Source organism: Paenibacillus sp. Y951, from assembly GCF_056786395.1.
Genome location: NZ_JBXCIY010000015.1, coordinates 1 through 57,671 on the forward strand (window position 1 = coordinate 1; position 57,671 = coordinate 57,671).

42 protein-coding genes (1 of these 42 running past the window's edge) are annotated in these 57,671 nt (G+C 39.3%); 10 read left to right on the forward strand and 32 right to left on the reverse strand.

From position 1 onward, the window contains the following. Positions 1–172: 172 nt before the first annotated feature. From AC1TPB_RS18580 to AC1TPB_RS18625, 10 genes are all read right to left on the reverse strand, one after another. Entirely contained in the window at positions 173–1,711 is a 1,539-nt protein-coding gene (locus tag AC1TPB_RS18580; RefSeq protein ID WP_482077897.1) for a glycoside hydrolase family 43 protein, read from the reverse strand. A 266-nt stretch (positions 1,712–1,977) separates the two neighbouring features. Then, positions 1,978–3,726: a sensor histidine kinase gene (locus tag AC1TPB_RS18585; protein ID WP_482077898.1), complete on the reverse strand. Its 1,749-nt coding sequence runs from the start codon at positions 3,724–3,726 to the stop codon at positions 1,978–1,980. 36 nt (positions 3,727–3,762) lie between these two features. Then, positions 3,763–5,391: an extracellular solute-binding protein gene (locus AC1TPB_RS18590; protein ID WP_482077899.1), complete on the reverse strand. Its 1,629-nt coding sequence runs from the start codon at positions 5,389–5,391 to the stop codon at positions 3,763–3,765. A 403-nt stretch (positions 5,392–5,794) separates the two neighbouring features. Further along, positions 5,795–6,097 carry a hypothetical protein gene (locus AC1TPB_RS18595; RefSeq protein ID WP_482077900.1) on the reverse strand — a complete coding sequence of 101 codons (303 nt, stop codon included), beginning with the start codon at positions 6,095–6,097 and terminating at the stop codon, positions 5,795–5,797. A 31-nt stretch (positions 6,098–6,128) separates the two neighbouring features. Continuing rightward, positions 6,129–7,844, reverse strand: a complete 1,716-nt coding sequence (locus AC1TPB_RS18600; RefSeq protein ID WP_482077901.1) for an ABC transporter ATP-binding protein — start codon at positions 7,842–7,844, stop codon at positions 6,129–6,131. A 36-nt stretch (positions 7,845–7,880) separates the two neighbouring features. After that, on the reverse strand, positions 7,881–8,303 hold the full coding sequence (locus AC1TPB_RS18605; protein WP_482077902.1) for a hypothetical protein: 423 nt from the start codon (positions 8,301–8,303) through the stop codon (positions 7,881–7,883). A 326-nt stretch (positions 8,304–8,629) separates the two neighbouring features. Then, positions 8,630–10,978, reverse strand: a complete 2,349-nt coding sequence (locus tag AC1TPB_RS18610) for a glycoside hydrolase family 95 protein (protein ID WP_482077903.1) — start codon at positions 10,976–10,978, stop codon at positions 8,630–8,632. 165 nt (positions 10,979–11,143) lie between these two features. Beyond that, positions 11,144–12,163 carry a zinc-binding alcohol dehydrogenase family protein gene (locus AC1TPB_RS18615; RefSeq protein ID WP_482077904.1) on the reverse strand — a complete coding sequence of 340 codons (1,020 nt, stop codon included), beginning with the start codon at positions 12,161–12,163 and terminating at the stop codon, positions 11,144–11,146. A 33-nt stretch (positions 12,164–12,196) separates the two neighbouring features. Then, positions 12,197–13,135: an aldo/keto reductase gene (locus AC1TPB_RS18620; protein ID WP_482077905.1), complete on the reverse strand. Its 939-nt coding sequence runs from the start codon at positions 13,133–13,135 to the stop codon at positions 12,197–12,199. Next, positions 13,125–13,982: an amidohydrolase family protein gene (locus AC1TPB_RS18625; protein WP_482077906.1), complete on the reverse strand. Its 858-nt coding sequence runs from the start codon at positions 13,980–13,982 to the stop codon at positions 13,125–13,127. Before AC1TPB_RS18625 ends, AC1TPB_RS18620 begins: the two co-directional genes overlap by 11 nt. A gap of 166 nt (positions 13,983–14,148) precedes the next feature. On the opposite strand from AC1TPB_RS18625, the gene AC1TPB_RS18630 reads away from it, so the two are divergent. Together AC1TPB_RS18630 and AC1TPB_RS18635 are read left to right on the forward strand one after the other, a co-directional pair. Next, entirely contained in the window at positions 14,149–15,030 is an 882-nt protein-coding gene (locus AC1TPB_RS18630) for a helix-turn-helix domain-containing protein (protein WP_482077907.1), read from the forward strand. Between the two features lie 150 nt (positions 15,031–15,180). Then, complete coding sequence (locus AC1TPB_RS18635; protein ID WP_482077908.1) at positions 15,181–16,341, forward strand: glycoside hydrolase family 27 protein; 1,161 nt, start codon at positions 15,181–15,183, stop codon at positions 16,339–16,341. Positions 16,342–16,551: 210 nt separating this feature from the next. On the opposite strand, the gene AC1TPB_RS18640 is transcribed toward AC1TPB_RS18635, so the two are convergent. Together AC1TPB_RS18640 and AC1TPB_RS18645 are read right to left on the reverse strand one after the other, a co-directional pair. Then, positions 16,552–17,283, reverse strand: coding sequence for an AraC family transcriptional regulator (locus AC1TPB_RS18640; RefSeq protein WP_482077909.1), 732 nt, complete (start codon positions 17,281–17,283; stop codon positions 16,552–16,554). Between the two features lie 46 nt (positions 17,284–17,329). Then, positions 17,330–18,250, reverse strand: a complete 921-nt coding sequence (locus tag AC1TPB_RS18645) for an AraC family transcriptional regulator (RefSeq protein ID WP_482077910.1) — start codon at positions 18,248–18,250, stop codon at positions 17,330–17,332. A gap of 127 nt (positions 18,251–18,377) precedes the next feature. Between AC1TPB_RS18645 and AC1TPB_RS18650 the strand changes: the two genes are divergently transcribed. Further along, positions 18,378–19,265 (forward strand): sugar phosphate isomerase/epimerase family protein, encoded by an 888-nt coding sequence (locus AC1TPB_RS18650; protein ID WP_482077911.1) that lies wholly within the window; start codon positions 18,378–18,380, stop codon positions 19,263–19,265. 16 nt (positions 19,266–19,281) lie between these two features. Then, on the forward strand, positions 19,282–20,322 hold the full coding sequence (locus AC1TPB_RS18655; RefSeq protein ID WP_482077912.1) for a Gfo/Idh/MocA family protein: 1,041 nt from the start codon (positions 19,282–19,284) through the stop codon (positions 20,320–20,322). A 110-nt stretch (positions 20,323–20,432) separates the two neighbouring features. On the opposite strand, the gene AC1TPB_RS18660 is transcribed toward AC1TPB_RS18655, so the two are convergent. The 10 genes from AC1TPB_RS18660 to AC1TPB_RS18705 form a co-directional block, all read right to left on the reverse strand. Then, positions 20,433–24,230, reverse strand: a complete 3,798-nt coding sequence (locus AC1TPB_RS18660; protein ID WP_482077913.1) for an endo-1,4-beta-xylanase — start codon at positions 24,228–24,230, stop codon at positions 20,433–20,435. 321 nt (positions 24,231–24,551) lie between these two features. Further along, entirely contained in the window at positions 24,552–26,186 is a 1,635-nt protein-coding gene (locus AC1TPB_RS18665) for a response regulator transcription factor (RefSeq protein WP_482077914.1), read from the reverse strand. Between the two features lie 330 nt (positions 26,187–26,516). Continuing rightward, positions 26,517–27,473, reverse strand: a complete 957-nt coding sequence (locus AC1TPB_RS18670) for a 3'-5' exoribonuclease YhaM family protein (protein ID WP_482077915.1) — start codon at positions 27,471–27,473, stop codon at positions 26,517–26,519. Positions 27,474–27,642: 169 nt separating this feature from the next. After that, positions 27,643–27,939, reverse strand: coding sequence for a hypothetical protein (locus AC1TPB_RS18675; protein ID WP_482062225.1), 297 nt, complete (start codon positions 27,937–27,939; stop codon positions 27,643–27,645). Positions 27,940–28,135: 196 nt separating this feature from the next. Then, positions 28,136–28,294, reverse strand: a complete 159-nt coding sequence (locus AC1TPB_RS18680; protein ID WP_482062224.1) for a hypothetical protein — start codon at positions 28,292–28,294, stop codon at positions 28,136–28,138. A 102-nt stretch (positions 28,295–28,396) separates the two neighbouring features. Continuing rightward, positions 28,397–29,176, reverse strand: coding sequence for a formate/nitrite transporter family protein (locus tag AC1TPB_RS18685; RefSeq protein WP_482077916.1), 780 nt, complete (start codon positions 29,174–29,176; stop codon positions 28,397–28,399). A 57-nt stretch (positions 29,177–29,233) separates the two neighbouring features. Continuing rightward, the gene (gene nirD / locus AC1TPB_RS18690; RefSeq protein WP_482077917.1) at positions 29,234–29,551 is read right to left on the reverse strand and encodes a nitrite reductase small subunit NirD; all 318 of its coding nucleotides are present in this window, start codon (positions 29,549–29,551) and stop codon (positions 29,234–29,236) included. A 2-nt stretch (positions 29,552–29,553) separates the two neighbouring features. Continuing rightward, positions 29,554–31,959 carry a nitrite reductase large subunit NirB gene (nirB, locus tag AC1TPB_RS18695; RefSeq protein ID WP_482077918.1) on the reverse strand — a complete coding sequence of 802 codons (2,406 nt, stop codon included), beginning with the start codon at positions 31,957–31,959 and terminating at the stop codon, positions 29,554–29,556. A 282-nt stretch (positions 31,960–32,241) separates the two neighbouring features. Continuing rightward, positions 32,242–35,931 (reverse strand): S-layer homology domain-containing protein, encoded by a 3,690-nt coding sequence (locus AC1TPB_RS18700; RefSeq protein ID WP_482077919.1) that lies wholly within the window; start codon positions 35,929–35,931, stop codon positions 32,242–32,244. Between the two features lie 352 nt (positions 35,932–36,283). Then, on the reverse strand, positions 36,284–37,408 hold the full coding sequence (locus AC1TPB_RS18705; protein WP_482077920.1) for an NAD(P)/FAD-dependent oxidoreductase: 1,125 nt from the start codon (positions 37,406–37,408) through the stop codon (positions 36,284–36,286). 260 nt (positions 37,409–37,668) lie between these two features. Between AC1TPB_RS18705 and AC1TPB_RS18710 the strand changes: the two genes are divergently transcribed. After that, positions 37,669–38,535 carry a cell wall hydrolase gene (locus AC1TPB_RS18710; RefSeq protein WP_482077921.1) on the forward strand — a complete coding sequence of 289 codons (867 nt, stop codon included), beginning with the start codon at positions 37,669–37,671 and terminating at the stop codon, positions 38,533–38,535. 40 nt (positions 38,536–38,575) lie between these two features. Here AC1TPB_RS18710 and AC1TPB_RS18715 read toward each other — a convergent pair whose 3' ends face one another. Both AC1TPB_RS18715 and AC1TPB_RS18720 read right to left on the reverse strand, forming a co-directional pair. Next, positions 38,576–39,142, reverse strand: coding sequence for a DUF4256 domain-containing protein (locus AC1TPB_RS18715; RefSeq protein ID WP_482077972.1), 567 nt, complete (start codon positions 39,140–39,142; stop codon positions 38,576–38,578). A gap of 72 nt (positions 39,143–39,214) precedes the next feature. Next, the gene (locus AC1TPB_RS18720) at positions 39,215–39,436 is read right to left on the reverse strand and encodes a hypothetical protein (protein ID WP_482077922.1); all 222 of its coding nucleotides are present in this window, start codon (positions 39,434–39,436) and stop codon (positions 39,215–39,217) included. Between the two features lie 212 nt (positions 39,437–39,648). Between AC1TPB_RS18720 and AC1TPB_RS18725 the strand changes: the two genes are divergently transcribed. Next, positions 39,649–40,830, forward strand: a complete 1,182-nt coding sequence (locus AC1TPB_RS18725; RefSeq protein WP_482077923.1) for an acyl-CoA dehydrogenase family protein — start codon at positions 39,649–39,651, stop codon at positions 40,828–40,830. A gap of 123 nt (positions 40,831–40,953) precedes the next feature. On the opposite strand, the gene AC1TPB_RS18730 is transcribed toward AC1TPB_RS18725, so the two are convergent. Then, positions 40,954–41,802, reverse strand: a complete 849-nt coding sequence (locus tag AC1TPB_RS18730) for an AraC family transcriptional regulator (RefSeq protein ID WP_482077924.1) — start codon at positions 41,800–41,802, stop codon at positions 40,954–40,956. 113 nt (positions 41,803–41,915) lie between these two features. Between AC1TPB_RS18730 and AC1TPB_RS18735 the strand changes: the two genes are divergently transcribed. The 3 genes from AC1TPB_RS18735 to AC1TPB_RS18745 all read left to right on the forward strand — a co-directional run bounded on the left by AC1TPB_RS18735 (position 41,916) and on the right by AC1TPB_RS18745 (position 45,249). Continuing rightward, on the forward strand, positions 41,916–42,923 hold the full coding sequence (locus AC1TPB_RS18735; protein ID WP_482077925.1) for a Gfo/Idh/MocA family oxidoreductase: 1,008 nt from the start codon (positions 41,916–41,918) through the stop codon (positions 42,921–42,923). An 11-nt stretch (positions 42,924–42,934) separates the two neighbouring features. Then, positions 42,935–43,876 (forward strand): aldo/keto reductase, encoded by a 942-nt coding sequence (locus tag AC1TPB_RS18740; protein ID WP_482077926.1) that lies wholly within the window; start codon positions 42,935–42,937, stop codon positions 43,874–43,876. Between the two features lie 167 nt (positions 43,877–44,043). Beyond that, complete coding sequence (locus AC1TPB_RS18745) at positions 44,044–45,249, forward strand: sugar efflux transporter (protein ID WP_482077927.1); 1,206 nt, start codon at positions 44,044–44,046, stop codon at positions 45,247–45,249. A 137-nt stretch (positions 45,250–45,386) separates the two neighbouring features. On the opposite strand, the gene AC1TPB_RS18750 is transcribed toward AC1TPB_RS18745, so the two are convergent. Further along, positions 45,387–46,604, reverse strand: a complete 1,218-nt coding sequence (locus tag AC1TPB_RS18750) for an MFS transporter (RefSeq protein WP_482077928.1) — start codon at positions 46,602–46,604, stop codon at positions 45,387–45,389. Between the two features lie 124 nt (positions 46,605–46,728). Between AC1TPB_RS18750 and AC1TPB_RS18755 the strand changes: the two genes are divergently transcribed. Beyond that, complete coding sequence (locus AC1TPB_RS18755; RefSeq protein WP_482077929.1) at positions 46,729–47,535, forward strand: helix-turn-helix domain-containing protein; 807 nt, start codon at positions 46,729–46,731, stop codon at positions 47,533–47,535. Positions 47,536–47,676: 141 nt separating this feature from the next. Here AC1TPB_RS18755 and AC1TPB_RS18760 read toward each other — a convergent pair whose 3' ends face one another. The 6 genes from AC1TPB_RS18760 to AC1TPB_RS18785 form a co-directional block, all read right to left on the reverse strand. Continuing rightward, a complete protein-coding gene (locus AC1TPB_RS18760; protein ID WP_482077930.1) occupies positions 47,677–50,718 on the reverse strand; it encodes a GLUG motif-containing protein in 3,042 nt (1,013 codons plus the stop codon). Positions 50,719–51,328: 610 nt separating this feature from the next. After that, positions 51,329–52,906, reverse strand: a complete 1,578-nt coding sequence (locus tag AC1TPB_RS18765; protein ID WP_482077931.1) for a glycoside hydrolase family 43 protein — start codon at positions 52,904–52,906, stop codon at positions 51,329–51,331. Continuing rightward, complete coding sequence (locus AC1TPB_RS18770) at positions 52,906–54,912, reverse strand: YjhG/YagF family D-xylonate dehydratase (RefSeq protein WP_482077932.1); 2,007 nt, start codon at positions 54,910–54,912, stop codon at positions 52,906–52,908. Before AC1TPB_RS18770 ends, AC1TPB_RS18765 begins: the two co-directional genes overlap by 1 nt. 59 nt (positions 54,913–54,971) lie before the next feature. Further along, positions 54,972–56,438, reverse strand: coding sequence for an alpha-ketoglutaric semialdehyde dehydrogenase GucD (gucD, locus tag AC1TPB_RS18775; RefSeq protein ID WP_482077933.1), 1,467 nt, complete (start codon positions 56,436–56,438; stop codon positions 54,972–54,974). 28 nt (positions 56,439–56,466) lie between these two features. Next, positions 56,467–57,342, reverse strand: a complete 876-nt coding sequence (locus AC1TPB_RS18780; RefSeq protein ID WP_482077934.1) for a fumarylacetoacetate hydrolase family protein — start codon at positions 57,340–57,342, stop codon at positions 56,467–56,469. Between the two features lie 73 nt (positions 57,343–57,415). Then, positions 57,416–57,671: the final stretch of an IclR family transcriptional regulator gene (locus AC1TPB_RS18785; protein ID WP_482077935.1), read on the reverse strand. The gene runs 509 nt beyond the window's last position; 256 of the gene's 765 nt are visible here — the last part of the coding sequence; its start codon lies off the right edge, out of view — the gene reads right to left on this strand; its stop codon occupies positions 57,416–57,418.

Here is a 57,671-nt window from a genome sequence, read left to right on the forward strand (position 1 = left end):
TTCGTCGATACGCTTCTACGCACAGATTTCGCCATACGCAGGTATCCCAGCTACGAAGGTGGCTTGGTCCCTCCTTCGGTTGGACTTTCACCAACTAGATAATGCGTGCCTCTGGGCACGCCTCAAAATAAAAATCCCCATATCAATTAGATATGGGGGAATAACATCCTAACTATTCATGAAACTGCCAGTAATCAAGCTTGAATAACTCGCTATTGTCTTCTCCTCTAAACACTAAAAATAAATGATGAACACCATCTGCACCTTCAATTTTCGTTTGAAGTTCAGAATACTGATCTGGATCAGTAGCTGCTGGAATGGAAAGTTCTCCTATTAATTTACCGTCTGGACTGTCTAACCGAATTTCAATGCTACTAGCAGCGCTGCCATTAGCCACTGCTGCTGTATAGGAAGACGCACCAACGTTGCCAAAATCAACATTGGAAACTGCTATCCAATCGCCATCATCAATATCCGTTACAACTCTATTAGAAGAAGATTGCTGCGCGTTATCACTAATCTGCTCCGTATTAATACCTGCTTGCCAACCGATAGTCTCGGCTTCCACTCGAACATATGGATTAAATGTTTTCAATTGCTTAATACCTTCATAATCAGCAATGATTTCTTGAATCGTTCCATCTTCATTAAAGAAAACCTGATTCAGATGAGTTGAACGATATCCTTTTGCTACTCCCATTGCTTTAGACAACGTCTGTGCATGATAAGCGATATACCAGCTTCCATGGAATTCAAAAATGGCATGATGATTATTACCACCTACATCAAAGAAGTGTACTGGATTTTTTAGAATTATTCCTTCATACGTCCATGGCCCCATCGGAGAATCACTAACCATATACGAAATTTGACCTGCTTGCGGACTTCCTTCAGGACGAACACCATTGTAGAAATTCGAACAATACGTATAATAGTATTTGTTATTGGCTTTGTTAATTCCTGAGTTTTCGAACATATACGGAGCTGGAATTGGAAGAGCTTCTCCCAGCACACTAATCATATCTTCTCCTAGTTCCATCACTCTAGCAGTGTTCGGCATTGCTTCCTGTCCATCTGGAATACCGCCACCAAAGTAGATATAGCCCTTTCCGTCATCGTCTACTAACACAGCTGGGTCAAACAGCCACGTCACTTTCTCTACACCAGGAGTTTCTCTAGTAAGAAGTGGTTTACCAATAGGATCGACCCAAGGTCCCGTCGGACTGTCACTCATCAATACACCAATATTACTTGCATTATTAGCAAAGTAGATAAAGAATTTATCTTTCCCATCGATCACTTTATGGACTGCAGCTGGCGCCCAAGATTGTGTTGCCCATTTTGCAGCGCCATCTGGACCAGCTGCATCAACAAAGCCATGATCCGTCCAATTGACTAAGTCATCTGATGAAATAACCGAAAGCTTATTAATATTTGCATAAGTATTATCCTTAATATTGCCACTCTCGTCGTACTGAAATACATCATTCGTCGCATAAAGATAGACTCGATCTTCGTATACTAAAGCATAAGGATCTGCTCCGAATTTGTGAGACACTAACGGATTACCGTTCAATATCGTTTTCCCTACCGCTTGAGATGGAGGGGCATAGGAAGGCTTGGATATTGCTCCACTCTCATCAATTTTTTCCTTCTGTTGTGCTGATTCTACAGTCTCTAACGTATCTACCTTTACTTCATCATTCATCATTTCGTCTAGCTCCTTATAAAATAGTTGATTAAAGCCGATTAAAAGTGTCGCAATAATAGCTAATAGAATAGCGACTATTATATATATCTTTTTAGCATTTAATATTATTTATTGCCCCCTTTTAAGCAGAGTTAACATTTTATCTATTAAAGCGTAACGCTTCACTATCGTTGCATCAACCTGCCAAACTGTGGATGAATGACCCTTCAAATTATAGATTTTACCAATCCTTGAAAATGCCCATAAAAAAAGGTAAATATCTCGAGTCACTTTAGCAGCATATCATTATTTATTTGAATACATATAATGACCTTTAATCCTTTAAGTTTACTTCGCTCTAATAAAAGTCCGCTGCCCTCACCATACGTTAATAATAGCCGTCGATGTATGTTAATAATTCCTGTCATTTCATTTTCTTCATCGTTATGCTGGAGTCGATGCTGCAGCGCTATAAGCTGTTCGTCGGTAAGCTGCTCACCATTATCCTCCACAATAATATGGAGCGCATCCAGCTGATAATCAAATGTAATTTTAAGTAAGCCTTCCTCGCTTTTTTTCTCAAGACTATGCTCATAAGCATTTTCTATTATCGGCTGCACAATAAGCCTTGGAACTCTGATGGCATTCATACCTTCTGGCAAATCATCAAATTCCAATCGTATTCGTCTCGAAAAACGAAGCTCTTGAATATCTGTATACATACGCGAATGCTTTATTTCTTCCTTTAGTAAAACAAGATCCTCACCGTTACGAGTAATAAATCGGAAATATTCCCCGAGCATAATTGTAAATTGTTCAATCCGCTCAACATCCCCGATCTTGGCTAAGGAATTCAAAATAAAGAAGCTATTATACAAAAAATGCGGGTTAATTTGAGATTGCAGCTGCTTTAGCTCAGATTTCTGCATCATCATTTTTTGTTTATAATCTTGATCAATTAAACTTGTTAATTTTGTAAGCATATGATTGAAGCGCGTGTATAAATAACCAAATTCGTCCTTTTTTTCATGAACAATCGGACGATCCAATTCTCCTGCTTCCATCCGTCTAAAGCTCTGTACTAGCAATATTAATGGTTTATGAATAAAGCGATACGTAGAATAAGAGAAGACAACAATAGCGATTAGGGATGCGATTGCAAATAACCAAGCCCATTTATAAAAAAAACTTAAAGGTCTTTTTACCGTCTCCTCTGGCAAGTACGTGACTAGCATAAGCTTTAATTTATTAGAATACGCCTTGTCAATATGATACTTTTCTTGATTAACAGATAGCAACGTTAAGTAATCTCTAGATTCTTCATCTTCATTCATATAGTTTTCCACTACATTTGTAGATTCGTCATTACTCATCACTGTATATCCTGAAGAACTGGAAATAAGAAAAGACCCACTGTTTTCATAGATGCTAAGCAACTGTAAAGATTCTTTCAGCTTCTCTGAATCTAATTCAATTTGAACGACATAGTTAGGTAAGTCTCCTTTACCACCTCCATATTTAGAAGCGATAAGTTGAACAGCATCATCTGAATAATATAATCGTTCGCGATTTGTTGAAACATTTGCGATTAATTGTGCATATACTTGCTCATCAAGTTCTATAACAGAATTCAACGCTGAAATTGTTTTGGAGATGCTATAGATATGTATGTTAATATCTTTAATATACGCACTACTATTTTTGAATGATGTAAGTCGATGTATTAAGTAGTTCAAACCCCCTCTTTTTTCCATACTATTCATCTTATCCCATGTCACAGCAAGCTTACTTAATTCACTATCCTCAACTAAATCAAACTGTTGTAGCTCCATCCACTCGATTTCACGTTCTAAATCCTCTAAATAATAGTTTAATTGTGTTACTGTCGCTCTCGAAATTTCTTCACTCGCATTATTATAACTCCAGTTGTACAAATAAAGACCTAGTATAATAATTGGCATAATAACTAGCAAATACGTGAATACTGAACGAAAAAAAATAGTTCCGCGTAGTGATGTTATAGGAAAGTTAAACAAGGTACTACCCCCGAGCCTTTTAATATACCTTTTGGATCATTTGTTTTGTTGATACCAATCATTAGCTTCCATTGTTATTTTGGCTCCACCTAGCTCCTGCCATGTTTCTACAAATTGATCAAATTCATCAATAGAATTACCTAGGATGATATTGATATATGCCTCATGCTGCAGATCGTGCAATATTGATATTCGCTCGATCATCGTTTCAGTTGGAGCACCTGTATATGCTTCATATAATAATTGATCATTAGCTTCATATTGATCAAGGATAGAAAAGGCACCATTCACTCCATACGTCTTGTCCCATCCCCAACCATGATCTTTATCTGTTCCCCCCGCATGGTACAGCTCAATTAACTTTTGAATGGATTGAGCTTCAGCATCCAATCCCGTCCAATCCCCTGTTTGACGAGCTTCAGCTAGCTGACGATAGGCCTCTAAGTTTTTTTGAGCTGGATATGGAGTTACTGGTGATAACTGCCACACAGGATAAGAAGAACTATAATACTCTTTATATTCAGCAGTCTTACCCCAATTTTTCTCGAGATGCAAATTAATTAATTTGACAATTGCTTCTGGCTGCTCTAAGCCTTTACGTACAGCAAAGTATTGATACGTTCTTAATTTTAGTGGAACCTTTGGTAGATTACCGGAAAGAGAAACAATAGGATATGCTTTCCAGTCTGAATCACCATCAAGATTTTGACTGCTTTGCACTACAAACGATCCCCATTGCTCACCATACATCATCCCTATTTTTCCATTAGCAATTTGTTGCTTCACTTTTTCACCATTTTTGAATGAAAACTCGGGATCGAGTTCACCTCTTTTATACATTTGCTGTAATGCCAAAAGTGATTCTTTCACCTCAGGCTGAATGCCACCAAATACAAGATTATCGGAATCATCAACTACCCAAAGTTCAGGATATGCTTCATAACCTGCCATAAAACCTTTAATACTCATAATAGCATCCCATAAATAATTCGTAATGGCTAAGCCAAATGTGTCGTCTTGACCATTTTGATCTGGGTCCATTACTGTAAACGCTCTCGAAATTTCCAATATATCAGTGATCGTTTGCGGTGGATTTAAGCGGAGTTGCTCCATCCAATCCGTTCTTAACCAAATATACATCGCCCCTTCAATAGAGGCATTAGTGTCCGGTATAGCCATTAATTTCCCATCAATTGTAGCAGCATCAAAAATTGATTTTCCTTCTTGTTCTAATATATTTTTAGTCAACGGTGTCGCATAATTGTTGTAAACATCCGTCAAATCCTGAATTAAGCCCTCATTGCTCAATATTCTGAGTTGCTCAGCACTAACTTTAATAATATCTGGAATTTGACCTGAAGAAACGGAGAAACTATGTTTTTGCTTATACAGTTCCCCTTTTGCTGTCCAATCGTAATGGATTGAAATGCCTAATACTTGCTCATAGATTCGGCTCCATCTATTATCTTCTAATGTTTCGTCAGGTAATAAATTTATTAGATCTTCCAAAGCGTCACTTTGTTCACGGACGAATGATAGTTTTATTGGCGGATCATATTTGCTAAGTCCAATCTCATCGTAAACATTGTTATACCCGCTTGATTCTATGAGTTCATCGTTAATATTGATCTTAGTACTGTCCTGCTCACAAGCTATTACTATCAATATCAACCATAGAGTCAAAACTATTAGCTTGACCCATTTTGTCAGCGTTATTCGCAATTTGACTCTCCCCATTCATATTGGATTAATGACACGCCATCACCAATTTTTATCCTCTGTAGCTGTCTAAGTCGATCATACTGATTAGATATTTCGGTCCATCCACAATATCTACCACTTATTGTAAATAATATAGAGACCCCTAACGATTATAGAAAGCGCATACAATTAGTTAGGTATTATTTTTCTGCTTATAATGTACAGTAGGTTAAGCAACATTAACATACTTTAACAGGTTTAATCTTGAAATAATACCCATTAAAATATAGATAAAACTGAGAAAAGGATTGATACATGTGGCCAATGATTCCTTGCAGCATGCAATAAAAACAAGTAAAGGCTTTTATTATCTATTAGATTCAATTAATGAAAGATCATTATATAATATGTAAATATCAACACTTCTCCTAATATTGAGATTACTATTCGTTATCCCAAATATAGATACCCCTTTAATAACCATAGGAAGATTGCCTATTCCTTTATTCTTCAACTCCCTATTCAATTCGCTTATTGCCTTCAAATGTTTATGATTATATATTGCATTTTGTATCAGCAAGCTAATTTTGTCATAATCTTCCTTTTCAGCTAGTTCATAAAAATAATATAATAGCATTTTCTTTAATAACTTAGAAACACGCTTATCCATCTATTTCTCCTTAGTAAAAGTTTTAATTTGATTAAAAATTTTGAACCTCATACATCCTTCTAAACATACCTTCCTTCTCTATTAATTCCGACAATGTACCAGATTCTATAATTTTCCCATCTTCAATAACAACAATAATATCAGCATTTTTAATTGTCGATAGCCTGTGTGCAATGACCAGAACTGTCTTTGTACCTTTTATCTTGATTAAAGCTTCATTAATATTATTTTCAGTTATCGCATCAAGTGCAGAAGTATACTCATCAAGCAGCAACATTTTTGTGTCTTTCATTAATGCTCTTGCAAGTAATATTCTTTGAATCTCACCGCCAGAAAAATTCTTTCCGTTATCAATTACTAACGTGTGTTGCTTGTTAGATAGTTTTTCGATTACCTCTCCCAAGTTAGCTACGTCTATAGCCCAATTAAGACTTTCCTTTTCGACTAACGTCAAGTTCTCATAGTTTTTAGGATAAATAATATTATCAATAACACTTCTATTCCAAAGCATGCTAGACTGTTGATAATAGCCTACATACTCTCTTAAGCTTAAAGTATCATATTCTGCTATATTAATACCATTAATCGCTATCATACCTTCTGATGGGGTTTCATTTTTATGAATCATCTCAAACAATGTTGTTTTACCCGATCCACTAATCCCTACAATTCCAACGAATGTCCCCGGACTTATCTTCATATTAAGATTTTGTATACCGTTCTCTTCTTCTCCATATGTAAATGATAATCCTTTAAATTCTAAACTAGGAACTATCGAGAAATTTGGAACTATCGTGCTTGATTCAAGCTTTTCTTCATAGAATAAATCATTTATATTTTGGGATATTAATTTAATTCTTCCAATATCCAGCGTAGTAGTAAATAATGATTTAAACACACTAAAAAGTCGCGGCAATATTACTATAAAAGCAAGCAGTGTACCTGTTGAAATATTATTCTGCACAATCAAATATAAGCTATAACCATATACAATTCCCGTCACGAGTGAAATAATAAGATCTGAAAATAAATTAAGAATTAAATTATGGAATACATCCGTTTTTTTAGAAACAGACATCACTTCATTATTCCACGCATCCCATCTTTTAATTTCTTCTTTTTGACCATTGCTCACATGAACAGATTTTATGTTGGTAAAAAGATCAGTAAGATAATTTACTCCGTTGTCAAGCAATTGGAAATAGTTAGTTTGTAGGTTATTCGTATACTTACGAATCCTTTTAAATAAAAGCGTGAAAATTGGAAATGCAGTGATGGACAATATCGTTAGTTCAACACTCATAGACACCATAAATACTAATGTCGTAGCTAGCAATATAACATTAGATATCACGCTAGTAGCGGTGTTAACCAATAACACTTCGCTTAATTGCCCTATTTGCGAGGTAATTCTATTAATTATTTCTCCTTTCCCAATTTTATTGATTGCTGAAGCTTTAGTATTCAGTAAATGTTTGAACAAACTAATCCTTATTGATTTAGAAATTTTATTACCTAAATCTTTTGTGTAGTATATAATAAAACTGTTTATTAAAGTGAACACAATAGGAGCTAATACAACTATGATTATAAATATGATTCCCAGCTTCAGATCTTTATTTGGCAAGACCTCATCGAACAACTTCTTGAACGCCATTGGCTGAACAATTGAGATTAATGATACAATTATATTAATCAAAAAAATAAAAACTAATGTGGCAATATTTTTTTTGATAACATGTAGCACAATCCTTTTTATCAAGTAAAACACAACCTTCGCTATTCAATATTTTGCTAATATATAATGAAAGTCCGAAATATCATTAAAATCGTTTATGACAACATCATTGTATTCCACCCATGAATGAAATTCATAATAATGAGCGAGATCATCCCCCGCTTGATCTAGAAGTTGATCTGTCGAATTTAAAAAACTGTTATTTGCGATTCCATCTTCACTGCCGCAGGTAGTGTATAACAATTGAAGTTTATGCGGACATGACGCCAGACTTGCTCCAAGAGTCTTGCCATCACTCGACGTAGGAGCATTTGAAAAAACTCCCACATAATCGAACAAATCTATCATTCCAGGGGCAAGTACAGTCTTGTAGAGCCCGTTGTTCCACGGACTCTCTGTTCTAGTGATTAGCGTAGAATCATGTCTATAACCCCCGAGAATCAAGTTCAGCGCTTGCATTCCTCCCATTGACAGCCCGACAATCGCTCTTCGCGTGCGGTTATATATTATTCCTTCAGATGATGAATCGATCGTTGACCTGACCGCTACCTCTTAACCATTCATATTGATCCCCCCTACACCATGAAGTAAATACAATACATTGTATTTCACGGATTTGTCGTTTGGGTCATAACCTGCAGACAAGTAAACGTTACACGCCTTCAATAGTGGCTCTCCCGTAACGGTTTCTCTTGTTCTCCAGACTAATTAATCATTAATGAAAACGATATCATTACATCAATACTATCACGTGGCTTAAGGGTCTAATAACCTTTCAAATTATATATATTTTCTTATACCGGTAATACTGTATATACAATTCCTTTCATTGCCTGCCATTCCGCTACACATGAGCCCTGATCATATATAAATAGCGTATCTTGCTCACGTGCTTGAATACGGACAGGAAGACTGGTGCGGATGCGGCATTGTGTAGTTGATTCTGTCGCACATATGCGTGCGTATTCCAAACTATGATCCCTCCAAGCAACGTCAACAGTGAAGCCACCCCGTGCACGTAATCCTTTCATATATCCCTCTTTCCAAGCCCTCGGCAAAGCTGGTAACAATCTTAGCTCGTCACAATGACTTTGCAATAACATTTCAGCAATTGCGGCAGTCGCCCCAAAATTTCCGTCAATTTGAAAAGGTGGATGATTATCCAGTAAATTAGGAAGCATCGAATGCGAAAGTAGCGCAACAATATTATCATAAGCCAGTTCTGCTTCCTCAAGCCTTGCCCAGAAGTTAATAATCCATGCTCTACTCCAACCCGTATGCCCTCCACCATTTGCAAGCCGCTTCTCTAATGTTATTTTTGCAGCCGCCGCCAAGTCTGGTGTTTTATGTACTGAAATTTGACTTCCTGGATGCAAAGCAAATAAATGAGAGATATGACGGTGACCGGGCTCTTCTTCCACATATTCCTCCAACCATTCAAGCAATTGCCCCTCGCTTCCAATTTCATCTTGTGGTAAACGTGAGTATACTTGCTGCCATTGCTTACGTAACGATGCATCACATTGAAGTAGCTCGGACGCCTGAATGCATGCTGCAAATAGCTCCCGCAAGATTTGACTATCCATTGCTGGTCCTTCACTGATCGTCCCTATTTCACCATTAGGTAGAATATAGGTGTTTTCAGGTGATACAGAAGGGCTAGTTACTAATAAACCATCTTTAGTTTCAATGAGAAAATCAAGAAAGAATTGTGCAGCCTCCGTTAAGATCGGATACGCCGTTTGTCTTAAAAAGTCTTGATTTTGAGTAAACAAAAAATGCTCCCACATATGCAAGCTAAGCCACGCTGCTCCCATCGGCCAATACGTAGCAGGTACATATCTGTCCTGTGGGGCAGTATCTGCCCAGATATCAGTATTATGATGTGCAACAAAACCACGGCAGCCATACATTTTCTTTGCTGTCACCCGCCCATTAACACGCATTCGTTCCAGAAGATCGAACAACGGCTGATGACATTCTGATAAATTACAGCTCTCTGCAGGCCAATAATTCATCTGTGTATTGATATTAATCGTATATTTGCTATCCCACGGCGGTAGCATATGTTCATTCCAAATTCCCTGTAAATTTGCCGGCAACGAGCCTGGACGGCTAGATGACAGCAATAAATATCGACCGTATTGATACAATACTTCGATTAATTGCAAATCTTCTTTGCCATCCTTTACTCTCTCCAAGCGCTCATTCATAGGCACAGCACTTACATCTTCCGTTGCTTTTAACTTGAATTCGACGCGGCTAAACAATGAATTGAAATCTTCAACATGTTGCTGCCTTAATTGCACATAACTTATACGCGCAGCTTTTTCCAATTGTTGCAATACATACTGTTCAGGGCTGTCATGTCGGAATGAAGTTGCTGCAGCAAGTAATAGCAATACACGATTCGCATTTTTGACAATGAGATGCTCACCTATAATTTCCACCTCTCCACCATCGGCTATTAAGGTTACTCCAGTACGAAAACTTGAACCATCAGCCCCTCCACATTCGCCCTTCATCATTAGCGTACATGTATTCACTTTTGATACGACTTCATAGTGACGATTACTTCCACGCGTTAATCTAACACGAAAATGATGCGCATTCGGTCGATCAGCTGTAAAATGGAAAGCCATAACATTATGATGATAACTGGCAAAACTTTCTCTGCGATAAGAGATCCCATATTGTTTATAGCTGCTGGTAACAATTCCACTTGACATATCCAAGTCTCGTAAATAATGTTCAATTTCACTCGATTCCAACGTTTTCTCATTGCTAACTGCTACTTCATGACTTGCGGCAGGCGAAAAAAATTGGATGTTCAAATCACCAAGCGGCATGTAATGACGTTGCGCTTCTGGTAATCCAGACAATGCTAACAATGATAAATCTTCCGCTCGATTTAATTCACCTGCTCGGATTGCTTCACGGATAGTCTGAAGATGGTCCAATGCATCAGGATTATTACGATCACGTGGCCCCCCATACCAAACACTATCTTCATTCAAAGCAATTCTTTCCTCAATGGGATCGCCAAATACCATCGCTCCCATAAATCCGTTACCAATAGGCAACGCCTCATTCCAGTTAACTGCCGGCTTATTGTACCAAAATTCAGACTTTGCTTTCATCATTATCCTCCTAATTTTAATCCCGTCATTAAGTGTCTAGCCATTTAGAACATATTCAATAATTCCCCAATACGAAACCGTGCCTTTTCATTACTAATTTGAAGCAGTTAGATGAATCTAGCTAAGCGAGACTGACATAAGCCAACACCCTCAAGAAAGCGTTGTCGATTATAACTCTACAATTGCTTTTATTACCTTAGATTGAGGCAGCAACCACTCCTCGAAAGCCTCCGTCAGCTGCTCAAACTTGCAGCGATGTGTAATATATTGCTCCGCTACAATATGCCCGAGTGACATTGCCTCTATAACTGTCTCAAAATCTTGTCGAGTAGCATTACGACTGCCCAATAATGTCAGCTCCTTACGATGGAAGTCAGGATCATGAAATGTAATATCCCCTTTAAACAGACCTACATAAATCAAGCTTCCACCATGCGACGTATAATCAAATGCATTCATCATGGATTGGGCATTCCCAGTTGCATCAACTACAACGCTCGCAAACTGATTGGCTGTAAGTTCTGCGACTTTTTGTATTGGATCTTGTAAGGCATGGACCGTATATGCAGCATTTCCCCATGATTCTGCAAATTTTAAGCGCTCTTCATTAACGTCCATAGCAATCGCTTTAGCCCCCATACTGTGTATAAGCGCCATAATACCAAGTCCAATGGGTCCTGCACCGATAACGAGTGCTGTTTGACCTGCCTGCAATCCTGAACGAGCGATGGCATGTGCACCGATTGCCAGTGGCTCCAGCAAAACAGCTTGATCTAAGCTAAGCTCATTTGTTTTAATGAGATAATTAATCGGTACCGCTACTCTCTCCTTCATTCCACCATCAATATGAACACCAAACACTTTCATTTCATTGCAGCAATTGAATTTCCCCTGCAAACAAGCTTGACATAGACCGCAATGAAAATACGGAATAATGCTTACTTGATCGCCTTCCTGTAATCCAAGATCATTGTCGCTAATCTGTATAATCTCGCCTGCAAGCTCGTGTCCAAGAACTCGCGGATATGTAAAAAATGGCTGATTGCCTCTATACGCGTGATAATCTGTTCCACATATTCCAATGCGTCGAATCTGTACAACTGCATAGTTTTCTTTCAGCTTAGGCTCTGGCAGTCTTTCATGTATTACAAGCCTGCCAACCTCTTCACATACAATCGCTTTCATCATACATCCGCCCCTTAAATATACTCTTGCCTGTTCTTATAGCTGCTCATTGTACTCAGAACGTCCACTAGTCCAACTAGCATTAGCAATCGGCTTTAAAATTTCCATAACTTCCTTAAGTAGCTGCTGATCTAATTTTTCCTCAACCCATGTAGCATTTTTAGTTATATTTTGCGGATTAGCAGTACTTACTAGCGTTGTAGGGATTTCAGAATTCGCTGTTGAATACTGAACTGCAAGCTTCGCAATATCATAACCGTGCGTTGCACAATAATCTGCTGCCTGCCTACAAATTTTCTTGACTAACTCACTAGCTGGGTGCCAGACAGGTATTGGTCTTGTGCCTAATAGTCCCATAGACAAAGGAGAGGCATTGACCAAACCTACATTTCGTTCCTCTAGCAAAGGCAGTAGCGCTAGCAAAGAGTTGTCATTTAGAGCGTAATGACAATACGATAATATGCAATCTATATTGATTTGTGGAATTAATGTTTCAAATAACTGGATTGGCAGTCCGCTAATTCCACAATAACGAATTTTCCCTTGCTCCTTTAGACGATGAAGAGTTGGAATTGCTTCTTCTATAATAATTTCTGCAGGTACAAACTCGATATCATGTAAAAACAAAATATCGACGTAATCTGTATTTAATCTAGCTAGACTTTCATCTACGCTTGAAACAATCTTCACTGCTGAAAAGTCAAAATTGCTCTCACCATATCTCCCAGCCTTGGTCGATAAATAAAATGTGCTACGATCAAGCTCCTTAATCACTTTCCCCAGCACACTTTCTGCCTTCGTCAAACCATAATAAGGAGCAACATCAATATAATTAATCCCCTGATCGAGCGCTGTATGTACCGTTCGAATGCTCTCCTGCTCATTCGTATTACGAAATACGGATCCTAGTGATGAGGCTCCAAAGCTTAGCGCTGAAACCTCCATATCAGTTATACCTAGCTTTCTATACTTCATCTTGCTCCCCCTTATTTACGAGATTATAAAAAATTGCTGCATTGGAACCAAATAGTCTTGCCTGTTCTTCAGCTCCCCAAGCTTGCGGCAAGGCTGATTCAACAATATGGATAACCTCATCGTAGCTTGCAGCAAGCAAGCATACAGGCCAATCGCTACCAAACATAACCCGTTCAGTGCCAAAGCAGTGCAATATATGCTCAATATAAGAAGTAAATTGCTCGTAGCTCCAGTTGTCATGATCAGCTTCTGTCGCCATGCCAGATAGTTTGCAGTATATTCCTTTATACTGAGAAACGAGGCTCATTTGCTGTGACCATCGATCAATATCTCCTTCTGCAATGTTTGGTTTTCCAATATGATCGATAACCGCCTTCATAGTAGGAAAAATTTCAAGCAACGCAATAATTGTATCCAACTGGTTAGCAACGACAAGCAAATCCAATGGAATTTCTCGCTCCACATAGTATTCAATTTTATAAATAATTTCTGGATCAAGTACCTTTGTACTATCCTCCATATCCTGAAGCATGAGGCGTAAGCCTACTAGCTTGGAATACTGCTTAAGCTCAGTATACTGTACTATATGATCACCATTAAAAAAGTCAATCCAGCCCACTACTCCAAGTATAGAAGGAGTTTTATCTGCTAATTGTAAAATGTATACACTTTCCTCTAATGTTGGTGCTGCCTGCACTAAAATACTTCCAGCTAGTTGATGCTTTTTCAAGTGGAGTGATAAATCAGGAGGCAAGAAATCGCGATACAGAGTCGTTAACTGTGGAGTTATCCAGCCATAATCTCCTCTTTTAATAGACCAATAGTGTTGATGAGCATCAATTCTCATACTAGCTCAGCTCCTTCTCTAAATGACTCTTGACTACCGAGACGGCTAACAGTTATTACAATGCTATCATTGTAAACTACAAATATTGATAGTGTAATGTCTTAAAATTGCGTTTTCATCACATAATTTGATATTATATACTAAAACAAGTGAAGGTGATTGTATCATGGCCATCCGAAAAACATTTGAAAGCAACGTATTATTTCCATTTGAGCTTGTCCATCAAGCCAAGAGACAGCAAGAGAATGAGCTGCCGGATCATTTTCATGATCATTATGAGCTTGTCTATATACACGAAGGAAAAGGTGTATTTTTTATTGATCACTTATGGTATGAAAAACGTAAAGGCGACTTTTTCCTCATACCTGGAAATACGATACATCACTCGCTACCTGATGATGAAGAACCCATTGTATCATCTGCTATTTTTTTTGCTCCCTATTTAATAAATTCGCTTCCACACGATCCCAATTATTTCTCTCTCGCTTGCTTCGAATATGCAAAACAAAAAAAGCTCTACAAGCTAGATCTACCTGAGCAAGTGAAAACAATTGTAGAAGCCTCACTTTTCAGTATGTCAAAGGAGTGGGAACAGCGTCCAGTTGGCTATCAAAACGCGATATGTTTGATACTTGGTCAATTGCTACTCCAGCTTAATCGTATTACAAACTCAAGTTCTTTCAAACAAACAGCCAATTCACGCTATAGTCCCTCGTGGATGCTTTCCGCTTTGCAAACTATTGATCAGCATCCTGAGCGCGAACATAGCCTAGTTCAGCTTGCAAAAGATGCATCTGTTTCAACAGCTCACTTCTCCAGAGTGTTCCGACAGCTAACGACGATGAATGTAACCAATTACGTCAACACGAAACGAATTGTCAAAGCCAAACAACAACTATTGGAAACTGATCACACTATTGAATGTATTTCTGAACTCTGCGGTTTTCAAACGGCTACTCATTTTTATCGCGTATTCAAGCAAATTACAGGTGTCACACCTAGGCAATATGCCGATACTACCTATAAAACATCCTTTAAACTGTTATAAACCTTCTATATTTCCCCAAGCTGTGTGGTTGAAGCTAGTAAAAAGCAACATTTTTACATATGTAAGCAACGTTTTACTATAGGATTCACTTTCTTGCATATGCTTAAATATGTTTATAGCTTCTACCACACGAAAAAGGATGATTTTGAGATGAACAATAATAAGCAGCTTGGCCTGCTCCCTGCACTTGGTTGGAATTCATGGAACACTTTCACTTGGGATATTAATGAACAATTAATCCGTGAAATCGCTGATTTATTCGTATCTGAGGGTTATAAAGATGCAGGATATGAATATGTTGTTATTGATGATTGCTGGAGCTTGAAGGAGCGTGATGAGCAAGGTAATTTAGTCGCTGATCCTGAGAAGTTTCCTAGTGGCATGAAAGCACTCGCCGACTATATTCATTCCAAAGGCTTAAAGTTTGGGATGTACTCCTGTGTAGGAACCCACACATGTGCTGGATATCCTGGCAGCTTTGAGCATGAATTTCAGGATGCTAAGAAGTTCGCCGAATGGGGAGTAGATTACTTGAAATATGACTATTGCTTCAAGCCTCGTCATATTTCTGGTGAGTTGCTTTATAAGCGCATGAGTCTAGCACTTAAAAACTGCGGTAGAGAGATTCTTTTTTCTGCTTGTAACTGGGGAGAAGACAATGTCTATCACTGGATTCGCGAATCAGGTGCTCATATGTATCGCTCTACTGGAGATATTCGTGATAACTGGATTTCTATAAAGGAGCTAGCCATTTCACAGCTAGACAAGGAGTGCTATACAGGTTCATTCTGTCATAACGATATGGATATGCTTATTGTTGGCATGTATGGTGGTAGCAACGACAACTATATCGGAAAAATAGGTGGCTGTAGTGATATTGAGTATAAAACTCATTTCTCTATATGGAGTATGATGGGTTCTCCACTAATGATCGGTAGTGATATCCGTAAGGCAACGCCAGCTACAAAAAATATATTGCTTAATAAAGATCTGCTCGCGATAAATCAGGATTTGGAGGCACGTGGGGCTTACCGTATCAAGCCAGAACCACAGTGGTTTCATGATAACGAAGTATTTATGCTTGTAAAGGTACTTACTGATGGCGACGTAGCAATCGGCTTTTTCAATCTAAGTGATAGCCAACGAGAGATTTCTTTGCTGTTTTGGGATATCGGCTTGCCATATGCTTCAAACTTTTCATTGTCATTGTATGATTGCTGGGAGCATAAGGAACTAGGAGTCTTCAAAGAACGCTTCTCCCCTACCGTACCAGCACATGATTGCCTCGTTATTAGAGCAAGGCTAGTGTAGACATGAACAGCACGAGATGTTGCTCTAGCTGTAGAGTACCACTTATTACCGATGACGTTGCCATTTATCTGAAGCTAGTCTCTATTAAAGCGAAGGACTTTCTGTGCATCAATTGCTTAGGAGAAAAGCTCAATTGTGGACGCGAGCCAATTGAGCGATTAATTCAATATTATCGTGCGTCTGGTAAATGTGTTCTGTTTCGTTAATTCCTTACTTGTGCCGATGCAACAACATATACTCTGATGGAGTATATGTTGTTGCATTTTTAAATACCTTTGAAAAATATAGAGGGTCACTGTAGCCTACGGAATAGGCTACTGATTTTATTGATAAACCTTCATTCTTTAACAGCTCACTTGCACGCTGAATACGAACCTTCGTGATATAATGTAATACTGACATACTTGTTGCCTTCTTAAATAAGCGAAACAAATAACTTCGTTCAATATTCATATGCTCCACAATAGTAGTAACCGTTAAAGAAGGCTTCCAATAATGATGCTCAATATACTCCCTCGCTAATCTTACATAATCGGTATCGACTAAGTTAGCTTCCGACGGGAAAAATTCTATATAATACGAAAGCAACAAACGAATCTTTGCATCAGATCGTATTTGTTCATATGCCTTTAACTCGCCATATAAACTCACATCATAAAAAGATGTCATATTTTGCGGGGCTGCCTTAGTAACAGGATAATTTAGCTTCAGGGTAGTTAAAGCTAATAGCTGCGGCACTTCACTCCCTTTAAATTCATGCCATACATATTCCCAAGGATCTAGTGGATCAGGGTAATAATAAATTTGTATGTGCGGAAATATAATAAAGCTCTCTCCAGCGATAAGTTTGAATTTACGCTGACCAATTTCATAATAGCCTTGCCCGCTTATAATATAATGCAATGCATAAATATCCCTTACACCAGGCCCCCATTGATGCATATTACATGGCTTATAGCCGCTACTAACGTAACTTAAAACTCTTTCGTTATGTAACTGACGAATATTCCCCTCCCCTTTCATTAAACCTTCGCACATCAGAAGGTGTGATCCCCTTGTACTGTTTATATAGCTTTGTAAAATAGTTCGCGTTCTCACAACCAACTTGAGTAGCAATTTCACCTATTGTCGCCTGACTACTAATTAATAGACGTTCCGCTTCACTTACCCGGCAGACGTTAACATATTCAATAAAAGTTCTCCCTGTTAGCTTTTTGAATTGTTTGCAGAAATAATACTGATCAAGACCTACTATCATTGCTGCCTGCTTAACAGATAATTTCTCAGTATAATGCTCTTTCACATAATCAATTAATTGCTTAAAATGATCTCGATTCGCAAAATATGGCTCTCTCTCTATAGCAATAGGTTGAAGCCTACTATAATACCGAGCAAGCTTAATAAACCAAGCATAGAGCTTCGCTTTTACAATGAGCTGATAACCTATTTCTTTATTAAGAAATTCCTTTGTTATTTCATCTAGCTCCATCTTATAATGACTATCCCACTCTTCGAATCGTGAAATTAGTAGTGGAAAATGTGCTTTTCCTTCCAAGTACATCGATAATAGTTGAACATGAATTGGATCGTTCATCCACTCGTTAAACAGCGCTGGGTTGAATACAATACAATCCATCTCAAAATCTTCATCCGATTGTGAATAGCCTACATGCAAACTTCCTCCAGGTACAAGTAGTACATCCCCTGCTGTAACTTCAATCGGACGACTATCTATATGAAAAACTGCCTGACCTTTACGTACAATAATCAATTCCAGATGGACATGCCAGTGCAAATAAAGGATACAATCTCCCTTTTTAATGTTACGAGCTCGATTTGGAAATATTTGAATAGGATATGCTTTTTGCGTAAGTCTTGTATCTTCCCATAATTCCTTCGGATAACTCATCTGCGCTGGAACACCTCCACAATATAAGACTAATTTCCGCCAATATCGGATAACGCAACCTAGTAAAAACTGATCTATAATAGGGTTGCTATCAATAATATATGACAATATTGGAGTGATAACAAGTATGGAACAGTCAATTCGTATTGGAACGCTAGTTAATGGTGGTAACGCAGATCTTGTCATTCCACAAATTGTAGGTCATGGCTTTGAATCGTTCAATCCTACATTTTGGCAGACAACAGGCGAAACAGATCTGAAAGAGCTTGCTAAGCGCATTCGTGCCCTTTCTGATGAGCACGGTTTTGTTATTTCAGCTGTAAGCGTATTCGGAAATCCACTTACTGGAGCCGGCGACAACTCCGATACTTTAGCAAGCTGGGAAAGATTAATTGATCATGCTCACTTGTTCGGAGCAAATATTGTTTCTGGATTTACAGGTCGCATTACAGATCGTCCGATAGATGAATCTATTCCAAGATTCAAAGAAGTTTTTGGAGAACTTACTAGACGTGCAGCGGATAAAGGGGTGCGTATTGCATTCGAAAACTGTGATATGGGCGGAACTTGGGAGCGTGGCGACTGGAATATTGCTCATAATCCAACTGCTTGGGAGCTAATATTCAACGCTGTACCAGAAGACAATATCGGGCTAGAGTGGGAACCCTGTCATCAAATGGTTAGCTTAATTGATCCGATTCCGCAATTAAGAAAATGGATAGATAAAGTATTTCATGTTCACGGTAAAGATGCCACGATTGCATGGGATATTGTCAAAGAACATGGAGTTCACGGTCCGCAGCCGTTCGTATGGCATCGTACTCCGGGCTTTGGTGATAGCAACTGGTCGGATATTATTACAATTTTGCGCCAGCACGGCTATAAGGGCTCAATCGACATCGAAGGCTGGCATGACCCCGTTTACAAGGATGAGCTAGAAATGACTGGACAAGTGCATGCACTTAACTATTTGAAATCTTGCCGAGGCGGACAGTATGTGCCTAACCCAATCTAGAGGAGGATGAATCAATATGGCAAGCTATAACGTAATTATTGCAGGCTGTGGCAATATGGCTAACGCATGGGCTGATTATGTATTAACTCGTGAGGATACAACAATTGTAGCACTTGTAGATATTTTCCCAGAAGCAGCGAAAGGCTTTGCTGAACGTAAAAACATTGATTGTCCGATATTTATAGACATTGGTGAGGCGATTCAAGCGACTGGAGCTAATCTTGTGCTAGATATTACGATCCCTGCTAGTCATTATGACATTGCCTCAACTGCGATGAAACTTGGCTGTAATGTACTCGCTGAGAAGCCTCTTGCAGAAACGATAGACCAATGTACCGAGTTAGTCTCCATGGCAGCCGAATACGGTAAAACGCATGCGATTATGCAAAACCGTAGATTTGACCCAAGAATACGTTCGCTTCGTAACTTAATTACAGATAATACGATTGGCAAGGTTGGTTTTGCGAGCGCTGACTTCTTTATCGGCGCACATTTCGGAGGATTCCGAGATGCTATGGAAAGTCCATTGTTACTTGATATGGCGATTCATACGTTCGATCAGGCACGTATGATTTTAGGAGCAGACCCTGTTTCCGTCTACTGTCATGAGTTCAATCCGCATGGCTCTTGGTATGCAGGTAATGCAATGGCACTATGCATATTTGAAATGTCTGATGGCTCTGTGTTCGATTATCGCGGCTCATGGTGCGCAGAAGGTGCTCCTACCTCATGGGAAGCAGCATGGCGAATTATTGGTGACAAAGGAACAGCAATATGGGACGGACATGGTGTTCCATATGCTGATATCATTAAGTCCGAGTCACAACAAGGCAAGTTTATGTATGAGTATGATCGTGTGAAAGCTGAGGAAATTGAAATGCCGCTAACATTCCATGCGGGCTGCCTTGAAGATATGTTTTTAGCGCTATCTGAAGGACGTAAGCCTGAAACAGATAGCAGTGACAATATTTATAGTATGGCGATGGTCATGGCTGCTGTTGAAAGTGCGCGTGTTGGAGCTAAGGTAGATATCAAACGCTTTATTAATAAAAACTAGAGTTGACTACTCTTAATCGTACAACAAAAAGAAGCCCTCCCTATAATGGTAGTTTGAAACTTCCATATTATAAGAGTGACTTCTTTTTTCGTGTAACTAATCTCAGATATTTATTGAAGCTCCAGCAAATTATAAAGCAATAATACAGCCTCTGCACGTGTAGCGGCATCTCTAGGTGCAAAATTGTTATTTAACTTACCTTTGATTAATCCCGACTCTTTCAGTTTAGATATTGCTTCCTCTGCATATTGTGGGATTATTGCGCTGTCAGCAAACTCCCCACCATTATTTTGCTTAGGCAATACAACACCCGCTAAAGTTAATGCCCGATATAGCATGACTGACATATCTTGACGAGTAATAAAAGTGCCAACTCCGAATTGACCATTAGTCATCCCTTGTACGATACTATAATGTGCAGCAATAGCAACAGACTTCTCATAATAAGAATTCTGCGCAATATCACTAAAGGAATGACTAGCCTCTTCTGATTCTAGCTCCAAAGCTTGAATGAGTAAGTAAATAAATTGTTCCCTTGTTATTGGACTAGACGGCTCAAAAGTCGTCTCCGTTATACCATTAACAATATCTCTTGCCGCTAATGATTCAATGGCAGTACGAGCCCAATCGACACGCTCCAAATCAGTAAACTGAGCGGATACAGATCGTATCATATATTGACCAGTTGGCTGTGCTCGGAAGACAACTTGCTGTAAGTTAGCAATGTAGCGAGCATTTTTAATAACTTTCAACTGGCCATCTTTGTCAATCATATATACAACGATTTGTCCTGGCTTATCATTAGATTTCAGTGTGTATGGATACGATACAAGCATCGTTTCATTATTAGCAAACTTATTTACTTGTTGGCCGCCTACCGTTATTGCGACAGCGATTGTATTACCGTTTCCATTGTTACGCACTGTTTCTAATAAATCCACATCCGCAATCTTACTTATTGAAATAGTAGCTTCCTTGTTACTATCATTGGATAATACAGAGATAGGCAGTTCAACATCCGCTATACTAGTTGCCACTTTAATAAATTTGATACCAGATGTAATCGCTTTTTGTAGCTGTGTCCCTGTTAAAGTTATCGTAAGATCATCAGCCGTTTCAACTTGCAAAGTAAGCGTATTACCTTCTACATTATTAATCGATGCATTAAACTTCTCGTCAGAGTAGCTAATACGTTTCGTTCCATTTTCAATATCTTTTGGAGTTGTTTCCCCCGATATTGATGGCTTTGGTGATGGCTTTGGTGTTGGGATAGGCCCTTGTTCACCGTTATCACCCTCTAATAATCTCAATATACCAAACCCAGATGTATCAGCCCAAGAGTTTCCTGTAGCATCATTCCATATTGCAACGCTATCACGTATACCACTGTCATTTTCATCATTATTCACTTGTACATCAAAGCCAATGACGTCTTTTGCTTGTGGAGCTGTTCCATTCCAAGCAATGGCTGCTTCGACAATATACCCCTCCGTAGTTAATCTAGTTGCAGAAACTAAATTATCTGTCAAAGAAACTGGACTTACACTTTGTTCATTGTCAAAGTTAATCCGATATTGACCATCATCCAATTGGTATGTTGTCGTTTTTCCATTATTCTGATCAATAAAGATTTCGAATGAATCCTGTTCCCATACATTCGGACTACGCTTTGAAATAAGAGAATCTTTGACCTCAGCTAGAACGTATAAGTAATCGTCATCCCATAATGTTCTTACTTTTGCTGTAGATCCACTTGTTCCAGTTACCCAACGATCTGTTGTTATTTCATTTGTATTGCTCCATACCGCATCTATCTCTCCATCCACCTTAACCGTTCCTCGTACTGCAGCCGTATCACGTGGTCCTTTTTGGAGACTAACAACTCCAAATCTAGCTGGATCAGAATCCTGTTCATTATACTCATCATTCCAAGAAACGCTCGTTATACCTTCGGCAGTGCCATCATTAATTCGGATATCGAAGCCGATCTCTTTACCAATTGCTGCAGCTTCCATTGGGATCGATGCCTCAAGTCGATAGCCTGTAGCCGTCTCAACTATTTGATAACCATTTTCAGGTGAATATCTTTCTTCAACACGCTGATATAAGTATTTCCTATCATCAGCTTCAAACGTGTCCGTTTTCCCATTATCTCCATCAATGAAGATTTCAATCGAATCGCTGGCATGCAATGTTTGATCAAAAACATCGACCATCACGTACAAATTATTCGCATCCCATAATGTGCTAAACTGTGCTGATACAGCTTCCTCACCCTGTACAGAGACGAGCCTCGCTAAATCCCATACCGCTTCCCTATTACCGTCTATACTTACAGTCGCAGCAGATGCATTCGTATACTTTGTTTCCGGCGGTGTTTTACTCGGGTCAACTAATGCCCAGTAAGCAAGTTTAGCCTGAAGCCCCTCATCAAATAGCAATGGCCAGTTATTACGCGGAACGGGGAAGGTACGAAGCCAAGAATTCATATCATCCTTGCCCCAGAAAATAACTGCAGTAATTTGATCTGAGTGCTTTTTGAACACTTCAAAAATTTCTCGATAACGGTTTGCTTGTTTAATTTGTAGATCGAGAGGAAGTGTCTCATACGCTTGTGAATCACTTGTATAAATACTCATATCTAGTTCTGTAATTTGCTGCTCAATACCAAGATCTCGGAACGCTCCGATCATATCGTCTAATGCCTGTATACTTGGATTTTGAATACTAATATGAGTTTGGTGACCTACACCATCAATTGGAACTCCTTTACCTTGTAATCGTTTAATTAAATTGTATAAATCTTGTCTCTTTTCAGGTTGATCAGTATTGTAATCATTAATATACAGCTTAGCCTCCGGATCTGCTGCATGCGCAAACTCAAATGCTTTCTCGATAAATTCTTCACCTGCTATCTGATACCAAAGACTATTACGCAAGCCATTTGGTTTTTTATCACCAGGCTCGAGCACTTCATTGACGACATCCCATGCATAAATTTTCCCTTTATATCGGCCAACAACCTCATTAATATGTCGTTCCATTCGTTCATATAGTACTTCCTTGCTTACTAACTCCCCCTTGTCATCATAAAACACCCAATCTGGAGTTTGAGCATGCCAAATCAGTGTGTGACCACGAGATTTTATGCCATTATCAACTGAAAAATCTATAATTTTATCTGAACGTGTGAAATCAAATTGTTCTTCTATAGGCTCAGTCGCATCCCATTTCAACTCATTACCTGCTGTCAGACTATTAAAATGCTTTTTCAAGAGCTGAGCTTCCGGTCCTAGTAGATCTTCGATTTCATTAACAAGCAACGAAGTTCCCAGTAAGAAATCATCTGCAAATACGTCCTTAAGAGACGGTATATCTTCTTGTATTTCAATTGGAACTGGAGCAGCAATACGTTCTATAACAACATCATCCATATAAAATTCTAGTGTCGGATTTTCGAAAGATTCTAAGTATACTCCAATATTCTCAATCGGATTAATTAAATGATATTGACCTGATAGTTTCACCCAAGTACTATCTGTTACCGTTTTGGACATTACATTTTCATAATAATCTATGCTCGCTGTCGTCCTTTGAAGCATTAACGAAACAGATGAAGGTTGTGATCCTTCTGGCAAACGAACCCAAGCAGATATTTCATAGTTTGCACCTTGCTCCATAACAGTCGTTAAATTGTATGAAGGACCATTCCAACCAGCCGTTCTGCCCGTTACCTGAAGACCATAATTGCCGCTGTAGGCTGCAGCAGCGTTAGCAGTTAACTGTTCAACACCACCACGACCAACCCAGCCTTGACTCGTTCCATCCTCAAAATCAAATGTAACGGTTAACGATTCTGCACTCACTTGCGCGGGCATAACACCATTTACACCCAGTACCAATATCATGATCAAAGCCAACATTACTAAACTACTTTTCCGTAAACCCTTCATAATAGATCACTACACCTCTCACCATCATATTTTTTCGTATAATACGTAAGCCATTCATGTAGCTCTGCGCTGTCTTATCGAATAACCACCAATAGTATAGCGCTTACAAAATTGTTGAGTAACCTTACAATAGCTGGTTATATACCCTAGTAAATATAGTTATCGTCGAATGATCGAATAAGTGAATCCTGTCCTTCACGGAAAAAAGAGTATAATTAGCCTCAGTTTAAAGGCAAACTATACTCTACTTATAAATTACAACAATACTTCATTATATTAACGCTCCACAATGATCGAATCTCGGTACTCCTGCGGGGTCATTCCTGTCGTTTTTTTGAAAAATCTTGTAAATGAATGTGCCGCTTCATAGCCAACTAGCAAAGCAACATCGCGCACCTTTAATTCACTATTACATAATAGCTCCTTAGCCTTTTTTGCCCGGCATTCATCAATATATTCGGAAAGTTTAACACCATGCTCCTGTTTAAAAAAGCGTGATAAATAGGATGGATTGAAGTAATACATTTCTGCTAAACGAACGAGCGACAGATCCTCACTAAGACTCTCTTGAATAAACTTACATATTTTATCAATTATTAAAGTTGACCGATCCCGTTCATCGATACTTTTCAGCTTAAAAATCCGCTCTCCTAGCAATTTCAAATATTGAAAGGCTTCTTGGATCGAGGTATGCTCGTCAAAGCGCATTAATTTACTATAATCACCGATACTAGATTGCAAACCAAAGCGATTAATACAAGACAGCAGCATTAACGCAATCGAATAATATGTTTCAATTGAGCGATGAACGGAATCATTGATTTGCAAAATAGGCTGTACAGTCTCTTCAAAGCATTCAAAAAACTGATCAGATCTCCCCGCATCTAAATGTGCATTGAGAATTTCCACTCTCGGTCCAAGTCGAAAACTTTCATTTAAATTTGATGTCATCTTCTGCTCATTGCGATCAATTTGAATTAATGAGACTCCATCACCAATCTTCATCTTCTGCAACTGTCTAAGCCGTTCATACTGATTAGACAGTTCGCCCCATGCGCATGTACGACCACTTATAGTAAATGAAATTGAGATGCCAAGTGATTCTAAGCATGCTCGCTGGATTAATTCTAAAGTTCCTTCTAAATATTTAATTAAATGATTGCTAAATTTTTCATCAGCATGTTCTGAGGTTTGAAGCAGCCATAATAGATCACCATGTTTATCAACTAGAGTAACGCTATGTATCTGCTCCCCCATAAATGAATTCCAAATGGCCCTTGTTAACGAAAACATTTCACTTTTTTCAACATAAACTGCTTCAAAGGAATATGATAAATGACCGAGTGCTAACACAACAGGAGCTTTAGCATCTAAATCTATATTCAATCCTTCAAACTCTAGCATTAATGAATCTTGATGTTTATCATTGACTTGGCTGTCATGTAGAAAATGTCTGAAATATTCCCCCTGCTCCATAAATCTTAACGTATCTATCTGTTTTTGTGATTGTTGTATTAAATTATACATTTGATTTTCAGTATTGATCTCTTGAATAACTTCCTGCACCGTTTGAGTGACTTTCGAGTAGCCTTCCGTTTTCAATAAATATCTAACATTCGACTTTTGAATTGCTTGATATGCATATTCGAACTCACTATAGCCTGTCAAAAAAATGATTCTACATCTAGGCCAAAATGTTCGGATCTCTTCCATCAATTCCAAACCGCTCATACCAGGCATACGTATATCGGTAAGTACGATATCAACTCTTGTTCGTGATAACCAATTCAGCGCTTCTTTTGCTGAGTAGGCTTTACATATATCTAATTCATCTGACATAACTTGATTAAACACTTCGTACAATGCTTCTGTAATTATTTCTTCATCATCTACAATAAGTAGTCTGTACATTCGAATTCTACTCCTTCTGCTTAATAAGCAGTCACGGTAAGTCATTGTCTACTTATAACTTTATTACCTGCTATATTGAGCTTACACCAAACGAAAAACGGTAAGCGTTTACAATTAGATGGAAAGTAAATGATAAAACGATTCGGATAGAACATAACTATTATATGTAATGTTCCAATGTAAAGCAACGTCCATTTATTGATTTTATTATCTTTCTTTTACTTGTTACAGAAAAACAGAATACCTTACCTCGAAATACAAGGTGAGATATCCTGTTCTAATGAGCGGATTACAAATTTGGCATATAAACTACCATACCATTATTTAAAATCAAAATTTCATACGATACATTGCTTTATTTTCTAAACCTCTTATCATCGGAGTCCACTCTTCAGTATGAGACATTGTATCGAGTGCATCCTCAGCCATTTGGAGCTTTGCATCTAGTGCATCGATGTGATGCAATGCTACTGCCTCGGCCATTTGAGGCTGTACCGGGCTTCCCCACTCTCCCAAATTATGATGAGAAAGCACCAAATGCTGTAGACTAATCACTTTATTAGAATCTAGACTAATATTGCACCGAATTGCCGCCTCTACAATCCAGTTAGAAGCCATAGAAATATGTCCAATTAAATTCCCTTGGTTGCTATATTCAGTTACGATCCCTAGCTCCGCATTCATTTCCTCAGGCTTGGCAATATCGTGAAGGATAATGCCAGCTTTAATAAGATCAATATTCAAAAATGGACGCTGACGAGCTATAAACTCCCCGAGTTCTAGCATTCTAACGATATGATAAGCAAGCCCTGCAAAATAAGCATGGTGATATGTTTTGGCAGCCGGGTAATGCATTAACTTATCCTCTACTTTTGCAACGCAAAACGATACGATTTGTCTGATCTCCTCATCGGTAATACTATTCATTACCTGCTTAATAGTATGAATAAGATCAATCGGACGTATAGGAGCGGACCGTATGAAATCGGTTATAGCTACTTGATCTTCATCCGTTACTTTACGAATTTTAATAATTTTCACTTGTAATCTTTCACGATAGGTTTGAGCTAAACCTTGGATTTTCACCAATCCCATTGGGAAAAATGTTTCTTTATCGGTTGCTGTAGCCTCCCAGTATTTTGCTGATATTTGCCCGCTAGCATCGCATAATACGATATCAAAATAATCTTTAGCTGGCGTATTATTCGTTTTTTTAATGTCTAACTCTCTCAGCAAATAAAAACCTACAAATTCCTCATTGGGTGTCAACTGATTAATAAGTGTCATGAGACCCTCCTGCATTTGTATTCTAATCCTATTAAGTTCTACTTTAATACATTATTAATATTGCTGCAAATCTATATGGACATAACAACAGAATACCTTACCTCGAAAAACGAGGTGAGATATCCTGTTTATTAGATTAGATCTTTTTCAGTGGCTTCCGTGAAACACCTCATTCGACCCCATCTTCAAAGTGTTTGTGATGATGCTTATCACCCTTATGCTTGAGATCATCAATTGTTTCTTCTAGTGTAGAAATCACTTGTTCTTTCATTTGCCTTACTGTTTCATAGAACACAATTTCTTGATCTCCAACTGGCTTGATGCCGGCAAGTGCTTGTGCAGAAACAAATCTGCGGTGATAATTTTCGAACTGTTCTAGTGAGCTAATTACATGTTTGGCATATAGAGCGATGTCTTTGTTTTGACTTGGAATTTCAGTCTGCAATTTTTCGATTCGATTCATCATGATAATCATCCTCTCTCTGCAACGCTTATGAGGTTAGCTGACGGATTCGGGCTGTGAAATCATTGATAATTTGAATGATACTCTCGACTCTCGAAAATGTAAACAACTAATTTAAATTGATAAAAAACGTACAAATCCCATTTACAGGATGTTGTACGTTTAGCTATTATTGGGCCAACTCATTATTCATAAAGCATTAATCGGGGGCACGATTGGCCTTTTCATTTCCACTTTTAGCTTTACCTTGAATTTCTGGAACAGGTGCAATATCGTTTTTCGGGAAGTTCTGCTTTTTATTACTTTCAGTACTTATGTTTTCACTTGGATCTGGACGCTTCATCCCTGCTTTGGCCATGATTATCACCTCATCATTAATATGCCAACTGTCTAGAATTTTATGCATTCAATGAGCCTGTGAGGTGAGTTTATTGTCTGTCTATACTATAAAGTTTTGAAGCTACAATTTTCGTACAGGTGAAATTTTCCAATAGGCCAAGCCTACGAATAATATACCTCCGACCATATTTCCAAGTGTGACAGGTAGCATATTATGCAGCCAGCCAGCTAAATTGATTGCTTCAGGATGATTAGGCAATAGCATTGCAACACTTAAAAGCGTCATATTTGCTACACTGTGCTCATATCCACTGCCAATAAAGGCAAATAAGCACCACCAAATCGCGAACATTTTAGCTCCTTCACTTTTCAAGCGCATACTCATCCATATCGCTAGACAAACTAACCAATTACAAAGTATCCCTCTGAAAAACAATTCGCTAAATGGTGCCGTCATCTTTTTGGCAGCAGAACTGAAAATCAAATGATCAGCTGGTGCAGCATTAAATATTCCTGTCGCTTTTACAAGTAAGGCAAGAATAATCGCTCCTAGCAAATTTCCGATAAATACAATGAGCCAATTTGACAACGTATCCTTTATCGTTGTTTTCCCCGATAAAGTACTAACAGTAAATATCATATTGTTTCCAGTGAACAATTCTGCCCCAGCAATAATAACTAAGGTCAGTGCGATCCCGAAACTTGCTCCCATAATGAGCGACTGGTATGGTGAGCCCGCTTGTGCTAATGGTGCTCCAACTGAAAATATAAGTATAATTCCTAATCCAATATAGGCTCCAGCTAGTAATGTTGCAATAAAATAACCGAGCGGCTGCTGCTTCATATAATCACGCTTAACCGCACCTGCTTCTGCAATCGTTTCAACGTTTTGTTTGTACAATGATAGCTCTCCTTTACGCTAGGATCTAAGCCCCTAACTGTTCAGATGTCATACTCGCTATACTATAATATATACTTTGCCATCCTCAATTGACGTCTCATACGTAGCTACATATCCCTCATCTGGCTCTTGAACCTTTCCATCGAGCAAGGAAACTTTGTACTCATGAAGTGGGCAGAACACATATTCACCAGAAACAATACCTTCAGCAAGTGGCCCATTTGTGTGAGGACAAACTCCGCCAATTGCCTTAATGCGATCATCTAACAAGCGAAACACTGCAATTCTATTACCATCTACAATAATTTCACGTCCAACACGCTGCTCCAGCTCATCAAAATTTACAACAAATATATTCTGCTTGACTTGAGTCATTGTTAACCTCTCCCCACTGTATAGAGTTCTTTTTCCATATTTTCATTGTTGCGAACGGTGGTCCAAGGATCATTGCGTTTTCCAGCCACTGCCTCATCAAGCTCTGCAAGCAAATCCTTGCACTGTGCCTGGTCTAGCAGGACAGATTTGATATGATCGAAGCCAAGTCTTTCGATCCACGGTGCAGTACGTTCTGTATAAATTCCCGTTTTACGATAGTATTGAAGCATTGCTCCACAAAGATCAATGACCTCTTGCTCAGTCTCGACCGTCGTTAGTAGCTGTGCCTCTTTTACTTCTGTTCCACCATTTCCTCCGATATAAATTTGGAAGCCGTTCTCTAGTCCTATGACACCAAAGTCTTTCACTCCACTCTCTGCGCAGCTGCGTGGACAAGCAGAAACTCCCATTTTAAACTTGTGTGGTGTGTCAATATACTCAAAACGCTCCTCTAGCTTAATACCTAATCCCATGGAATCCTGCGTACCAAATCTGCAAAAATTAGCACCGACACATGTTTTGACAGAGCGCACTGCTTTGGCATAAGCGGAAGCTGACGTCATATCCAGCTCCTCCCAAATATCAGGCAAATCTTCCTTCTTCACACCATATAAGCCAATACGCTGACTACCTGTTATTTTCACGAGCGGCACTTGATATTTGTCTGCAACCTGAGCAATTTTCAGCAATTGCTGTGGCGTTGTTTGTCCGCCTCGCATTCTAGGTATAACAGAGAAGCCGCCATCTTTTTGGATGTTGCCATGCATACGTTCATTAACAAAACGAGATTCTTTTTCATCAATATGTTCTTTCGGGAACGTAACATGCAAGTAGAAATTAATTGCAGGACGACATTTGGTGCATCCTTCAGCGTTGTTGAAGTTTAACTCCTGATATACCTCTTGCGTTGTCGTTAAGCCTTTTTCATGAATCTGCAGGACGATTTCATCTCTCGTGAGATGAGTACAAGCACATATTCCAGTAGGTGCCGCTGTAACCTTATCTCCAATCACATGAGCTAATAGCTCACCGATGTCTGGTTTACATTTTCCGCAAGAATTTCCCGCCTTTGTGCAACGTGTCACCTCTGCAACAGATGTTAATTGCTGAGCATGAATCGCTTGAACAATCGCGCCCTTCGTCACACCATTACAGCCACACACTGTATCAGCATCATCCCATTCTGCAACACTCATACTTGCCTCATCCCCCGCAGAAGCCAGCAGAGTTACAGCATTAAGCGTCGTAATATCAATCCCATTGCGCAGCATTTTATAATAGCGATTTTCCTCTGACGTATCGCCATAAAGAACGATACCAACTACTCGATTATTTTGTATATATAGTTTTTTGTAGCTATTAGCTAGGCCATTATAAGCTTCAATTGATTTAACATCATCACTTTCATGTATAATTCCTGCTGAGAAAAGATCACACCCGGATACTTTTAGAGAGGTGGAGACAGTACTACCTCGATACCCCTCTGTTGCTCGATCTGTTAATACATCCGCCAGAACTTTTCCTTGTTCATAAAGTGGCGCCACAAGTCCATATATTTTATGATTATGCTGGGCACATTCACCTACAGCATAAACACCATCAGCACTCGTCGCCATAAAGTCATCGACAACAATCCCTCGCTCAACGTTCAGGCCAGCTTCATGGGCAAGCGCTGTTACTGCTTTAATCCCAACGGACATTACAACCAAATCCACCTCTAGAATACTACCGTCGCTAAATTCAATCGCTTCTACTTTTGTTGTACCTAATATTCGAGCTGTTTTTTTCTCCATCATAAATTTGATGCCTTGCTTTTCCAAATCCTTTTTCAGCAAATGTCCTGCTTGCTCATTCAGCTGGGTTTCCATTAACCATTTTTCCAAATGAATAACGGTTACCTCCATGCCTTGGTCAATTAAACCTTTGGCTGCTTCAAGCCCTAACAAGCCACCGCCAATTACTGCTGCTCGTTTGCAGTTTTTTGCCGCCTCAATCATTTGAATCGTATCATCAATCGTGCGGAAGCCCAGCACTCCTTCAAGCTGTGCACCTTCAATTGGTAAAATAAAGGCTCTTGAGCCTGTAGCAATAATACATTTGTCATACGTTATACATATTCCACTCGCTGTCGTTACTCGTTTGTTTTCTGTATCTATTCGTACAGCAGGATCGTGGTGAACAAGACGAATGCCATTATCCTTGTACCATTGCATTGGATTAGTAATAATCTCATCGACCGTCATTTTTTTCTGCAATACATTAGATAACATAATGCGATTGTAGTTCGTGTATGGCTCTTCGCCAATAATCGTTATTTCATATTTTGTGGAGTTGCGTTCCAAAATTTCTTCAATTGTTCTTACGCCCGCCATACCATTTCCAATTAACACTAGTTTTTCAGTTATCATAGCAATCCTCCTGCTCGTGAAATAATTCACTTATATTGTGATAAGTTTCACATTTGATAATTTGATGATATCATGTATTTGGAAATTCGTATATTAGGGAAATCCCTAATACAAATATCACTTACTAAGTTTCCGATACTATTGTTCATTGAATCGCACTAACCTATCTACTTCGTCCAAATATTCTTTGGGAAACATCGATTCACTAACGTATAAAAACAAAAAGGCATGAGTTCTGTAGACAACAGAACTCATGCTTTACAAGTTACTTCACTACTTCATTTATTCAGCACTAGGAACTTTAATCTCAACTACTTTTATTGACTCAGCTTTAGTGCCTGTTCCGGAAATTTTACTTTCATAAATAATACCCGTTACTGTTGCTTCTGGATCATTCACAATTTGATAGCGACTATAATTACTCGGAGACTGAATGCCGTCTACTTCCACAAATTCAATACCATTGTCATAATTTGCGGCAGCATTAACATCTTCAGTCAATCTGATTGTACCAGAGCCTGAAATGGTTTTATTATTCACCAATGTAGTACCTGGCATTGTTAATCTGGCTTGTGCTGCAAGTTCAATGATACCATCATTATTAACTGCATAACCAACATTCGATAATGTTAAATTTCCTTCTTGCACAGCGATCTTTCCATAGTTATACGTTTTTCCATTTAGATTAATACTTCCCTTAGTTAAACGAAGTTCACTGTTTACTTCAATGGTCGTCATACCAGAAACTGATATTTCTCCATTTTTACTTACTTCTAACATTTTTTTTATCGTTAAATCTCCGTAAATACTTACAGTACCTTTATAATGATTACTATAATTTTCATTTGAACCAATGATGTTCATCGTACCACTAATTTCTGTATTGTTATCAATCATTAGTCTACCTTTAACATTCAAAGCACCATCTTGCTTAACAATTACGCCGTTATTACCTTGAATGGTTAATAAACCAATTTCTGGGACATGAATTTCTCCACCTGCTGCTACTGTTAGTGCTTTATTCGCACCCACACCAGTATAAGAGTATGATCCTTGTGATTCTAGCTGCGAGGTAGTTGTAATTTTCCCTCCGTTAGATACTAAAATTTCTCCACTAACATGAACATATGCTCCCCCGTTTACAGTACCAACTAAGCGTAGCTCTCCTCCTGAACCAATAGTAAAGTCAGAATTTGAAATATTAAGGTATTGTTTTTCCGTAAGCTCTAATACATTGTTCAAGGTTACAGCTGCTCCGTGGTATGAAACAGAAACATTTGGGTTTTCTGCAAATGCTGCAACTACTTCATCCCAGTCCTCAGTACTAATATGCTCATAAGTTTCATCAACTTCATTAGCTAATCCATGCACATTCACATTTACTTGCTGCTTACTATTTCCAACTTCAACTGTTACATACAGGTATGCGTTATATGATGTTCCAGCCATTTCTTTAAGATTTTGATCAGCCTGCGTTGTAACCTCTAGTAGTCCTTCATCATTCAAGCTCGTATTTAACGTAATATTTTGTTGCTTACCATTTGCATCCCAATAATACGCACTAGCCTTAGCTACCACATCTTTATATGATTCGTCAGCAAAAGGAGTAACGATCAGCTTTAAGCCAGAATAATTAGTATAATCAATTTGCAAATCTGGTCCAGTTGGTTCTGAAATATAATTATTGAATGAAGCATTGATTGAAAGATTATAATTATTCGATACTGCATTCCCAAATAAGTAGCCATTTAAATATGAATAATAGTTCTCGTGTTCATCACTTGTCGCTAGTAACATTACTTCTACCGTTCCAACTCCACGATTTACAGCAAAAGTTTGTTCTCTAGTCGCTGCTCGTACATCCGTTTCTACACTAACAGTTACAGCCTCTAGATTGATTGCATCTTCTTCATCAAACCATTTAATGAACGAAGAATAATTACCTGTAATCACTTTACCATCTGAATCAGTAATATCGATTGAAAATTCAATATTTCCATTCACCGCAGTAGCATCGCCAATCTTTGCACTAGCAGCAGCTTCAGCTGAATCACTAAGTACATAGTTTGTTGCATTTTCAGGAGCTACAATATTTAGCGTATACTCTAGCTCTGCATCATAGATAATGGATTCAGATAAAGCAACTCTAACTACACCATTCGCATTAATACTGTAGTCTTCAACTCTATCACCATTCGAATCTACTAGAGACAAACGTTCTTCTGGAATATATGCTCCCTCAAGCCATAATGCTTTAATCGTCATATTCATATAGATTGGAGATTTATTCAAATCAACATCCCAACCAATGAAGAAGTGGCCATTCTTTGTAGGAGCAGCAACTGCTGGAGTTATCTCACCTAGCTTTACTTTTTTAGGTTCAATTATACTTCCACCATCTGTATCGAAAGTAAGTGTTAACGGAGGAATATTTCCGATGAAAATTATGCTTAGACCATTAAGCTCAACTCGAACATATTGTTCACCGTTAATCTCAACAACCTTTCCAATCAAATTCTCTTTATCGCCTTTTTTGTTTGTATGTCCAATTAGGAATGTGTACGTACTAATATCTTCATCCGCTTTAAATCCAAGATTTGCTTTAGAAAGCGTTAATGTCGTTTTTCCAACAGGATGGATTTCAGATGATGTATTATCTTCCGACTCTACTAATAATTTTGCATCGATTGCAAAATACTTAATATCAAGATCAGCGACATCTGCATCTGCAAATGCTTTTTCAAGAGCTGCTGCTACATTTTCTTGTTCGTCTTCTGTAATTTCAACCGTAGAAGCTGTTATAGAGAATGATATAGTATCTGTAGCGTTGAGAGTAAAGTCATCTCCATTCTCATCTACGTATGTCACATCGTCTGCAACAACAACTGGAGCGCTATCTAGAACATTATTAGCAAGATCTACTGACGCTACTACTGTACCCGTTGCCGCACTAGTTACTTTGCCACTATATCTTCCAGTACCCGTAACCTCTGCAGTAATTACTGCACCTACATCAAGTGCTTGAACCGTATACGTTGCCGCTTCTGATTTAAGTTGATCATTCACAAACCATTTTACAGTTTTGTCTGCATTAGCTGGTGATACAGCAACCGTTAGCTGATTGCCAGAACGAATAGCTGTACCTGTTACTTCCTTTTTGTCACGTTGAATCGTAGCAGCAGTCACTTTAATTGTGGAACTGCCTCCATTGCCACCACTACCTCCACCATTGTTTTCACCACTTGGTGGTGTTGTCGGCTCTGGTGTTGCTGTTGGAGCAGGTGTCTCGCTTGGTTTATCAGCTTTAAGTCCAGCTGACTTTTCAAGGAAACGCTCAGTAATTACTGCTACAACTGCACGATTTGCAGTGCCTTTAGGCTTGAACAGATTTCCTGTCTCTCCTTGAATAAGTCCTAGTGCCACAGCCTGATACACTGCTTCCTTAGCCCAAGAACTAATTTGATCACTATCAGCAAACAAATCACTAGATTGATAGTTACTTAGATCATAACCCATATATGAAGTAAGGAATCTCAACATTAGTACTGTAATTTGCTCACGATTCAATAGATCATTAGGACCAAAAGTCCCATTGCCATAACCATCAGTCAGATCTGCACTTACAGCCCAACTAATTGCATTCGCGTACCAAGCATTCGCAGAAACATCAGTAAAGCTTTGATCTTTAACTGCAACTTCTGGACCATCTAACTTTTCAGCTAATCGATTTAGAACAGTAATAAACATCGCTCTTGTCATTGAACCTTGTGGTTCAAATACACCCTCTGCACTTCCGTTAAATAATCCCTCTTGCACTACCTTATTAATAGATCCTTCTGCCCAATGGCCTTCAATGTCTGTAAAGCCTATTGCTTCATTTGCAAAAACTTGCGAAGGTAATAATCCTACTACTAAGAAGCATACTAATATCATTGCTATGTTACTTTTAATTCGTGAACCTAATTTCCTCATTCATCTTCATCTCCTTAAGATAGAATAAAAAATATATTATTGTGTAAATATACCTACTCAATAGTACCTAAATACCCAATCATTGTAAATACAAAATTTTGAAATTATGTATGCTCTATTATTAAAACAACCTGTCAAAGGTTTGTGTTTATATACGTCGGTGTATAGGCAAGATTCGCAACGAACATCAAAACAAATCAAAATAGCAAAGGGGAGCACTTTGCCCCTCTTTGCTATTTTTTTCAATACATCTTCGATTAAATTTTCCTTTAGTACTAAATGCGCCCCCTGTACATGCCTCGCAGGAGAATATATATTAATTCGTAACAGTATTTTCCGAATCAAACTAACATTACTCATTAATAGCATGCTCTACTGCATAATCTTCAAGCTGAATATCTACCTGTTGATTCATAGCTAGCTTGGCAAGCTGCTCACCAAGAAATGGTCCCATCGTTAATCCCGATGACCCTAGCCCATTAGCAACAATGAGTTTATCCCATCCTGAAACCCTTCCTAGCACTGGTAGAAAATCTGCAGTAAATGGACGGAATCCTACTCTCATCTCATTTAGGCTACAATTGGCAAGACCAGAAGCCGTTTGAATACCTTTATTTAATATCTCTTGCAGCCCACCTGCGGTTACAGAAGTATCATAACCTACTACGTCATTTTCATGAGTAGCACCAATTACGATACGCCCGTCAGCAAATGCAAGTAAATATTGATCTGTTGGCGGCATTACAACTGGCCATAGCTCTGTACTGGATTGGTCGGCAAGATTCAAATGCATTATTTGAGCCTTTTGATAATACACCTGAAGCATAATACCGAGCGGATGAAGCAAAGCATTGGACCAGGCACCTGCGCACACAATTACCTCATCAGCTTTCAATGTTTGTTGCCCTACTCTAACACCCGTAATTTCATGATGATCATACTCTAGAATAGCATCTCCCTCAATCATCTGTGCACCGTTACGCTGTGCTGCTCTTAGTAAAGCGTTTCTCAATTCACGTCCATCCACTCTTGCTGCACCTGATACATGAAGTGCGTGATAACCTTCCGACAATAATGGAAACTTTTCCTTCGCTTCAAGATCTGTTAGCATCGTAAGTTCACCTATTTCAGGGGCGTCCTCTCTGCGAAGCTCCGCTCTTTCTTTCATTGCGGCTAACTTTTCCAGATCATTATGAACACATATCGCGCCTACTTTTGCATAGCCCGTGTTAAGCTCTCCTGCTTCCTCTAGCTCCTGAATAAGTGAAGGATAAAAACCTGCTCCAGCTTTAGCAAGACGATACCATGCTTTATTTCTACGTTGTGATAACCATGGACAAATAATCCCCGCTGCTGCATCCGTTGCTTGTCCTGCATCTTTACGATCTATAATTATGACATCAGCACCTAGCTTACTTAACTGATAAGCCGCTGAAGCTCCTAAAATCCCTGCACCAATGACAATAACCTTTTTCATGTTCGAATTCCTTTCTGCCCAATATGAGTTAGGTTTATTATAACGTATCTCTATTATGAACATTTTCCAAATATTTGCTCATATACTATTAGAATATCTTCATATTTATCAGAATAGTTGATCAATAATTCGAGATGAATCTGCTTACTGCCCTGTTTTTCATTAATTTAACCTCGATACCTATTCTCATTTTCCCTCTTTTTCCAGTAATTTGATTACCAAAACTATCGTACAATGGTGCACTGAGGGAGGAGATTGTCTTGTTGAATAAACGTTACACTATGCCTTTGGCTCTATTATTGATTATTGTCTATGTTTGGCTAACACCTCACGCTTCGGCGCAAACACTCAGCAATACGACGGTATATGTCGATGGACAGCGGATCTCGACAACTGCTATTGTACAAAACGGACTACAGCTTGTTCCGGCATCATTTTTTCGCCGTCTGAACATCTCGGTTAACTGGAGTGAGCGATATCGAGCTGCCGTACTCACAACAGATACGATTGAGATCGGTTTTCCCGCTGGCAAACGTTATTCCGATTATCGACGTGATGGGAAGTCAACATGGCTTCGGGATAGCTTGGTTACACGGACAACGCTAAATAAAGGAACAGCATATGTTCCTTTAGCCTATACTGCGAAAAAAATCGGATTACATATCCAATACAATTCTCAATTGCGCGCAGCGGTAATTACAACGGGAAATGATACAAATCTCATGTTAGTAAACGCTGAACAGCCATCTGCAGAAGAAATGAAGTGGCTGTATCAAATAACTGAAGCGGAGGCAGGAGGCGAAACCTATGATGGCAAGGTAGCAGTCGCTGCTTCGATCTTGAACAGAGTCGATCATCCTGATTGGCCTTATTCTATCATTGATACAATATTTCAGGTCGAATATATAAACGGCCGTTCATACTATCAGTACTCTCCGGTATTGGATAAACGTATCTATACGGTGACGCCAAGTCAAGAGTCCATACGCGCCGTTCAAGATGCAGTAAACGGCTCCGACCCGAGTCTGGGAGCCGTCGTCTTCTATAATCCGGACAAAACAGAAAATAAATGGGTACGAAGCCGTCCTACCACAGTCAAGATCGGTAATCATATGTTTGCAAAATAGTATCATGCATTGAGCACTGGAAGCTATAAACGAATACTATTTATACTGTGAGTGAGCCACGGAATCCTCTAGCAGCATAATAGGAATCCGCACCGTTATGATATATAAATACATGATCATAACGGTAATCACCAAAGATCGCACCGCCATGCTTTCTTATATCAGTAGGTGTTAACAACCAGCTCGATGTTTTCGTATCGAAATGTCCAAGCTGCTGTAGCTTACGATATTGCTCTTCGTTTAATAGCTTAATGCCCATAGCAGTTGCCATTTCAATAGCACTAGTTTCAGGCTTATGTTGTTTTCTTGACTCTAGTGCTTCATTGTCATAACAAACACTTCTACGTCCTTTTGGACTTTCTGCTGAACAGTCATAATAAACGTATTCTCCAGTCGCTTCATCATAACTAACGACATCTGGTTCACCACCGGTTCTTTCCATTTCATATAATGACCATAGCTTTTCATTATTAGCTTCAAGCTTTTCTTGTACTTTAGACCATTCTATACCTGTGTGGCGGTTTATGTTTTTATCAAAACGAGCTTTCAATATTACAAGCAGTTCTTTACTTTGATCAAGTGATAACATCATCTTTTCATTATTCATCATGAAACCTCCTTAATATTAGCTAACCATCTTATAATACCATATTGTTATAATTCCATTTCAATGCTATCTTCACTTTGTCCTATAGAACCCTTTAGTGTTCAGCCATAAGACTTCTAGCTCACGCTGCGTCAAAGGTTCACTATGTTCAGGTGAAGCTCGCTGAAGTAGCATCGCTGTTACTTGCATTTCTTCAATATCAGGCAACCGATTCAAGAGTCGATATTCGCGGACTAGTTTCTTTGTATCTGCAAGCACTGTAGATGCCTCTTTCCAATCTTGCTGGGCTATCATGATGCGAGCCATCATGATATTACATAACACTATGATGTCCTTGTTATCAGCTTGCAGCGCTAATTGTATACTCTTCTGCTTCGTATAATCGATTTTCTGTTTCCATCAGTTTGCCGAGCCCTACATTCGCCATAACTTCTATACTTGCTTGAACCCATTAGAAATAACAGGGATAATAAGATTAAATTCACCTACTAAAGGGATGATACGATATGCATACACAACAATCGATGTTTGTTCGTACTGAAGAACAAAAGAATAAAATGAAGTTGATAGGTGACTTAGCCGATTCCTTTATCGAGGAGGCGCATAGGGCTGATATGGAAAATCGTTTCTCATATGCTCATATTGAGGCATTACGTGGAATTGGCTATCCAGCTTTCACCGTACCGAAGGCATTGGGTGGACAAGAGATATCTATCTATGAGCTCGTCCTCTATCAAGAACGATTAGCCCAGGGAGATGCTGCTATTGCCTTAGGCATTGGTTGGCATTTAAATGTAATGTATGACCTGAATCATCGGCAACTATGGTCTAAGGAGCAGGTAGAAAAGTTAAATAAAGCAGTTGTAGCACAACAATTGATTGTTAATCGCGCTGCAACAGAAAAATCAACAGGAAGTCCTCAGCGCGGCGGTATGCCACAAACCACGGCTATAGCAATATCCGATGATACCTTCCAAATTAATGGTCGTAAAACCTTTACATCATTATCACCCGTACTAGATTACTATATTGTCACGGCTAGATATGGAGAACGAACAGTAGAATTTATCATTCCTCGTCATACAAAAGGAATAACGATAGATCCTACATGGGATGTTGTTGGTATGAAGGGAACTGCTAGTCATGATCTCGTATTGGACAACGTCATCGTCCCTATGAAATCCTTAGTCTACTACTATCCAAGCGAAAGAAGCTCTGTAGCTAGCCCTTCTCTATTGCATATCCCTGCCTGCTACCTAGGCATTGCGCTTGCTGCTAGAAAAGAAGCACTTCGATTCGCTAAAGAATATCAGCCAAGCACATTATCTCAACCTATTCTGTATACACCTTCAGTAACTCAGCAACTTGGTCAAATGGATCTTGAGCTTCATGCAGCTCGACATTTTCTCTACGGCGTTGCGCAGCGCTGGGATACTAGGGATAGGAATCAGGAAGATTCTTTCTTTATCCCTGAGCTTATAGCTGCTAAAGTATTTGCTCAAAAAGCTGCAATGTCGGTTGTTGATATCGCGATGAAAATTGTTGGTGCGCATAGTCTTGCGGTTAGTCATCCATTACAGCGCTTATATCGTGATGTTCGATTCGGACTACATAATCCACCAATGGAGGATATGGTTATTACGAATTTAGGTAAACAAGCTATTCAAGAGGCTGAGTCACATCTATAGTTTAGCTAACTGTAAGTTCGCAAACAGACTTACAGTTTTTGTTTTTGCACATGTTTAAACAAGGACTGGCATCACGCTCCCCCTTGTTTATCCACATATCAATTTTATTCATGCGGCGAAGGTTTAGTTTTCTATCGTCATCGCGTAGAGCTCTCGGTAAGTTGTAGGAGTTATTTTCTCATATTCCATAAACCTTTTATTGAAATAGCTAACACTTGGGTAGCCCGCTTCATTCGCGATTTGACCGATTGAGCAATCATGGCGCTCTAGCAGCCATTGCTTGGCGATTTGCAGTCTACATCTTGTTATAAACTCCATTGGTGTAATCGACATCGTCTGCTTGAATAACTTACAGAAATAGTGAGGGCTGACATCCGCTTTGCTTGACCAATATTCGAGCTCGAAAGGTTCAGTAGCAGAAGATTGCATATCAGGAAGCAAATCCAATATCTTTTTATTCGTCCCCCCTTGCTTCCGCTCTGTTAAAGGAATGGCTTGCTCAATAAAATTAACTACTAATGCGTACGTCCTAGCAGATAATTGTGTCGGATTAAGCATTAGATTGGTTTCTGCCTCTAGCATCAACTCATCATGTAGCTTGATCCAAGGCTCGGTTTGCTTTAATGTCCACAGTTGACCCGGCTTAATGTTATTGCTTAGTAAATAGTCCTGCAGCTTATCTCCATAAAAGTGAATCCAACGGATATTCCATGGCTGATCCTTGCTCGTATAGTAATGCTGCTCCTGTTGAGGATAGTAAAAAACAGCATCTCCTGGACCTAGTATATGTTCAACGCCATCTAACTTAACAAAGCCATAGCCTGACTCGACAACATGAATATTATAACTAATCATTTGATTCGGCTTACGATACATCTCATGATCAAGCTCTGAGATGTAATGACCAACAGACTCGGGATAGATGAAATAAATATTTTCAGATCGTGTAACCATATGGAATTGTCGCTTCAAATAGATTCACCTCGATGACAATTTTGTTTTATTGATGAACAAAATACTATCATTTTCTTTTTAATACAGTAGAAGTATAATCACAATATACTACTAATTAAGGAGTGAATCAATTGTCTAATCGAAAGCTCAAATGGGGAGTTTTAGGAAGTGCTCGAATTGCAGTTCATTCAGTTATTCCAGGTATTCTTCAATCACAATTCAATGAAATTGTAGCTATTGCAAGCAGAAATTTAGAGAAAGCACAAGAAACTGCCGCTAAATTTCAAATTTCGAAAACATACGGTTCATATGAACAATTACTACAGGATCCAGACATCGATGCTGTTTATATACCTCTGCCCAATCATTTGCACTATGAATGGACGCTCAAGGCAATCGAAGCAGGAAAGCATGTCCTATGCGAAAAGCCGCTAGCACTCAATGCAGATGAAGCAGAGCGAATGGTACGGGCTGCCAAGGAAGCAGGAGTACTATTAGCAGAAGCGTTTATGTATCGTTATCATCCGAGATACAACCAGATTAAAGAGATAATTGATAGCGGACAAATCGGCGAAGTAAGAGGTATTCGTAGCGCATTTACTTTCAATAATGCTAATGATTTGAACAATGTACGTTATCAAAAAGAATGGGGTGGCGGAGCTATTTACGATGTTGGATGCTATCCGATCACTGCCGCGAGAATGCTGCTAGGTAAAGAACCCGTGGCAGTTACAGTCCAAGCACAGTTTTCCGAGCGTCATGGCGATGTAGATATGATGGCTGCAGGTTTAATTGAATTTGAGGGTGGAGTCTCCCTTCAATTTGACTGTGCGATGTGGTCAGCCTTCCGTAACCCACTTGAGGTGCTAGGATCTGAGGGAATCATCGAAGTTCCTTCTGCTTTCGTAACGCCAACCGAAGAAAGTAGTCACTTCTATATTATAAAAGGCGACGAAAAAAATAAAGTAACGGTACCGTTTCTAAATCAATATTCATTGCAGGCAGATGCCTTTGCCGAGGCAGTTCTTCAAGGGAAGCCACTTCCGTTCGATGCAGCAGATGCGGTTTACAATATGAAGATTATTGATGCTGCAATCGCATCAGCAAGAGAAAAAACGAGAGTAGAACTTAGCGAATAGAGGTGTATTCAATGGAATTTATACAAATTGCAGGATGCGTTAAGCCAGTTTCTAGATTGATGAAGGGTACTGATTACTTTTTACATGATAACTATGAGCTTGTTCAAAAGAATATGGATGCTTTTATTGCAATCGGCGGCAATTCTTTGGATACTGCACATATATATTGCGGTGGTCAAAGTGAAGAAGTGATTGGTAGGTATTTAGAAGACCGAGGGAATCGTGATCAATTAGTCATTTTGACAAAAGGGGCGCATCATGATCAAAATGGTCCCCGATTAGCTAAAAAGGATATTGCATATGATCTTTCGCTTAGCTTAGAGAGATTACGTACAAACTACATTGATCTCTACGCTCTGCATCGTGATGATCCCAATACACCTGTAGAGCATATTATTGATGCATTAAATGAATATATAGCTGCTGGTACAGTGCAGGCTATCGGCACTTCTAATTGGACTTGGCAGCGTATCCAAGAAGCAAATAACTATGCAAAGCGTGCAGGCTTAACGGGCTTTACATTCAACAGTCCTAACTTAAGTCTTGCCAAGCCCAATGAACCGTTTTGGAAAGATTGTGTTTCCGCAGATGTGGAAACCTGCAATTGGCATGAAGAGGTTCAAATGCCTTTACTTTCTTGGTCTTCACAGGCTAGAGGCTTCTTTACAGGTCTGTTTTCACCAGAAAATCGCGACAATGCTGATTTAGTTCGTGTATTTTATAGTGATGCGAATTGGGAGCGTCTGAGTAGAGCAAAGCAGCTTGGAGAACAAAAAGGACTAACTGCGATCCAAATTGCGCTTGCTTATGTGATGAACCAGCCATTCCCGACTTGTGCATTGATTGGCGCACGCAGCGAAGCTGAGCTGACATCCTGCAATGAAGGAGCAGTAGTTAAACTAACAAAGGCAGAAATGGACTGGCTTGATCTAACTGCGGATCAATTACGATAATCAATCTGATATCAAATAGAAAAATGGCGACACAGGAATACTTCCCTGTGTCGCCATTTATTTTGTGGTTTCTAGTCAATTAGCATATATATTATTACCGTCTGTTTCAGGTATACTTAACGAGTTGATTTACTATCTAAACAAATATTAAGGAGTAACTTCACATCATGTTCAAACGACTCACTGCACTATTTTCGATTCCATCTTACACCTTACTCTTTCTATGCATGTTATTGCAGGGAATGGCTATTTCACTCAGTGCACCCTTTCTATCCATTTATTTCACAGAACAGCTTGGTGTTTCTGTCGGAATGTTCGGTGTTTTTTTAGCCGTCACGTTAATTTCCGGAATATGGATCAGTACGCTAATCGGGAGACGCTCTGATCTGGGCTTGAATCGAAAAATCATTTATCTTGTCGCCACGCTCTTCAATGCTCTTGCTTTTTGCGGATACTTGCTCATTAAGGACTTTACGTTTTTGTTCATCTATATGACTGTGTTCACCGCGCTCGGTGCACCAGGGATGCCTCAATTGTTTGCACTCTCAAGAGAAGCCGTGAATAAAAGTAATTCTACTGATCATGCGTTTGCTAATTCTACCTTGCGGGCTGCTTTCTCTCTCGGCTTTATTACAGGTCCATTAATCGGTACACTGCTAATTTCCGCGGTTGGATTTAAGGGGATATTCTCAGGTACGATCGGAGTTTTCCTGCTTGTTGCCTTACTTGTTTTCCTATTTTTCAAATCAAATGCAGAACTGAAAATCAGTAATACTGAAGTAAAAAGCTTCCGATTAGGTCAAAACATTAATATTCTGATTCCTTTTCTAGTACTAATATTCATGTATATAGCTCATTGGACGAGCACCCTGAATACTGCACTCTTTATTACCAACAATCTTGGTGGAACGACTAGTGATGTCGGTCTAATTAGTAGTATTTGTGCAGCGCTAGAAATTCCGTTTATGCTTATGCTTGGTTTACTTAGTGCGAAGTACAGTAACCGAGTTTTGATGATATGCGGGGCCGTTCTAGGAGGAGCTTATTACCTCGTTGTCCTTATGTCTGGCGAGATGTGGCAGTTGCTTGCAGCCCAAGTCCTACTGGCTGTTTTCGTTGCCGTCTTTTCAGCGATTGGCATAAGCTACATCCAAGATCTGCTTCCAAATATGCCTGGATATGCATCCACGCTCTACTCTAATTCATCGACAATCGGCAGACTGGTTGGTAGTCTTGTTGGAGGGGGGTTAGCCACTGTTGTCGGTTACCGGTATTCATTTGTGTTATGTTTTATACTTATCATTATTTCTATAATTTTGCTTGTAGTAAGTGGACGGCACACTATAAATAAACCTCGTAAATTAGCTGTTTAATCCGCCTTTATTGCGATACTCTTAATCTTCAAACCCATTCCCTTCTATTATGAAGAGGATGGGTTTTGGTGTATTATCAATCGATAAATAGTATTTTAAAACCAGTACATATTTACCGTGCCTAGACATACAAGATTCTACGCTTTTTTCAGTTCACTCCCCATAATGACGGAATCCTTAGGCAATAGCAAAGCGAATATCCCTAGCAGAGGTAAGTATGCACATAGTTGAATAATGATGGAGACACCGTAGGAATCCATTAACCATCCCATGAATACAGATCCTAGACCTGCTAAACCAAAAGATAATCCAAAAAACAATCCAGCTACCGTACCAACATTCCCAGGCAATAATTCTTGAGCATATACGATAATGACTGAGAAGCCAGACATTAAAATTAATCCAATAATGACACATAATATCATAGCCATTGCAGGTTGTACGTGTGGAAGTAAAATAGAAAATGGTGCAGTTCCTAGTATCGAGAACCATATTATCCTCTGACGTCCAAAGCGGTCAGCCAGTGGTCCCCCAATAAATGTTCCTACCATACCTGCAAATTGTAGCGCGAACAAACACATTTGCGCTCGAGTTAACGGTAATTCATACTTATCCATAAAGTAGAAAGTGTAGTATCCCGTCATACTTGCTAAATAGACGAACTTTGAGAACAGCATCAAAATAAGAATAAGCATGACATAACCAATAAAGGATTTGCTGAACGCTTGGCGAGTCGCTTCTGTTGGAAGAGATTTCTTACTAATTGCTAACTCCTTCGCCTTCTTACCATACCACCGTCCAACAGCATATTGCACCATAATTCCGATGACCGCCAATATTGTAAACCATAGAAAACTTAATTGGCCAAGCGGTACAATCATTACTACGATAATTACAGGTGCTAATGCTTGACCGAAGTTTCCTCCTACCTGAAAGATGGACTGCGCAAATCCTTTTCCTTTACCCGCTGCCAAATGTGCAACTCGTGATGACTCTGGATGAAGGACAGAGGAACCGATGCCAACAAAAGCAGAGGCTAGCAAAAGAACGCCAAGCGATGGAGCAAAAGCTAAACCAATCATCCCCAAAAGAGTGAAGACCATTCCTAACGGTAATAGCATTGGTATCGGTTTATGGTCTGTACAATAACCGATCAGCGGTTGTAGAATAGAAGCTGTAACATTTAGCGTGAAAGCAATCCATCCTACCTGTGTGAAGGAAAGATCTAAATTTTGCTGAAAAATTGGAAATGCTGCAGGCACGATGGATTGCATAGCATCGTTTAACAAATGTGCAAAGCTTACACCGAACAGGACGGTCATTGCTGTTTTCGCTGATTTTGTTGTTTTTGTCATCAAATGATATCCTCCCCTTGTCTTATCATAAGAAGCATTGTACTAAAAGCAGATGGAAGATGTCGTCGTTAAAATTGCGATAAAATAAGCAACTTTCACTACTTATCAGAAAGGTGATAGATTTATGCATATGCAAATTATTTTTCCACAGCTGGAGTTACACAGTATAGAGAGCAGTTTCACCAATGCTCCTCATAGTCATGCGACGCATTACCAAATGACAATCCCAATACGTGGACATTGCCATTTCACACACAAGAGTACGGAAAGAAAACTAGTGGCTGGCGAAGGACTGTTACTTCCTCCCCATAATCAGCACAATTTCCATCAAGGACCTGAGGATGGCATTATTATTTTTCAAATCAATGATGATAGCCTGTACCCTGCTGACGCCTCCTCTTTTCCTGAGCCTAAAAATAAATACGAGTTTGAACCAGCTTCAGTATCAACCTTCCTTCATCAATGGAGTTCCTCGTTCTTTCTTTCTGGAGAATCAGAACGTTTAGCAGTGGAGGAAAAAGAACTGCAAGCACTCCATTATGTACATGGCTTAATTTGGGGGCCAGAGTCTAGCTATTGCAAGCAACTTCGCACACAGCAGCACCAAGATAACTGTTATATTAGTAGGGTGATTGATTATATTCATGCTCATTATTCTGAATCTATTCGTATTGAGCAGTTAGCAGCCATTGCATTACAAAGCCGTTATCACTTTATTCGTTCCTTTAAGAACACTACTGGCTTTACTCCATATCAATATGTGCTTAGACTTCGAATCGAGAAGGCTCAACATCAACTTAGACAAACACAAAAATCTGTGATGACAATTAGTAACGAATTAGGATTCTCTAGTCCAAGCCAATTTTATCGCTCGTTCATTAAAAATGTTGGCATTACTCCCGAACAATATCGTCTATCCACCACAATTTAATATAGAAAAAGCCACCTATAAATAGTGAACACTTACGTATGAAGATGCCTCAACAAAAAAAGAAGTTGCCCCATATGGGACAACTCCTGCTAGCAAAACTCTATCAATATTTATGAAAATCGCAATCTTTCTTGATAATAACTATTGAATATTCCAAAGTCGTAACAAGGTAACCGCAGCTTCCGCTCTTGTTGTTATCCCAAAAGGTACAAATGTATTATGTGTTCTACCTGTTAGAATTCCCTGATCGCGAACAATCTGGACATATTCTTTAGCCCAATTTGGAATACTTGTATCATCCGAGAAAGAGGTGGATATATTACTATCGTTCTGCCAGTTCATAACCCTTACGATTATGGCTGCCATTTCTATTCGACTTATTGTAGCAAGTGGACGTAAAGTCCCATCAGGGTAGCCTTCTATTATTCCTTGCTTTATTGCTGTCTCTATAGCTGGTCGAGCCCATTGGGGAATACTGTCTTGATCATCGTAAGGCATATAAATTGGTTCAGCAACATCCTCAATCTGAAGCGTGTGAAGTAACATAACAACAAACTCTGTACGAGTAATCGCTATATCCGGTGCAAATGTATAAGTATCTTTTCCTTTTGTAATTCCTAAGCCTGCTGCTTCACAAATTTCTGCCCTTGCCCAGTGATTTTCAATATCGTTGAACAAGCATTTATAGTCAGCTTCTTCTATTTCTTGATTACGTGCAATGGTCAGCGTATAACGTTTAATGGTGCCATTTTCTGCTGTTATAATAATTTCAATAACGTTAGAGCCTACTTTTAGTGGCAACTCACTACTTTTGCTACCACTCGCAACAACATAAGTAACACCGTTCAATTGTAGCTCTACAGTTGCGTTATTATCCGCTAACGTTGGAGTAATACTAACTTGATGCAAGCTATGATCTACATTTAGAGAATAACTCAATACATCTGAACTAAATTCGGTATCTAGCTGTACTCCTCCATCTAAACTTAATTGCTTAAGATTAGCATTGGAGCTATATGAAGGAGTCACTACGTTTTGAGGATTTCCTCGTGTTACAATCACGATATACGTCTTGGTTGTCGTTCCATCCACCGCTGTGACTACCACATTAATTGTATTTTTCCCCACACCCAAAGTAAGTTCAAGGCTTTCTTGACCACTTCGTACTGTATGTGCTGTTTCATCGTTAATCGCTACTGTCACTGTTGAATCGGATGAAACAAGGTCTGGTATTACTTTAATACTACTAACACGATTTGCAACACGAGCTGTATAGCTAGTTTTATTTTCTGAAAAGGTTGGGCTTAAACTTGCCCCTTCAGATAAACTCAAACCGCTAAGATTTTCATTATTTCCTGCCCAAATAGCATATAATATAATGCTTGTATGAGATGAGATCGTGTCACCTTCACTGTAAGATATTCCGGTACCATCTCTTTCTGTATTCCAATGTTTGAAAAGAAATCCTGGCATTCCCCAATTCTCATCATTTCCAATTACTAACACTGGTGAATTTAAAACATATGCATTACTATTCGTTAGTTCACCATCTGGATTTGCATCATTACTTACATAAGTTAATTGGTGTGTTTTAAAATAAGGATAGCCATTATTATGAGCATCTATCTTCCATATACTATCGAAATCCCAATCCACATAGGAGTCAATTATTTTCATTGCTTGTGAGGCTAAACCTTCACCAAGATTATCCGACTGTCCTGAAGTTTCAGTATCATAATAACTGCCTACAATAATTCCATTAATATTAGAACCAATTAACCCACCAGCAAAAGAATCACCAGTTACAAGCCCGATCGAATAGCTATTTTCGACTGATCCTTCTTCATTATCACCTACTAAACCACCTACAATCGTGTCTCCAGTTACAGCTCCTGTTGCATAACTGTTGCTAACCACACCAGCTTTATTGTAACCTGCTAAGCCGCCTAACCCGAATGCCTCTGGCTCATCTTTTAAAGGCTGGCCATTCACATTTCCTGTCGCGTAGCTATATTCGATGGTCGATTTATTACCAACATCAGGGGATTCATTCTCACCTACTAGCCCGCCCACATAGGATGTTGCCGTTACATTTCCCGTCGCAAAGCTGTGAGAGATAGTTCCACCCTCATTATCACCTACTAAGCCACCTACATCATCGCCTCCGATTACATTACCAGTAGCATATGAATATTCAATTTTCGTTTCTTCGCTGTATCCAACTAATCCCCCTAGATCATCCTCTCCAGTTACATTACCTGTTGCATATGAATATTCAATATGTGACTTCATACTATTTCCAATTAACCCGCCCATATCATCATCCGTATTAGATACATCTGAATGAGAGTAACTTTCACTTACTTTTGAATTTTCAAGACCACCCACTAGTCCGCCTATATATTGATGTCCAGATACACTTCCCTTTGAGCCACTATTACGAATAGTACCATCTATAAAGTGACCGAAGAGACCACCTATATAATAATGGTTACCTTCTACGTTCCCTTCAAAATAAACGTCACTAACTGAACCATTAGTACTATAACCCGTTATCCCACCTACGTAGTCATAATCGCCTGTTACATCTACTTTAGCATTAACATTTGTGAGTTTCGTATTTACACTATAACCGATCACTCCACCTACATAATCATCCCACGAAAAAACTTTACCTGTAACCTTAATATTTTCAAATATTCCGTCATGAACATAACCTACCAAGGCACCTACATGGTAGTCACCCGATACATTTACATTTTCAAGTTCTAAATTTTTTATGCTACCAGAACCCTCAATATAACCAAATAATCCCTTATAATCATTTGAAACAGTATAGTCAACATACAAGTTTGAAATGATATGATCATTACCATTTAAACTTCCTGTGAATGGATCAGTGGAAGTTCCTATCGGTTCCCATGGACTCCCAACGCCATAATCGCTTAAATCAATATCATTAATCAATTCAAAATAGCTACTCGGATAATTACTAACTTCACTTAACTCATCGACTGTAGAAATGAGAAATGGATCGATCTCCGAACCATTTCCCCCAGTAAAACCTCCTGCAGCCTGAACTTGGGATCCATCTGGACTTACCCAACTTGGAATACTGCCAAAAACCATAATAAATACAATCAAACATATCATTGCTTGTTTACTCCAATTTTGCACTTTCATTACTGTTTCTCCTCCTTTATGAATTGAATAATTTCACATTATTATCATCATAACAGGCATTAATGAAAGAATAATGAAAGGGTAATGATCGAAAATTCAGCACGTTTTACGTGTGTCCGGAAATATTGCTAAATGCTACAACAAATGCTGTATCGTGATATGGTCTACTTGAATGGCAACCATCCCAAGATGTGGATCAACTTCTTCGTAATTCCTATAATGAGGAAAAGAAAATCCTTTGGGATTCGAACCCAAAGGATTAAATATGAATTGGCTTTATTATGTTTTAGCCTTTAACAGCGCCAGCGATGACTATATGCTACAACCATCAATGACGGGTGTAATAGCATCATCAACAAATATTTGCACATAATTTTTCAAGCAAACAAAATTAATCGTTTTTTTGTAATAAGCACTTGTTGTATACGCTTACAAATAGAGTTTAATATGAGCTCGCTTTAATTTGGACGTATGGATGATAAAAAAAACACCTATAGTCTGAACACTTTTTCAAGTATCCAAACTATAGGTATCAGTATATTTTAAGTAGCCTCTTACTTTTATCGATTAGTTTTGCTCTCCATTTTGCAACGCTGGTAGCAAGCAACCGTCAGCTTAATTCTTTGTATATAAAGTAATCAAAATCTGCATGTTTTCTCATACCGCTTAAGTCCTGAGCGCACATTCCTAAAAAGGCACCTGTAAAACGAATATAATTTCCATGCTCATCAGACAAGTGGATAATAGAAATCGCTTCCCCTACTGGCTGCCACTCCTCGTCTAATTCTGCATAATAAAATTGCACCATACCACGACGAATGACTGCTTTTAATCGATATTCAGCATTTGCTTGCAATGGGATATCACTTGTTAAGCATTCATCGTAGACTCCTTCGACCGATTGAACAATTCCTAGACATTTACCTAATTGCTCATGATGTGTCACTCGCAAATACACATAGTCTGCTGTATTATAATATAAAATTAAGCCTGCCATTTGTTGAAAATGCTCAGGTTCAAATTGAATTGTTGTTTCAATCTCGCAATTGAAAGCTTGCTGCCTTCTTGCAATAATACTTTGCCGATGCACAGAACTCATCGATTCCTGGCCTTTTATACGCAAGTATCCCCGTCTCTCGCTTAATGACACCCATGTTGATTCTGTTGGAATACGTAGTGAACACCATTGAATCCCTAACTCCTGCTCATCAAAATGATCTAACTCAGGTATCACAGGAAACGAGTGTAATGGTAAGTTCGGCGCAACAACTTCTGCTTTTGGTTCATTACCGCCACCTTCTACTTCCAGCCAATTATCCTCCGTCCAGCTCATACGTTGAATCGCAGTTTCTCTACCCAATGTACAATATTTATCTACGGTTGGTCTACCTACCAAATGAACCATATACCAATCTCCGTGCTGCGTTTCTACTAGTGAGCCGTGGCCTGCCTTTTGCAGCGCAATCACTGGCTTATGTTTAGAGGTTAAAATAGGATGATTAGGTGATACAATATAAGGTCCGACAATATGCTCTGCGCGTGCTAACGTCACCGCATGCTCATATTGAGTGCCACCCTCTGCCGTAATAAGATAGTAGTAGCCATTGCGCTTGTACAGATGTGGGGCTTCTGTTAATCTCAATTCCGTACCCTTGAATATTAGCTTACGCTCTCCAATCAATTGCTGCTGCTCGGTGCAAAATTGTTGCAATACAATACCAGCAAAGGAATTGGTTCCTTTTCGATGATCCCACAGCATATTGACTAGCCACTTCTTACCATCGTCATCATGAAACAACGATGGATCAAAACCACTGCTATTGAGATAAATAGGCTCGGACCACGGTCCCATAATATCGGTTGCCGTAACCATATAATTATGTGTGTCTTTAAATGCACCCATTCTGCTTACTACATCCGTATAAATCAAATAATAAATTCCGTTGCTATAGCTTAGACAAGGTGCCCAAACTCCACCAGAATCAAGATCACCAACCATATTCAGCTGCGAAGCAGAGCGTAACACAGTCGTTAATGGACGATAATTAACTAAGTCCCTAGAATGGTAAATGATAACACCAGGAAACCACTCAAATGTTGACGTTGCAATATAGTAATCATCGTCTACACGAATAATAGACGGGTCGGGATGAAATCCTGGTAGGATCGGATTCGTAATTTTCATCATTAACCACTGTCACTTTCTAAGTAGGATTGTAATAATTGCTGACCTTCTTCTGAGCGCATACCAATATCGAGAAACGCTTTTATTCGCTCTACATCATAGATACAACCGCGCCATGTGCCTCCGCTTGCTGCTTGGAGAGCGGCCCATAATTTTGTATCATCTGGCAGATCAGGGTCTGCTCTTAACTCTGAATGCATTTCCCTTTGTGCTAATATCGCAGTTCCCTCATCAACGTTCGTAGGAGCCTCACCATCACCTAACATATGAATAGAGCCTTCCAACGTATGCAATTGAATATGAATGTCGATCCAATCACCTGTTCTTAACTTCCCGACTGGTCCTCCTGCTAGCGCCTCTGGTCCGATATGACCAATGCAGGCGCCTGTCGATACACCAGAAAAACGGGCATCCGTAATTAGTGCAACATCTTTACCGAACGGTAAATGTTTTAATGCCGATGTTAACTGATACGTTTCTTCCATGCCTGTACCGGAGGGACCACGACCGATCAATACGAGTACATCCCCGGCTACGATGCCTTTATTTTTAATTGCAGCGATCGCTGCACGTTCTGTTGTAAATACCTTTGCTCTACCGACATGATGAAAAATACCTTCAGCACTTACTTTAGATGGATCAATCGCTGTTGATTTAATGACAGACCCTTCAGGTGCAATATTCCCAAGCGGGAAGGTTACCGTTGACGTTAAGCCTGCTAGTTTTGCCTGATTTGGAGCAAAGATAACTTCTTCAGGCTGAACGCCATCTAATTTAATCAACATTTGCTTCATAACCACTCTACGCTCACTTTTCTCCCACCAATCCAGTACCTCGCCAATTGTTTGACCAGTTACCGTCAATGCATGCTCACGCAAAACACCTAGTTTCCTAAGATGAAGCATCACTTCTGGAACGCCGCCAGCCAGAAAAGCACGTACCGTTGTGTGCGGATGTGGCCCATTTGGTAGTACACTGACAAGTCTAGGAACTTTGCGATTAACTTCGGCCCATTCTTGTACTGTAGGAATACGAAGTCCTGCAGCATGTGCAATTGCAGGAATATGTAATAGAAGATTTGTAGAACCGCCGAATGCAGCATGGACAACCATTGCATTGTAGATTGCATCATCCGTAAGTATATCCTTCGTCTTGAGCCCACTGCTAACCATATGAATAGCCGCTCTTGCAGATTGTCTAGCCATTTCATGCCAAATCTCTTGCCCAGATGGTGCCAAAGCAGCGTGAGGAACAGTTAGTCCCATCGCTTCAGCAATAACCTGGGCCGTACCAGCAGTACCTAGAAATTGGCATCCTCCACCTGGCGTTGCACATGCACGACAGCCTAAGTCAGCAGCTTCTTCGAGACTCAAGTCTCCATTGGCATACCTTGCACCAATCGTCTGGATTTTCCCTGCATCTTCGCCTGATGTTGGCGGAAGCGTAACACCTCCAGGCACAATAATACCGGGAAGCTGAGGTGATCCTGCTATAGCAAGCATCATCGCTGGTAGTCCTTTATCACATGTACCCACACCAATGACCGCTGCGCGCTGAGGTAGAGATCGAATTAATCTTCTTAGCACAATGGCTGCATCGTTGCGATATGGCAAGGAATCAAACATTCCCGTAGTTCCTTGTGATCTCCCATCACATGGATCGCTGACAAAACCTGCAAACGGTATCCCTCCACTCTCATTAATTTCATTAGCAACTGATTTCATTAAATCGCTAATTTCCCAATGCCCCGTATGATAGCCAAGTGCGATCGGCTGACCTAGCTCATCCTTAATGCCGCCTTGCGTGCCTAGTATGAGCATTTGCTTGCCAAGCAACTTACTTGGCGCCCAGCCCATTCCAACATTTTGTGACAATCCGAACAAATCACCGCTTGGTGAATGCAGAAGCATTTCTGGAGTCAGTGGCAGCTTTCCCGGCGGCCCAGCTGCATGAGTGAACAATTGATATTGCTTCTCTGTAAGTGAACCCATAATATCGTCTATTCCCATAGTAATGCTCCCCTTTAACCGTTATAGCGAATGATCAATTTATATACCTCAATTGGCAATTACCCTTTTATATATACCGTTTTGATTGCTGTATAAAATTCAATTGCCGCTTGCCCCTGCTCACGAGAATGGGAACTAGATTGCTTCATCCCACCAAATGGAGCCTGTAATTCAACACCTGCTGTTTCGGCATTTACACGCACCATCCCTGCCTCCATATCATGAATGAAGGAAATCATTCTACTAATATTTTGCGTATAGATTGAAGCGCTTAAGCCAAATTCGGAGTCATTAGCAGCTTCAATTGCTTCGTCAAAACTATCTACCTTGATCAATGCTAGTAACGGTCCGAAAATTTCTTCCTTAGCAATCTTCATATCTAAAGTGACATGTTCAAAAATAGTAGGCTGTACAAAGAAGCCATCCTGCATGCTCTCATCCGTCGGAACACCTCCGCCGACTAACAGAGTAGCGCCTTCCTTTTTACCTTGCTCTATATAATGTAGAACTGTCTTGTGCTGATTCTCGTTGGCACATGGACCTAACCATGTTGTAGCGTCCATGCCATCACCTACTTTTAGCTGTTCTACTTTTTCTACAAGCTTTTGTTTAAATTCGTCATAAATTCCTTTTTCTACAATGACTTTACTCGTTGCTGTACATTTCTGACCTGTTGATTTCAGACCTCCGCTAATAGTAGCCTCTACTGCTAGATCAATATCTGCATCATTAGCAATAATAATAGGATTTTTACCTCCCATTTCAAGTTGATATTTTGCACCACGTGCAAGTGCCGCCTGACCAACCTGCTTGCCAACATTATTAGAGCCTGTAAAGGTAACTCCATCTATTTGACGATGCTCGGCAATGCCTTGACCAATCGTCACGCCGCTACCAATGACCATATTTAATACCCCTGCTGGTATCTTCGCATCGTGGAAACATTCCATAATTTTGGCTGCTGTGACACCTGTTTCAGTTGCTGGCTTCCATACAATTGTATTCCCATATATTAATGCGGGAGCAATCTTCCAAATCGGAATAGCAACTGGGAAATTCCACGGTGAAATAACACCTACAACACCAAGTGGCGTTCTCGTTGTAAACATTAAAGCTTCAGCATCAGAAGCTGGAATGACATCACCTACTTTTCTCATTCCTTCTCCAGCATAATAGCGAAGAATAGCAACGCCCCTAGCTGTCTCTCCCTTTGCCTCTGAGAATGTTTTTCCCATTTCTCTCGTCATAGTCTCTGCCACTTCATCAAGTCTAGCTTCTAAAATATTCGCTACCTTGAATAAATAATTACCTCGCTCCACACCTGCTAACTTTCTCCATGCCTGCTTCGCATTGACAGCAGCTTGGACTGCTTCTTCTAGATCATCACTTGTTGCTTTCGGTAACCAACCTACTACCTCGTTGCGATGTGCAGGATTAATGCTTTTTTGCACTGCATCTTTCTGCGGCATATACCATGCCCCGTTGTAGTAATTTCCATATACTTGTTCAATTGCTTTTGTCATCATAATCTCCTCCATATCGAATAATTAATATTTATGCTTTTGCTACACTATTCACTAGCTTACCAATGCTTTCAATTTCAATTTCAATTACATCATGCTCTGCAAGTGTAAATTTATTGGGTGGTACGATACATGTCCCCGTAAGCAATACTGTCCCATTAAAGATCACGTTGTCTCTAATTAGAAACGATACTAGCTCTTCAAGCTTACGCTTCAATTGCGATGTATTCGCCGATTCTTCCACAACCATTTGACCATCCCGATAAATACGCAAAGTCATTTCTAGTAAGTAAGGATTGTCTACTGTTTCAGCAATTCGTATTGCTGGACCAATTGAACATGATTGGCGCCAAACTTTTGCTTGCGGTAGATACAATGGATTTTCTCCCTCAATATCACGCGAACTCATATCATTTCCAACAATATAACCAACAATCTCACCTGAAGAACTCAGTACAAGTCCAAGCTCTGGTTCAGGGACCTGCCAATTAGAATCATTGCGGATGCATACATTCTGACCTGGTCCTACCGTCCTAGCTGCAGTTGACTTCATAAATAGCTCCGGTCTCTCTGCATCATAAACTTTATCGTAAAAGGTCAATGCATCTAGCTTGCCATCCGTAGCCTCGTAATTTCTTGCTTCCTTACTACGGCCATAAGTTACCCCTGCCGCCCATACTTCTGGAGCATCCAAAGGTATAATGATCTCCAACTCATCCCAATTCACCTGTTTTGTTTCCTTTCCTGCACGATCAGCAACAATATAGCTTAATGCGGATTGACCTGCTTTCTGCGCTTGATCAAATACGTCCATCGCATCATGCACATCCAATTCACATAAATATAAATCATCAGAAATCGAACCTATTTTCACTATTCCTTCTTCTACATAACGAATAATTCTCATCTAATTACCCCTTTTGTTTTATAATGTAAAACTTCGTTCTGTTAAATAGTTAAAATTTTATGCTTGGCAAAATCTATTTATTCCCTCTATAGCCTAGTTTTACTGATATTTCATCCGCAGACTGTTTCAGCTGCTGAATAAATACCTGCAGTTCTTCATCTCCAACTGATGCTACCATCGTTGATAAGCTTATTGCAGCCTGAATCTCACCATTATGATTGAATATAGGAACAGCTGCGCATCTAACCCCTACTTCATTCTCCTCATTATCAATCGCATAGCCATTAATGATGGCTGCTTCTAATGCTTGTTCATAGGTTTTCGCATTA

Coding starts and splice junctions, on each gene's coding strand:
- AC1TPB_RS18580 (WP_482077897.1), bottom strand. CDS start 1,711: ATGATGAATGATGAAGTAAAGGTAGATACGTTAGAGACTGTAGAATCA.
- AC1TPB_RS18595 (WP_482077900.1), bottom strand. CDS start 6,097: ATGGATAAGCGTGTTTCTAAGTTATTAAAGAAAATGCTATTATATTAT.
- AC1TPB_RS18605 (WP_482077902.1), bottom strand. CDS start 8,303: ATGGGAGGAATGCAAGCGCTGAACTTGATTCTCGGGGGTTATAGACAT.
- AC1TPB_RS18610 (WP_482077903.1), bottom strand. CDS start 10,978: ATGATGAAAGCAAAGTCTGAATTTTGGTACAATAAGCCGGCAGTTAAC.
- AC1TPB_RS18615 (WP_482077904.1), bottom strand. CDS start 12,163: ATGATGAAAGCGATTGTATGTGAAGAGGTTGGCAGGCTTGTAATACAT.
- AC1TPB_RS18620 (WP_482077905.1), bottom strand. CDS start 13,135: ATGAAGTATAGAAAGCTAGGTATAACTGATATGGAGGTTTCAGCGCTA.
- AC1TPB_RS18625 (WP_482077906.1), bottom strand. CDS start 13,982: ATGAGAATTGATGCTCATCAACACTATTGGTCTATTAAAAGAGGAGAT.
- AC1TPB_RS18630 (WP_482077907.1), top strand. CDS start 14,149: ATGGCCATCCGAAAAACATTTGAAAGCAACGTATTATTTCCATTTGAG.
- AC1TPB_RS18635 (WP_482077908.1), top strand. CDS start 15,181: ATGAACAATAATAAGCAGCTTGGCCTGCTCCCTGCACTTGGTTGGAAT.
- AC1TPB_RS18640 (WP_482077909.1), bottom strand. CDS start 17,283: ATGCATCAATGGGGGCCTGGTGTAAGGGATATTTATGCATTGCATTAT.
- AC1TPB_RS18645 (WP_482077910.1), bottom strand. CDS start 18,250: ATGAGTTATCCGAAGGAATTATGGGAAGATACAAGACTTACGCAAAAA.
- AC1TPB_RS18650 (WP_482077911.1), top strand. CDS start 18,378: ATGGAACAGTCAATTCGTATTGGAACGCTAGTTAATGGTGGTAACGCA.
- AC1TPB_RS18655 (WP_482077912.1), top strand. CDS start 19,282: ATGGCAAGCTATAACGTAATTATTGCAGGCTGTGGCAATATGGCTAAC.
- AC1TPB_RS18660 (WP_482077913.1), bottom strand. CDS start 24,230: ATGATATTGGTACTGGGTGTAAATGGTGTTATGCCCGCGCAAGTGAGT.
- AC1TPB_RS18665 (WP_482077914.1), bottom strand. CDS start 26,186: ATGTACAGACTACTTATTGTAGATGATGAAGAAATAATTACAGAAGCA.
- AC1TPB_RS18670 (WP_482077915.1), bottom strand. CDS start 27,473: ATGACACTTATTAATCAGTTGACACCCAATGAGGAATTTGTAGGTTTT.
- AC1TPB_RS18675 (WP_482062225.1), bottom strand. CDS start 27,939: ATGATGAATCGAATCGAAAAATTGCAGACTGAAATTCCAAGTCAAAAC.
- AC1TPB_RS18680 (WP_482062224.1), bottom strand. CDS start 28,294: ATGGCCAAAGCAGGGATGAAGCGTCCAGATCCAAGTGAAAACATAAGT.
- nirD (WP_482077917.1), bottom strand. CDS start 29,551: ATGACTCAAGTCAAGCAGAATATATTTGTTGTAAATTTTGATGAGCTG.
- nirB (WP_482077918.1), bottom strand. CDS start 31,959: ATGATAACTGAAAAACTAGTGTTAATTGGAAATGGTATGGCGGGCGTA.
- AC1TPB_RS18700 (WP_482077919.1), bottom strand. CDS start 35,931: ATGAGGAAATTAGGTTCACGAATTAAAAGTAACATAGCAATGATATTA.
- AC1TPB_RS18705 (WP_482077920.1), bottom strand. CDS start 37,408: ATGAAAAAGGTTATTGTCATTGGTGCAGGGATTTTAGGAGCTTCAGCG.
- AC1TPB_RS18715 (WP_482077972.1), bottom strand. CDS start 39,142: ATGAATAATGAAAAGATGATGTTATCACTTGATCAAAGTAAAGAACTG.
- AC1TPB_RS18720 (WP_482077922.1), bottom strand. CDS start 39,436: ATGATAGCCCAGCAAGATTGGAAAGAGGCATCTACAGTGCTTGCAGAT.
- AC1TPB_RS18725 (WP_482077923.1), top strand. CDS start 39,649: ATGCATACACAACAATCGATGTTTGTTCGTACTGAAGAACAAAAGAAT.
- AC1TPB_RS18740 (WP_482077926.1), top strand. CDS start 42,935: ATGGAATTTATACAAATTGCAGGATGCGTTAAGCCAGTTTCTAGATTG.
- AC1TPB_RS18745 (WP_482077927.1), top strand. CDS start 44,044: ATGTTCAAACGACTCACTGCACTATTTTCGATTCCATCTTACACCTTA.
- AC1TPB_RS18750 (WP_482077928.1), bottom strand. CDS start 46,604: ATGACAAAAACAACAAAATCAGCGAAAACAGCAATGACCGTCCTGTTC.
- AC1TPB_RS18755 (WP_482077929.1), top strand. CDS start 46,729: ATGCATATGCAAATTATTTTTCCACAGCTGGAGTTACACAGTATAGAG.
- AC1TPB_RS18760 (WP_482077930.1), bottom strand. CDS start 50,718: ATGAAAGTGCAAAATTGGAGTAAACAAGCAATGATATGTTTGATTGTA.
- AC1TPB_RS18765 (WP_482077931.1), bottom strand. CDS start 52,906: ATGATGAAAATTACGAATCCGATCCTACCAGGATTTCATCCCGACCCG.
- AC1TPB_RS18770 (WP_482077932.1), bottom strand. CDS start 54,912: ATGGGAATAGACGATATTATGGGTTCACTTACAGAGAAGCAATATCAA.
- gucD (WP_482077933.1), bottom strand. CDS start 56,438: ATGATGACAAAAGCAATTGAACAAGTATATGGAAATTACTACAACGGG.
- AC1TPB_RS18780 (WP_482077934.1), bottom strand. CDS start 57,342: ATGAGAATTATTCGTTATGTAGAAGAAGGAATAGTGAAAATAGGTTCG.